Genomic DNA, 40,482 nt, shown 5'->3' on the forward strand with positions numbered 1-40,482 from the left:
GCCGACCGCCGCCCCGCACTTGCCCGCACCGGCCCCGCCCCCGCACCCGTTCCCGGTCCGTCCTCTCCCGGTCCGCGCCCGGCGCACGCCCGCCGCCGCCCGCCGCCGGAAAACCGCTGGCGCCCCGGCCGCCCCCGGCGCCACCCTGCGGGGCATGGACGTCCGCCTGGAACCCTGGTCCGAATCCCACCTCGCCCTGCTGCGCCGGATCAACACCCCGCTGATGCGCCGGCACGTCGGCGGCCCGGAGAGCGAGGAGCAGCTGCTGCTGCGCCACCGCCGCTACCTCGAACTCCCGGCCCTGGGCGGCACGATGTACGCGGTGCTGGCCGACGGCGAGCAGGCCGGGTCGATCGCCCACCACCGGCGCGAGTGGCGGGGCGCCGAGGTGCACGAGAGCGGCTGGAACGTGCTGCCCGGCTTCCAGGGCCGCGGCGTCGCGCTCGCGGCCGGCCGCGCGATGCTCACCGCGCTGCGCGCGCTGGTCGCCGCCGACCCGTCCGCCCCGGGCGTGCTGCACGCCTTCCCGGCCGTCGACAACGCCCCGTCCAACGCGCTCTGCGCCCGGCTGGGCTTCACCGGCGCGGGCCCGTGCGCCTTCGAGTACCCGCAGGGCTCGGGCCGCTTCCTGCACAGCAACGACTGGCGCCTGGCCCTGCGCTGAGACCCCACCGGAACGCCGGGCGGCCCCGCCGGGAACCGCCCGACGGGGCCGTCAAGGGCCCGCAGACGCCCTCAGCCGACGAACACCGCCACCGGCTTGGCCTTCCCGCCGACCTCCTCGATCAGCGCCAGGAACCGCCCGTCCGGGTCGAAGACCGCGACCGGCCCGTCCGCGCCCAGCCCGGGCGCGTCCAGCCGCATGCCGTTGGAGAGCAGCCGGGCCTGTTCGGCGTCCACGTCCCAGCGCGGGAAGGCGGCGGCCGCGGCCTCGGCGATCGGCAGCACCTCCAGCTTCTCCTCCAACTGCTCCAGGGTGTGCGCCGATTCGACCCCGTACGGCCCGACCCTGGTGCGCCGCAGCGCGGTCAGGTGCCCGCCGACGCCGAGCGCGGCGCCCAGGTCGCGGGCCAGCGCCCGGATGTACGTCCCGGAGGAGCACTCGACGGTGACGTCGAGGTCGAGCACCGGCGTGCCGTCCTCGGTGACGGCCGGGCGCACCTCGTGCACCGTGAACGAGTGCACCGTGGTGGGCCGGGCGGCGAGCTCGAAGTCCTCGCCCTCGCGGACCCGCGCGTACGAGCGCTTCCCGTCGATCTTGATCGCGCTGACCTTCGACGGCACCTGCATGATCTCGCCGGTCAGTTCGGCGATTCCGGCGTCGATCGCCTCCCGCGCCACGCCGTCGGCGGGGACGGAGGCGGTGACCTCGCCCTCCCGGTCGTCGGTGACCGTGGTCTGCCCGAGCCGGATCGTCGCCTCGTAGGTCTTGGCGGTGAGCATCAGGTGCCCGAGCAGCCGGGTGGCCCGCTCGACGCCGATCACCAGGACGCCGGTGGCCATCGGGTCGAGGGTGCCCGCGTGCCCGACCTTGCGGGTCCCGGCCAGCCACCGCAGCTTGGCGACCACGCCGTGCGAGGTGATGCCCTCCGGCTTGTCGACGATGACCAGCCCGTCGGGGCCCGTCCCTTTACGCTTCATCGCTCATCATCATTTCGAAGTCCCTCGCGCATCCCTGCGCGGCCGCTCGCCCGGCCCGACCGCCGAACCGCACGAGCCTAGCGCGCGCCCGGCCCCTCGGAGTCCGCCCCCGACGCCGCGGCCACCTCGGCCAGCGCCGCCCGGAACCGCTCCACCACGGCCTCCACGGCCTCCCGGGCGCTGAACCCGGCCGCGTACACGTGCCCGCCGCCGCCGAGCCGGGCGCACACCGCCGCGACGTCGACCGCGCCGCGGGAGCGGCAGGAGCCGCGCAGCGTGCCGTCCGGGTCCTGCTTGAGCACCAGCGCGACGTCCGCCTCGGCGGGCTTGCGCAGCACGTCGATCAGGCCCTCGATCTCCTCCACCGTGACGCCGAACAGCGCCAGGTCCTGGTACGGCACCCAGGTCCACACCAGCCCATGCCCACCGGCCTCCTCGGGCTCGAACGCGGCCCGCTCCAGCGCCCCGGCGAGCACCTTGAGGTACCCGAAGGAGGTGGTGTCCCACAGCTGCCGGGAGATCAGGTCCTGCCGGATCCCGGTGGCCAGCATCCGCCCGGCCATCTCGTGGGTGGCGGGCGTGGTGGCCCGGTACTTGAACGAGCCGGTGTCGGTGGCGATGCCGGTGTACAGGCAGGCCGCGATCGACTGGTCGAGCGGCACCCGCAGCCGCCGCAGCAGCTCGTCCACCAGGACGGCGGTGGCGGGCGCGGCCGGGTCGATCAGCCGGACGGTGCCGAAGCCGGGGTTGGAGGCGTGGTGGTCGAACACCACCAGCGCGTCCGCCGCGAAGGCGTTGGCGCGCAGCAGGCCGAGCCGCTCCTCGGAGGCGGCGTCGAAGGCCAGCACCAGCGCGGGCGCGGCGGGCACCGCGGCGGCGGGGACGATCAGCTCCTGCCCGGGCAGGAAGGACAGCGACTCCGGGATGACCTGCGGGTCGTCGCCGAACGACACCCGCACCCGCTTGCCCAGGCCGCGCAGCGCCAGCCCGGCGGCCAGCGCCGAACCGAGCGCGTCGCCGTCCGGGCAGATGTGGCAGACCAGGTCGATCTCGTCGCTGCCCGCGATCAGTTCGAGGGCGCGCCGCCACTCCTCCTCGAACCGGCCCGCGCCACCCGCCGCGTCCGCCTCCGCCCCGGATTCGGACGATGACGCGCTGCGAGGGCCCGGAAGCACCGCGAGGGCGGTCTCCACCTCGACGGTGGAGACCGCCCTCGCGGCACCGGACTCGGCCGGCTCCCCGGCCACGGTCACTCGTCCTCGTCGTCGTCGCGGGACGACTTGTACGGGTCGGCGTCGCCGGCGAACGCGGCCCCGGCGGCGGCGGTGCGGACGGCGGCGTCGGAGAGCCGGGCCTTGTCCAGCAGGTCGTCGATGTTCCGGGCGTTGTCCGGCAGCGCGTCGGCGACGAAGGTCAGGGTCGGCGTGAACCGCACCCCGGTCTGCTTGCCGACCTCGGAGCGCAGGACGCCCTTGGCGCTCTCCAGCGCGGCCGCGCTGGACTCGCGCTCGGCCTCGTCACCGTAGACGGTGTAGAAGACGGTGGCCTCGCGCAGGTCCCCGGTGACCCGGGCGTCGGTGATGGTGACGTACCCCAGGCGCGGGTCCTTGATCCGGCGCTGCAGGGTCTCCGCCACGACCACCTGGATGCGGTCGGCGAGCTTGCGCGCCCTAGCGGTGTCGGTCACGTTGCCTCCTCGTGCAGTAGGCGCGTACCCCGGGTCATGACCTCGCCCGGTGGGGCCCTCTCCCCAACGTACCCGCCCGCGCCCAGCCTTGTGGGCGCTCTCGGTCCTGTGCGGGTGTGACGGTGGTGACGCCCGCAGGTCATTCGTCGTCGTCGTGGTGGTACCGCCTCCGGGCGGAGAGCAGCATCACCTCGGGGCGGCCGGCGACGAGCCGCTCACAGCTGTCCAGGATCTCGTTGACGTACCCGGCCTCGCCGGACACCACCGCACAGCCGATCTCGGCCCTGCGGTGCAGATCCTGGTTCCCTACCTCTGCGGCGCACACGCTGTACTTGCGCTGCAGTTCGGCCACGATGGGCCGCACGATCGACCGCTTCTCCTTGAGCGAGTGCACGTCGCCGAGGAGCAGGTCGAAGGTGAGTGTTCCTACGAACATGTGGGACAGGCCTGAGCCGGCCTGGGAGCCTCGATGGAGTTCCGACAGGCCAGACCCTAACAAGCGCGGCCGGGGCCGGTCGACGGGATAAACACCCGCCGACCGGCCCCGGTTCAGCACCTGCTACGAGCGCGGCTTCTCGCGCATCTCGTAGGTCTCGATGACATCCTCGATCTTGATGTCGTTGAACGAGCCCAGGGTGACACCGGCCTCGAAGCCCTCGCGGACCTCGGTCGCGTCGTCCTTGAAGCGGCGCAGGCCCTCGATGTTGAGGTTCTCCGCCACGACCTTGCCGTCGCGCAGCAGGCGCGCCTTGGTGTTGCGGCGGATGATGCCCTCGCGGACGAGGACACCGGCGATGTTGCCGAACTTGGAGGAGCGGAACACCTCGCGGATCTCCGCGGAGCCGAGGCGCACCTCCTCGTACTCGGGCTTGAGCAGGCCCTTGAGCGCGGCCTCGATCTCCTCGATCGCCTGGTAGATGACCGAGTAGTACCGGATGTCGACGCCCTCGCGCTCGGCCGCGGTACGGGCACGCCCCTCGGCGCGCACGTTGAAGCCGATGATGATGGCGTCCGAGCCCATCGCCAGGTCCACGTCGGACTCGGTGATGGCACCCACACCGCGGTGCAGGACCCGCAGCTCGACCTCTTCGCCCACGTCCAGCTTGACGAGCGCGTCCTCGAGGGCTTCGACGGAACCGGAGACGTCACCCTTGATGATGAGGTTGAGCTTCTCGATGTTGCCGGCGGCCAGCGCGGCCTCGAAGCCCTCCAGCGAGACGCGGACGCGGCGCTGGGCCATCGAGGCGTTGCGGTCGCGGGCGGCGCGCTTCTCGGCGATCTGGCGGGCGGTGCGGTCCTCGTCGACGACGATGAAGCTGTCGCCGGCGCGGGGCACCGAGGTCAGACCGAGCAGCAGCACCGGACGGGACGGGCCGGCCTCGGAGAGGCTGTTGCCGTTCTCGTCCAGCATCGCGCGGACGCGGCCGTAGGAGTCGCCGACCACGATCGAGTCGCCGACCCGCAGGGTGCCGCGCTGGACGAGCAGCGTCGCCATGGCGCCGCGGCCCTTGTCCAGGTGGGCTTCGATCGCGATGCCCTGGGCGTCCTGCTCCGGGTTGGCGCGCAGGTCGAGGGAGGCGTCCGCGGTCAGGACCACGGCCTCCAGCAGCTCCTCGATGTTGAGGCCCTGGCGGGCGGAGATGTCGACGAACATGGTGTCGCCGCCGTACTCCTCGGCCACCAGGCCGAACTCGGTGAGCTGGCCGCGGACCTTGGTCGGGTCCGCGCCCTCGACGTCGATCTTGTTGACCGCGACCACGATCGGCACGCCGGCGGCCTTGGCGTGGTTCAACGCCTCGACCGTCTGCGGCATGACGCCGTCGTTGGCCGCGACCACCAGGATCGCGATGTCGGTGGACTTGGCACCGCGGGCACGCATGGCGGAGAACGCCTCGTGACCCGGGGTGTCGAGGAAGGTGATCGGGCGCTCTTCGCCGTTCACCTCGGTGACCACCTGGTACGCACCGATGTGCTGGGTGATGCCGCCGGCCTCGCCCGCGACCACGTTGGTCTTGCGGATCGCGTCGAGCAGGCGGGTCTTGCCGTGGTCGACGTGACCCATGACGGTGACCACCGGCGGACGCGGCGCGAGCATCTCCTCGTCGCCCTCGTCGGCACCGAAGTCGATGTCGAAGGACTCGAGCAGCTCGCGGTCCTCGTCGTCCCGGCTGACGATCTCCAGCACGAAGCCCATCTCCTGGGCCAGCATCTCGAGCGTCGCGTCGGAGACCGACTGGGTCGCGGTGACCATCTCACCGAGGTTGAACATCACCGAGACGAGCGCCGCCGGGTTGGCGTTGATCTTCTCCGCGAAGTCCGTCAGCGAAGCGCCGCGCGAGAGGCGAACGGTCGCGCCGTTGCCGCGCGGCAGCATCACGCCGCCGACGGACGGGGCCTGCATGGCCTCGTACTCCTGGCGCTTCGCCCGCTTCGACTTCCGGCCACGGGCCGGACGGCCGCCGGGGCCGCGACCGAACGCGCCCTGCGTGCCACCACGGGCACCCGGGCCACCGGGACGACCGCCGAAGCCGCCGGGACGGGCACCGCCGCCGCCGAAGCCACCGCCGCCACCGGCGCCGCCACCCGGGCGGGGGCCGCCGAAGCCGCCACCGGCCGGACGCGAGCCCGGACCGGCCGGACGGCCCTGGAAGCCGGGACGGGCACCGCCCGGAGCACCCGGACGCGCACCGGGGCCACCCGGACGCGCACCGGCACCCGGACCCGGGCGCGGGCCCGGACGCTGCGGCATCATGCCGGGGTTCGGACGGGGCATCCCGGACGGGCTCGGCGCACCGGGCCGCGGAGCGGCCGGACGCGGCATGCCGTCGGGACGGGGCGCACCGGCACCCGGACCGCCGGGACGCGGGGCGCCACCGGGACGGGGACCGCGCTCACCGGACGGCGCACCGCCCGGACGCGGGGCACCGGCACCCGGAGCACCGGCGGGACGGGGCCCGCGCTCGCCACCGGGACGGGGGCCGCGCTCGCCACCCGGCGCACCGGCCGGACGGGGACCGCGCTCGCCACCGGGGCGGGCACCGCGCTCACCGGACGGCGCACCGCCCGGACGCGGGGCCGACGGACGGGCCATGCCCGACGCGCCGCCCGAGGTGAAGGGGTTGTTGCCCGGACGCGGGCCGGCCGGACGCGGGCCCGGACGGGCCGCGGGGTTGGCCGGGGCCGGCCGCGGGGCGGCCGGACGCGCCGGAGCCTCGCCGGCCGGGGCCGGGGAGGAGAACTCCGCCGCCGGCGCCGGAGCGGCCGGGGCGGGCGCCGCCGGGCGCGGACCCGGGGTCGGGGCCTGGCCGGCCGGCTTCGGCGCGGTCGGGCCCGCCGCGGGCGCGGGGGTGGCGGGGGTGGGACGGGGGCCCGGCGTCACGGTGGGACGCGGGCCGGGGGTGGGGGCACCCGGCTTGGGTGCGGCCGAACCGGCGCCGCCGGTCGGCTGGGGCGCCGCGGGCTTCCGCGGGCCAGGCTTCGCGGAGGACGCGCCGCCGGACGGCGGGGTCGCTCCCAAAGCGTCAGTCAGCTTGCGCACGACCGGCGCCTCGATCGTCGAGGACGCCGAACGCACGAACTCGCCCAGCTCGGTGAGCTTGGCCATGACGGCCTTGCTCTCCAAGCCAAGCTCCTTGGCGAGTTCGTATACCCGGACCTTAGCCACTTCGCTCCTGTCTATGCGTCCGGGGTATTCGTCCGCCGGACTGCTGTTACTTCATGGGCGTACTCATCGCGTACTCATCGAGTGCTCATCGCAATCTCGACCTACTTCCATCTCGCGAGGTACCTGACTGGGGCGCACGGCGGCGTACCACGTCGCCGTGCGCTGGTGCGTGTTGCCGGGCGCGGGGCCCGTCAGTGGGCCGACTGCCGATCGGCCGGACTTGCTTCCGCCCCGACGTGCTCCCGCAGGGCGCCGGGGTCGAGCGCGCCCTGGACCCTGAGGGCCCTGGGGAACGCCCGGCGGCGGACCGCGAGGTCGAGGCAGTTCGGGTCGGGGTGCAGATACGCGCCCCGGCCCGGCAGAGTGCCGCGGGGATCGGGGACGCATTCGCCCTCGCCCGCCACGACACGCAGCAGCTCGTGCTTGGCCGCGCGCTTGCGGCAGCCCACGCAGGTGCGTTCAGGGCATGCCCGGACATGCGTCCGGCCAGACACGTTCAAGTCTACCCCTCCGAAGGGACTCACCGCCGCCGAGTAGATCTCCGGAGGCACATGACAACGTTGCTAGCGGCCCTGGGATTCCTGAGCCGGGGCCTCGGTGTCCGGACGGATGTCGATCCGCCAGCCGGTCAGGCGGGCGGCCAGGCGGGCGTTCTGCCCCTCCTTGCCGATCGCCAGCGACAGCTGGTAGTCCGGCACGATCACCCGGGCGGAGCGCTGGGCCAGGTCGACGATCTCCACCTTCGTCACCCGCGCGGGCGACAGGGCGGCGGCGACCATCTCGGCCGGGTCCTCCGACCAGTCGACGATGTCGATCTTCTCGCCGTGCAGCTCGGCCATCACGCCGCGCACCCGCATGCCGTTCGGGCCGATGCAGGCGCCCTTGGCGTTCAGGCCCTGCCGGCGCGACCAGACCGCGATCTTGGTGCGGTGGCCGGCCTCGCGGGCGATCGCGGCGATCTCCACCGAGCCGTCCGCGATCTCCGGGACCTCCAGCGCGAACAGCCGCTTCACCAGGTTCGGGTGGGTGCGCGAGAGCGTCACCGACGGGCCGCGGACACCGCGCCGCACGCCCACCACGTAGCACTTCAGCCGGGTGCCGTGCCGGTAGTCCTCGCCCGGGACCTGCTCCTGCGGCGGCAGGATGGCCTCCAGCTTGCCGATGTCGACCAGCACGCTCTTCGGGTCGTTGCCCTGCTGGACGACACCGGTGACGATGTCGCCCTCCTTGCCCGCGTACTCGCCGAAGGTCTGGTCGTCCGCGGCGTCCCGCAGCCGCTGCAGGATGACCTGCTTGGCAGTGGACGCGGCGATCCGGCCGAAGCCCGACGGGGTGTCGTCGAACTCCTTCGGCTCGACGCCCTCGTCCAGCTCGGACGCGTCCTCCAGCGCCCAGACCGTCACGTGGCCGGTCTTGCGGTTCAGCTCCACCCGCGCCCGGCGGCGCGAGCCCTCGGTGCGGTGGTACGCGATGAGGAGCGCCGACTCGATCGACTCGACCAGCAGGTCGAACGGCACGCCCTTCTCGGTGACCAGCCCGCGCAGGGCACTCATGTCGATGTCCACGACTACGCCTCCTCTTCCTCTTCGTCCACGTCCGCGATGTCGGCGGCGGCGTCGAGCAGTTCCTCGTCCTTGCGGTTGAACTCGACCTGCACCCGGGCCCGCGCGATCTCCGCGAACTCCAGTCGGCGCTCCTTGGGGCGGCCGCGCCCCTTGACCGGCTGCACCTCGACCAGCGCGCCGTCCTCGTCGCTCTCCAGCACCCGCGCGGTCAGCTCCGCGCCGTCCACCAGCTTCACCGCCGCCAGCCGGCCGGTCGCCCGGCGCCAGTGCCGCGGCTCGCTCAGCGGGCGCTCGGCGCCGGGGGAGCCGACCTCCAGCAGGTACGGGGCCTCGCCCATCAGGTCGGAGGCGTCCAGCTGCTGGCTCACCAGCCGGGAGAACTCGGCGATCGCGTCGAGGTCGACGCCGCCGTCGGCGTCCACGTCGATCTGCACCTGGCGGCGGCTGCCGGCCTGGGTCACCTTGACCTCTTCGAGGTCGAGCCCGGCTTCGGCGGCCAGCGGCTCCAACAACGCGCGCAGCCGGTCGGTGGGGGTGGTGCTCATCCGGGTGACTCCTCGGCCGCGTCTGCTGTTGTCGAAGGTGCTAACTCACCGCGAAGCCTATCGGGTCAACCCCCGAACCACCGATTCCGACCCGGGCCGCCCGCACCCCCTGCGAGGAACCTCACAGCGGCCGGATACCGTCCAACCTCCGTACAGGGCGTGTGCGGCTCCGGTAAAGATTCTCCCGACGGGGAGCACCGCGCCCCCACCGAGCCCGCTGGAGCACCGATGCCCGCACCCACACGGCGGACCCTGCTGGCCCTCGGCGCGCTCACCGGGCTCCAACTGCTCTGCGGCTGCACCGACGACCACCCGGCCCCGCCGAAGCCCACCGCCGCCGACCCGGACCGCCCGCTGCGGCTGCGTCAACTGGCCGCCACCGACGCCCTGCTCGCCGACTACGACGCGGTCCTCGCCGCCGCCCCGGCCGACGCCGACCGGCTCGGCACCCTGCGCGAGGACGTCGCCCGGCACCGCGAGGCCCTCGCCGGCACGCTGCCCTCGCCGTCCGCCGCCGGGCCCTCCGCTTCCGGGTCCGCGTCCGCCTCCGGGTCCGGCTCCCCCACCGCGGGCCCGACCGCCCGGACGGCCGCCGAGCTGGCCGCCGCCGAGCAGCGGACCGCCGCGCTGCGCCTGGCCGACCTCGCCGCGGCCTCCCCCGAGCTGGCCCGGACCCTCGCCTCGGTCGCCGCCTCCGACGCGGCCCACGCGGCCGCCCTCGGCAACACCACCGCGCCCGCCCCTTCCCCCTCCCCTTCGGCCTCGGCCCCGGCCGGTGCGCTCCCCGCCGCCGACACCGCCGCCCTGCAGGCCGCGCTGGCCGCCGAGCACGCCGCCGTCTACGGCTACGGCGTGGTCGGCGCGTTCCTCCCCACCGGGCCCCAGCGCGAGGACGCCCGCTCCGGCTACAGCGCCCACCAGGCCCGCCGCGACGCCTGGCAGCGCCTGCTGGCCGCCGGCGGCGCCTCCCCCACCGCCGCCGCCCCCGGCTACCGGCTGCCCTTCGCGGTCAAGGACCCCGCCACCGCCGCCCAGTTGGCCGCCCACCTGGAGACCCAGCTCACCGCCGCCTACGCCGACCTCGCCGCCACCACCGCGCTGCGCGAGCAGGCCGCCGCCGCGCTGCGCGAGGCCGCCCTGCGCGCCGCCCACTGGGGCGCCGACCTGCCCGCCCTCCCGGGCCTGGCCGCGGCGTCCTGACCACCGGGGGCCCGTCGGCCCGGATAATCGATCACATGGCACAACCTGCGCGGTTCAGCGCCCCCCAGCGTCTCGTCGAGTCCGTCCGGGCGGAGGACACCCCGTCGGCGCGGGCCTGGCTGGCGCAGCTGCCCGCGCTGCTCGATGCCCGGCTGGCGGCCTGGGGGCTGGTGCCGGAGCGGATCGCGGAGCCGGGCGGGCGCAGCAGCCTGCTGGTGCACGCGCACCGGGCGGACGACCTGGCGCCGGTGGCCCTGAAGCTGGCGCGCCCGAGCGGCGAGGCCGCCGCCCTGCGGACGTGGGCCGGCCGGGGCGCGGTCCTGCTGCTGGACGAGGCCGACGGGGCCCTGCTGCTGGAGCGGCTGCACGGGGAGATCCCGCTGCGCTCGCTGGCCGAGCCGAAGGCGATGCTGGAGGCGACCAGCCTGCTGCACCGCCTGTGGGTCCCGGCCCCGGCCGGGCACGGCCTCCCGTCCCTGGCCGAGCACGCCCGGCAGCTCGCGGACCGGATCGCCGAACGGCGCTCGCTCCCGGGCGCCGCGGACGCCGGGCCGCTGGTGGACGAGGCCCTGGAGGCCGTGGCGCTGGCCGGGGACGGCGGCGGGTGGCTGCTGCACGGGCGGTTCCGGCACGGCCGGGTGCTGGCCGCCGACCGCGCCCCGTGGCTCGCGGTGGCCCCGCGCCCGGTGGTCGGCGACCGGGCGTACGACCTGGCCTCGCTGGTGCTGGACCGGCTGGACACCCTGGCCGCCTCCCCGGGCCCGCGCGGCGCGGCCCGGCGCCGGCTGGCCCGGCTGTCCGAGGCGGTGGAGCTCCCCGCCGACCGGGTCCGCGCCTGGACCCTGCTGCGGGCGGTGGACACCGCCCTGGGGTCGCTGGCCGCGGGCGGCACCGCGGCGGCCGAGCTCCATCTGGAGTTCGCCGCCTGGCTGTGAGGCCGGGGCGGTCGGCCGCCCGCGGCGGCAGGTAGTAACGTCCCGCTTCATGGAGCAGCTCACCGGGGTGACGATCGAGGCCATCGACCTGGCGGCGTGGGCGCCCGCCGTGCTGGAGGTCCAGGCCGTCGCGTTCGGGCTGGGGCCGCACGAGGTCGCGGTGCGGCTGCCGATCGTGGGGCGGCACGCGCTGCAGCCGGGGGTGGTGGCTCTGGGGGCGATGTCCCGGGGGCGGCTGGTGGGCTTCGGGTACGGGATGCCGAACCGGCGCGACCACTGGTGGTCGACGGTGATCGAGCCGTACCTGGCGGCGCGCGGCCACGAGGACTGGCTGGACGGGGTGTTCGCGGTGACGGAGCTGCACGTGCTGCCGGAGTTCCAGGGCCTCGGCGTGGGCACCCGGCTGATCCGCACGCTGTGCGGGCACTCGGGCCTGGACCGCTCGATCCTGTCGGCGATCGACGCGGAGACCCCGGCCCGCCGGCTGTACCGCTCGCTCGGCTACCGGGACCTGGCGCCCGCGGTGCGCTTCCCGAACACGGCCCGCCCGTACGCGGTGATGGGCGCCCACCTGCCGCTGCGCGACCCGGCCCGGCCCTGACGGACCGTCAGAACAGCACGCTCATGAACGCGCCGACCTCGCGGAAGCCGACCCGGCGGTAGGCGGCGCGGGCCCGGACGTTGAAGTCGTTGACGTACAGCGAGACGACCGGGGCGACCTCGGCGAGGGCGGTGTTGACGACGGCGGCCATGCCGGTCTCGGAGAGCCGCCTGCCGCGGTGCTCGGGGGCCACCCAGACGCCCTGGACCTGGCAGGCCCCGGCGGTGACGGCGCCGATCTCGGCCTTGAAGACGACCTTGCCGTCCTCGTCGAAGCGGGCGAACGACCGTCCGGTGGAGACCAGTTCGGCGACCCGGGCCTGGTAGAGCAGCCCGCCGTCGCCGGCCAGCGGGGAGATGCCGACCTCCTCGGTGAACATGGCCACGCAGGCGGGCATCAGCGCCTCGATCTCGGCCCGGCCGACCCGGCGCACCAGCGGGTCGGGCTCGACCTCGGTGACGGGCGTGGCGGTGGCCATCAGCGGCTGGTGGGCGCGGACGTCGCGGGCCGGGCCCCAGGAGCGCTCCAGCAGCGCCCAGAGCGTCGCGGTGGCCTCGGCCGGGCCGACGATGGAGGAGCAGCGGCGGCCCTGCCGGCGGGCGCGTTCGGCGAAGGCGCGGACGGCCTCGGGGCCGGCGTTGACCGGGACGAGGTTGGCGCCGGCGTAGCAGAGCGCGTCGAGCCGGCCGTCGGCGTCGTGCCAGCCCCACATCTCGCCGCCGAGCCGCCAGGGGTCGAGGCCGACGGCCTCCACCCGGGTGGCGACGAAGGCGTTGGCGACGGGGTCGCGGTGCAGGATCTCCAGCGCGTCGTCGAGGTCGGGGGCCTCCAGCACGCGGGTGGCGGCGAGCGCCCGGGCGACCTGGAACGGGCCGGGCAGCATCACACCTCGGTCGAGCACGGGGGCACCTCTCCGAACGGGCGGGGCCGCCCCTGTCAGGGCGGCCCCGCCGGGGGACTTCAGGCCGTCACTCGGCGGCCACGACGACGGGGGCGCCGGATTCGACGCCTTCCTCCTGCATCTGCTCGGCCAGCTTCATGGCCTCCTCGATCAGGGTCTCGACGATCTTCGACTCGGGCACGGTCTTGATCACCTCGCCCTTGACGAAGATCTGGCCCTTGCCGTTGCCGGAGGCGACGCCGAGGTCGGCCTCCCGGGCCTCGCCGGGACCGTTGACGACGCAGCCCATGACGGCGACCCGCAGCGGCACCTCCATGCCCTCCAGGCCGGCGGTGACCTCCTCGGCGAGCTTGTAGACGTCGACCTGGGCGCGGCCGCAGGACGGGCAGGAGACGATCTCCAGGCCGCGCTGGCGCAGGTTCAGCGACTCCAGGATCTGGATGCCGACCTTGATCTCCTCGGCCGGCGGGGCGGAGAGCGAGACCCGGATGGTGTCGCCGATGCCCTCGGCGAGCAGCGCGCCGAAGGCCACCGCGGACTTGATGGTGCCCTGGAAGGCGGGGCCGGCCTCGGTGACGCCGAGGTGCAGCGGGTAGTCGCAGGCGGCGGCGAGCTGCCGGTAGGCGTTGATCATCACGACCGGGTCGTTGTGCTTGACCGAGATCTTGATGTCGCGGAAGTCGTGCTCCTCGAACAGCGAGCACTCCCACAGCGCGGACTCGACCAGCGCCTCGGGGGTGGCCCGGCCGTACTTCTCCAGCAGCCGCTTGTCGAGCGAGCCGGCGTTGACGCCGATCCGGATCGGCACGCCGGCGTCCTTGGCGGCCTTGGCGATCTCGCCGACCTTGTCGTCGAACGCCTTGATGTTGCCGGGGTTGACGCGGACGGCGGCGCAGCCGGCGTCGATCGCGGCGAACACGTACTTCGGCTGGAAGTGGATGTCGGCGATCACCGGGATCTGCGACTTCTTCGCGATGATCGGCAGCGCGTCGGCGTCGTCCTGCGAGGGGACGGCGACCCGGACGATCTGGCAGCCCGAGGCGGTCAGCTGGGCGATCTGCTGCAGCGTCGCGTTGACGTCGGAGGTGAGCGTGGTGGTCATCGACTGCACCGAGACCGGCGCGTCGCCGCCGACCGGCACGTTGCCGACCATGATCTGACGCGAGTGGCGGCGCTGGGCCAGCGGCTTGAGCGGCAGGGAGGGGATACCGAGCGAGATCGCGGTCATGTGCGCAGTTTTTCCTCTGGAGAGGTCGGTGAGCCGGGGCGCGCCGCGGTGGCGGGGGCGCCCGGCGTCCAACGGTACGGCACGGCCGGGTGGCGGAGCACACCCGGCCGTGGGTGGCGCGCGCCTAGGCCCTGTCCGGCCGATCTTGCCGGGCGCGCGACTCCGGGCATCCCGCCTGGAAGCACCGGCCCAACACCCGAGTACATCCAGTACGAGGGCGTCGGGCCGGCACTCCCAGCCGGGCGCCAAGGGGGTACCTCCCAGCCCCCCTCGGGGCTGGGGGAGCCGCGCGCTGATCCAGCCGGGCCACGTCGAACGGGCCGGGGTCGGGGCGGCGCAGCAGCCTGGCGAAGCCGCGGCGCAGCGACTCCCACAGCGCGCCGGCGATGTGGCCGCCGTCCAGCGGCAGCAGCGGGAGCATGTTGAACAGGAAGAGCATCAGGTTGATGCCGGCCAGCAGCTGCACCGAGAAGGCGAGCCGCTGGGTGGCGGGCAGGTCCATCGAGAACACGTCACCGCCGAGCCGGGCGGCGCCGACCATGCCGATCGGGGAGTCGGCGTCGCGCGGGGTGCCGTCGACCACGGCGTGCCACAGGCCGGGGATCTTGCCGGGCAGCTGGGTGAGCGACTCGACGCTGTGCCGGGCCATCGACCCCATCTGGTCGGCGCTCTCGGCGAGCGTCATGTGGTGCACGCCGGTGGCGGGGGTGATGCCGAGGAAGCCCGCGGTGACGGTCTGCCCCTTGATCGGGTTGTTGTCCTTGTCGTACGCCTGCAGCGTGTTGGTCTTGATGTCGGCGCGCAGCGTCTGCTGCTCGCCGCCCCGGTGCCGGACCAGGACGTCGACCTGCTTGCCGGCGGAGTCCCGGATCAGGTTCTGCAGCTGCGGGTAGTCGTGGATCTGCACGCCGCCGAAGCTGAGCACCGTGTCACCGGCGCGCAGGCCCGCCAGGTTGGCCGGGGACTTCTCGGCGTCGGGCGTGCAGTCGTTGGTCTTGGCGCTGACCGGGACGACGCACTCGCTGACCTCCTGCACGGTCGGCACGGCCTGCTGCACGCCGATGCCCATGAACAGGGCGAGGAACAGGCCGAGCGACAGGACCAGGTTCATGCCCGGGCCGGCGAACATCACGATGACGCGCTTCCACGGCTTGCGGGTGTAGAACAGCCGGGTCTCGTCGCCGGGCTGCAGCTCCTCGTAGGAGGCGGCCCGGGCGTCCTCGATCATGCTCCGCCAGGGCGAGGAGGAGCGTTTCGTTATCCGGCCGTCCGCGCCGGGCGGGAACATCCCGATCATCCGGATGTAGCCGCCGAACGGGATCGCCTTGAGGCCGTACTCCGTCTCGCCGCGCTTGACCGACCAGATGGTCCGGCCGAAGCCGACCATGTACTGCGGCACCCGGATGCCGAACAGCTTCGCGGTGGACAGGTGGCCGAGCTCGTGCCAGGCGATCGAGAACAACAGCCCGACCACGAAGATCAGGACGCCCAGCACCCACATCAGCTTGTCCACCGCGTCGCCTCCGTCGTACCTAACCTGCCGCCAGTTCCCGGGCCCGGGTGCGGGCCCAGTGCTCAGCCTGGAGTACGTCCTCCACCGTGAGCGAAGTTCCCGCCGCCGGGGTGCCGTGTTCGGCGACCACCTTCGCCACAGTGTCCACGATTCCGGTGAAGGGCAGTGCGCCGTTCAGGAAAGCGTCCACACATTCCTCGTTGGCGGCGTTGAAGACCGCGGGGGCCGTCCCGCCGAGCGTACCCACCTCGCGGGCCAGCTCGACCGCAGGGAAGGCCGCGTCGTCCAGCGGGAAGAACTCCCAGGTCGCGGCCTTGGTCCAGTCGCAGCCGGGCGCGGCGTCGGGCACCCGGTCCGGCCAGCCGAGGCCCAGCGCGATCGGCATCCGCATGTCCGGCGGGCTGGCCTGGGCCAGCGTGGAGCCGTCCGTGAACTCCACCATCGAATGAACGACCGACTGCGGATGGACCACCACCTCGATCCGGTCGAAGGGCACGTCGTACAGCAGGTGCGCCTCGATCACCTCCAGGCCCTTGTTCACCAGGGTCGCCGAGTTGATCGTCACCACCGGGCCCATCGCCCAGGTCGGGTGGGCCAGCGCCTCGGCGGGGGTCACGCCCGCCAGCTGCTCGCGGGTGCGGTTGCGGAACGGGCCGCCGCTGGCCGTCACCACCAGCTTGCGGACCTCGGCCCGGGTGCCGCCGGCCAGCGCCTGGAACAGCGCGGCGTGCTCGGAGTCCACCGGCACGATCTGGCCCGGCCGAGCGACGGCCTTCACCAGCGGGCCGCCGACGATCAGCGACTCCTTGTTGGCCAGCACCAGCACCCGGCCGGCCCGCAGCGCGGCCAGCGTCGGCGCCAGGCCGATCGAGCCGGTGATGCCGTTGAGCACCGAGTGGCACTCCGTCGCGGCCAGTTCGGTCGCCGCGTCCGGGCCCGCCAGCACCTCGGGCAGCGCCGCGCCGCCCGCCCCCGCCGCCAGCGCGGCGCGCAGCGGCGCCTCGGCGGCCGGGTCGGCCACCGCCACGGTGCGCACGCCCAGCGCGAGCGCCTGCTCGGCGAGCAGCTCGACCCGGCCGCCGGCCGCGGACAGCGCCACCACCTTGAACCGGTCGGGGTTGCGGAGCACCACGTCGATGGCCTGGGTGCCGATCGACCCGGTCGAGCCCAGGATGACCAACTCCCGGGGGCCGTCCGGGTCCTGCACGGCCGGAGTGAAGCGCGACTGCGGATGGGCGAGCGAGTTCATGCCCCCATTGTGTCCTGCCCCGGCCCCCGCGACGGACGCCCCGCCCGCCGGCTGGGGGCAGCGGCGGGCGGGGCGTCCGGGAGCGCCGGGCGGCGGGCTCAGAGGTCCAGACCGGTCAGGACCAGCACCTTCTCGAAGGTGAAGTCGTCCATCGCGTAGCGCACGCCCTCGCGGCCCACGCCGGAGTCCTTCACGCCGCCGTACGGCATCTGGTCGGCCCGGTAGGACGGCGCGTCGCCGATCACCACGCCGCCGACCTCCAGCTCGCGGTGGGCCCGGAACGCGGTCTGCACGTCGTGCGTGAACACGCCGGCCTGCAGGCCGAACGCCGAGTCGTTGACTGCGGCGAACGCCTCCTCGGTGCCCTCGACCCGGTGCAGCGACAGCACCGGGCCGAACACCTCGGCGGTGGCCAGGATGGCGTCCGCGGGCAGCTCGGCCAGCACGGTCGGGGCGTAGGCCGCGCCGTCCCGGCTGCCGCCGGTGAGCACCTTGGCGCCCTTGGCGACCGCGTCCTCGACCCAGGACTCGACGCGCTTGGCGGCGTTCTCGTCCACCAGCGGGCCGACGTCGGTGGCCTCGTCGGACGGGTCGCCGGTGACCTGGGCCCGCACCTTGGCGACGACCTTCTCCACCAGGCGGTCGTAGACGCTCGCGTCGGCGATCACCCGCTGCACCGAGATGCAGGACTGGCCGCCCTGGTAGTTGGCGAACAGCGCGATCCGGCCGGCCGCCCAGTCGAGGTCCGCCTCGGAGCTCCAGTCGGCCAGCACCACGGCCGCGGCGTTGCCGCCGAGCTCCAGGGTGACGTGCTTGCGCGGCACCGAGTCCATGATCTGGTAGCCGACCTTGTCCGAGCCGGTGAACGAGATCACCGGCAGGCGCTCGTCCTGCACCAGGGCGGGCATCTTGGCGTTCTCCACCGGCAGCACGCTCCAGGAGCCGGCCGGCAGGTCGGTCTCGGCCAGGATCTCGCCCAGCACCAGGGCGGAGACGGGGGTGGCCGGGGCGGGCTTGAGGATGATCGGCGCGCCCACCGCGATCGCCGGGGCGACCTTGTGCGCCACCAGGTTCAGCGGGAAGTTGAACGGGGCGATGCCCAGCACCGCGCCGCGCGGGAAGCGCCGCACGATCGCGTACCGGCCGGTGCCGCCCGGGTCGGTGTCCAGCCGCATGGTCTCGCCGTTGGTCCGGCGGGCCTCCTCGGCGGCCCAGCGGAACACCGACACGGCCCGGCCGACCTCGCCGCGCGCCCACTTGATCGGCTTGCCGTTCTCGGCGGTGATCAGCCGGGCGATCTCCTCGGTGCGCTCGGCCAGCCGCTTGGCGACGTGGTCCAGTGCGGCCGCCCGCTGGTGCGCCGGGGTGGCGGCGAACACCGGCACCGCGGCGGCCGCGGCCGCCACGGCCTCCTCCACCTGCGCGTCGGTCGGCACGCTGACCTTCGCCACCAGGCTGCCGTCGTGCGGGTGGCGGACCTCGAACTCCGCCTCGCCGCTCGCCCGCCGCCCGGCCAGCCAGAACTCCTGAGTGGTGGTCACGGTCGCACCGGCCCCTTCCCTCGAAAGACTTGTCGCCTTCACGGTAGGGCGCGGCCCCGGGGTTTCCGATTGGACGGACGGGACGAAACCGGGGGCCCGATTAGGACGCTGCGGAGGACAGGACGGCCTACTCCTCGCCCGACCTGAGCGCCAGCCACAGCTCCATCCGGACGTCGGTGTCGTCCAGCGAGCGGCCCAGCAGCTCCTCGACCCGCCGCATCCGGTAGCGCAGCGTGTGCCGGTGCACGCCCAGGTCGGCCGCCGCCGCGTCCCACTGGCCGTGCCGGGAGAGCCAGGCGCGCAGCGAGGCGACCAGGTCGCCGCGGGCGGTGCGGTCGTGGTCGCGCAGCGGGCGCAGCAGGCCCTCGGCGAAGGCGGTGACCGCCTCCTCGCCAAGCAGCGGCAGCAGCGAGCCGGCGCCGACCTCCTCGTGGTCGACGGTGCGCCGGCCGCCGCGCTGGGCGACCGCCAGGGCCCGCTCGGCCTGGGCGTGCGCGGTGCCGGCCTCCTCCAGCGCGGCGGGGGCGGAGACGCCCAGCGCCAGGCCCTCGTGCTCCTCGACGGCGCCCAGGCAGGCCCGGTGCACCGAGCCGTTGTCCAGCGCGAGCACCGTCAGCCGGGGCCCGTGCGCGCCGTCCTCGCGGGACACCAGCAGCTTCTCGCCGACCTTGCCGCCGGCGTTCTCCGCCCGGTCGGCCAGCTCGCCGAGCGCCTCCGCGGCCTCCGGGCCGGGCCCGGCGGCCGCCACCAGCACCCGGACGGTGCCCTCGGGCAGGCCGCCGAACAGCCCGGCGGCGACCTGCCGGGCGGTGCCGACCTCGCCGGCCAGCACCATCCGCAGCAGCGCGGCGCCCATCTTCTCCTCGGCCTGCCGCAGCTCGCGCGAGCGCTCCAGGGTGAGGGTGAGCAGCGCGACGGCCGCGTTCAGCACGTACCGCTCGGTGGGGGTGATCCGGTCCTCGGTGCCGACCGCGAGGAAGCCGCGCGGACGGCGGTCGGCGCCCAGCGACTGGACCACCACGTAGTCCTCGTCGGCGGTGTCGATCGTCCCGGCCCGGCCCTGCAGGGCGGCGCTGGACGGGGCCGGGCGGCGGCGCAGCCGGTCCACCTCGGCGGCCAGCCGGCCGGCCCGGCGGGCGGCCCAGTCGGGGGCGACCGCGGACAGCGCGCCGGAGCCGTCGTACAGCGCGGCCCAGCCGCCGAGCCGGGCCGCCAGCCGGCGGACGATCGCGGTGGTGCCGTCCTTGCCGAGCGCGGCCCGGGTCAGCTCCTCCTGCGCCTCGAAGCTGGTGGTGACGGCCTCGTACTGCTCGGCGGCCAGCGCGGCCGAGACGGTCTTGGAGATGGCGATGAACGGCGTCGCCTCGGGCACCCGCAGCAGCGGCAGCCCGCGCTGGGCGGCCGCCTCCACCAGGGCCTGCGGCACCTCGCTGTGCGAGAGGCCGACGCCCAGCCCGAGGCCGACCACGCCCGCGTCGGCGAGCCGGTGCACGTAGGCCTGCAGCTTGGCGGCGGCCTTGCCCAGCTTGATGCCGGTGGTGAGGAGCAGCTCGCCGCCCTCGAGGAACGGGGTGGGATCGTCCAGCTCACTGGTGTGGACCCAGCGGACGGGGCGTTCCAGGTGGTCCGCGCCGGCCAGCACCGTCAGGTGGAGCGCGGAGGTGCGGACGACGGAGGCGAGAGTGGGGGGCATGGCACCTTCGGTGGTTCGACCTGGCTGCGCCGTTGCGACCGGGCGAGTGAGGGTTCTCCCCCCATTATGGACGCTCCGGACAACCCGGAGTGCCGAAATCCGCCGGTCCGTAGCTTCCGTGACCCAACGATGATCGCTCCGCGACCCTCCGCCGCCTCCCCGCTCAGTGCCGCAGGTCGACCAGCAGCGGCGGCACCTGCTCCCCCGTCACCGAGGTCAGCGAGATCACCGCGTGCCCCGACGGCAGCGCGTGCGCCAGGTCGGACGGCGACCAGCGGTGCCGCTCGACGTCCCGGGTGGTGATCGACTCGGTCTGCGCGGTGGTGCCGGACAGCGCCTTGCGCAGCAGCCGCCCGGCCCGGCGAACCGTTCCGCCGGAGGTGTCCGGGACGTGCGTGACCGCGGTCTCCCGCACCAGGTGGGTGCCCCACGCCTCGGAGAACAGCCGCCCGTCCCAGGGCGCGATGCCGGGAAACGCCATCCGGTTGCCGACCGCGCCGAACAGCGGGGCGCGCAGCGCCTCCGGCAGGTCGGACAGCGTGCGCAGCAGCAGCAGCACGCCCGCGTTGGCACCGCGCAGCCGCTGCACGCCGCGGATCGCCTGCGCGTCCACCGCCGCGGTGGCGTCGTCCAGCACCATCCCGGCGAACAGCTCGCGGTCGCGCCGGTCGGCGGCGGCCTGGGTGAACTGGCCCAGCAGCAGCCGCGACAGGATCCGGGCGGCCTCCGGGTGGCTGCGCTCGGGCAGCTTCACCCGCACCCGCAGCGGGTGCTCCAGCGCGCGCATCGCGAACGCCGGCTTGGCGTCCGGGCCGCCGGAGAACCCGGCCGCCAGCGCGGGCCGGTCCAGCAGCGCCAGCCGGTCGGCGAGCAGCGCGCCCGGGTCGTCGGCCCGGCCGTGCATCCGCTCGCGCTGCTGCAGGTCCGCCTCGAACTCCGGCCGCCGGCCCGACTTCTGCAGCCGCTCGCCGAGCTCCGCCCAACCCTCCGCGTCCCCCGCCAGCAGCGCCCGCAGCGCCCGCACCCCCGGGTAGCCGCCGTACGCCGCCCGGTACGGCCCGACCACCTGCTGCATCGCGGCCCGGGCGCTCTCCGCGCGCGGCGCCAGCTCGTCCGGCAGCAGCGCGTCCGCCAGCCGGGCGGCCGCCTCGTCCGAGTGCGGCGCCGCCCCGTACAGGTCCAGGCCGTACGGGGCGGCCGGGTCGCCGGGGGCGATCACCACGTCGTACCAGTCGTCCGGCCCGAGGTCCGCGTCGGACGCGCCGACCACCACCGCGCAGGCCGCGCCCGCCAGCGCCTGCAGGCACAGCGCCTCGGCGACCGGGCGGGCCAGCGCCGCGGTCTTGCCGGTGCCGGCCGGGCCGACCGCGAGCAGCGAGGTGCCCAGCACCCGCGGGTCCAGCGCGAAGCCGGCGTTCCGGTGCCCGACCGGGTTCTTCGGCACGTCCTGCGCCGTCCCCAGCCGCACCTGGCGCACCAGCAGGTCGTGCCGCGCCGCCCGCCCGCCCGGCAGGTCCCGCTGCTCCGACGGGTGCGCGCACGCCGCCGCGCCCCGGGCCGCCACCTGCGCCGCGAACTCCTGCCACGCGGCCGGGTCGCTCCCCACCGTCCGCCACGCCTGGTGCAGCCGCACGTAGTCCACGTCCCCGACCGCCTCCCCCTCCAGCCGGCGCACCACGTCCCCGGCCGGCCGCAGCTCGGCCCACACGTCGACGACGGGGGCCTGCTCGGGGGCGGGGGGCACCTCGGTGACGGTGCGGGAGAGCAGCGGGAGCAGGAATCGGCGGCCGACCTCGCGCCAGCGGCCCATGTGCCCGAAGACCCTGATCACCCCGGCGATGATCAGCAGGTTCACCGCGAGCGCGACCAGGATGGTCGGGATCTCCGACAGCGATCCGAGACCGAGCAGGCCGAGGCCGGACAGCGCGAACCCCCGCCCGTAGATGAACACCAGCCAGGCGGCCAGCAGGTTCAGCGCCGCCCGCAGCAGCAGCGGCCCCGCCGGGGTCCTGGCCTGTTCGGCGGCCTTCGGGTCGTGCGGGGTGTGGTGCTGGCGGTAGATGCCGGGGGCGGCTTCGGGGCGGGGGGCGGTGGCCCAGGTGGGGAGGTGGAAGGGGGTGCGGGGCGGGGGGAGATGGGGGTGGGTGTGCTGGGTTCTCGCGTCGTTCAGTTCCACTTCGGGCCCCTCCTACGTTGCCGGCGGTGCCATACCCGCATCGCCGTCCCACCGACACACCCGGGGGCCAATGTAGTGGAGTGCGCGGGCGCGCAGCCGATCTTCGGCCACTGGCCGTGCCGGACAATTCGGACGGCTCAGCAGTACCGAGTGGCGCATGCCGGTGCCGCGGGGCCGGTCGTAGCCTGCGGGTACCGCGTCAAGAATTTGGAGAAGACAGATGAGCGCTGCAACTCCGCTCCCGCAGGAGCGCCGCCTGGTCACCGCGATCCCCGGCCCGAAGTCGCAGGAGCTGCAGGCCCGCAAGCTCGGCGCGGTGCCGGCGGGCGTGGGCACCACGCTGCCGGTGTACGTGTCGCGGGCCGGCGGCGGCGTGCTGGAGGACGTGGACGGCAACAGCCTGATCGACTTCGGCTCGGGCATCGCCGTGACGAACGTGGGCAACAGCGCCGCGGCCGTGGTGGCGCGGGCGACCGAGCAGCTGGCCGCGTTCACGCACACCTGTTTCATGGTGACCCCGTACGAGGGCTACGTGGCGGTGGCGGAGCAGCTGAACGAGCTGACCCCGGGCGACCACGACAAGCGCACCGCGCTGTTCAACTCGGGTGCGGAGGCGGTGGAGAACGCGGTGAAGATCGCCCGCGCCTACACCAAGCGGACCGCCGTGGTGGTGTTCGACCACGGCTACCACGGCCGCACCAACCTGACCATGGGCCTGACGGCGAAGAACATGCCGTACAAGCAGGGCTTCGGCCCGTTCGCGCCGGAGATCTACCGGGTGCCGGTGGCGTACCCGTACCGCTGGCTGACGGGTGCGGAGAACTGCGCCGCCGAGGCCGCCGCGCAGGCGATCGACCTCATCAACAAGCAGATCGGCGCGGAGAACGTCGCGGCGATCATCATCGAGCCGATCCAGGGCGAGGGCGGCTTCATCGAGCCGGCCAAGGGCTTCCTGCCCGCGATCGTGGAGTTCGCGAAGGCGAACGGGATCGTGTTCGTGGCGGACGAGATCCAGACCGGCTTCTGCCGCACCGGCCAGTGGTTCGCGTGCGAGGACGAGGGCGTCGTCCCGGACCTGATCACCACCGCGAAGGGCATCGCCGGCGGTCTGCCGCTGGCGGCGGTGACCGGCCGGGCCGAGATCATGGACGCCGCGCACTCGGGCGGCCTGGGCGGCACCTACGGTGGCAACCCGGTGGCCTGCGCGGCCGCGCTGGGCGCGATCGAGACCATGAGGTCCGAGGACCTGAACGGCAAGGCGCAGCGGATCGGCGAGGTCATGCTGGGCCGGCTGCGGGCGATGCAGGAGAAGTTCGCCGACTCCGACCGGGTGCGCATCGGCGAGGTCCGCGGGCGCGGCGCGATGATCGCGGTGGAGCTGGTGAAGCCGGGCGGCAAGGAGCCGGACCCGGCGGCGACCGCGGCGATCGCCAAGGCCTGCCACGCGGAGGGCCTGGTGGTGCTGACCGCCGGCACCTACGGCAACGTGCTGCGCTTCCTGCCGCCGCTGGTGATCCCGGAGCACCTGCTGGCCGAGGGCCTGGACATCCTGGAGTCGGCCTTCGCGGGCGTCTGATTCCCGCCGGTTCCGGCCGGGAACCGCTGGTGGGCGGCGCGGGGGCGGGGCGGAGCGGGTTCCGCCCCGCCCCCGCGCGTCCGGCCGTCCGCCGGGCGGGTGGAGGTCGCGCCGCCGGTGGTGAAGATGCTGTGCACGATGGCCGGTCCGCCGTTCCCCGCCCCGGCTTTGACGTACTGTCATCACAGATGGACAGCGAACCGCACGCACTGCCCACAACTCCGTCCGCCGCCGAGGCGGACGCACCAGAACGATCGACCGGCCGTCCCGCCCACACCCCCCGGGCCGCACGGCGCGGCGATCACCTTGGCCGCCCCGGAGCTCTCCCCCCTGCTCCGGGGCGGCCGATTTTTGCTGTCCTGGCCATGTCACTCGCGGTGCTGCTGGCCGCGGTCTCCTGGCAGGTCGCGGTGGACGGGCCGCTGCTGGGGCTGGACACGGCGGTGCGCGACGGGGTGCGGGAGGCCCGCGGGGCGATCGGCTCGACGCTGCTGAACCACTTGGGCGTGGCGCTGTCCGACCTGGGCGGCGGGGCGGTGGCGGTCCCGGTGCTGCTGGGGTGCGCGGGCCTGGCGGCCTGGCTGGCCCGGCGCGGCGGACGGCCGCGCTGGTGGGTGCCGGTGCCGGTGGCGGCGGTGGCCGCGGTGCTGGTCCCGCTGCTGGTGGTGCCCGCGAAGATCTGGTTCGCCCGCCCGGGCCCGTACGGGGCGCCGCTGGCCGGGGACCAGTGGGGCTGGTACCCGTCGGGCCACACGGCGACCTCCTCGATCGCGTACGGGACGGCGGCGCTGCTGCTGGCCCGGGTGCTGCCGGTGGTGGCGGGGCGGCGGCTGGGCGCGGCGTGCGCGCTGGTCTGCCTGGGGGTGGGGGCGGGCCTGGTGTGGAGCGACTTCCACTGGCTGCTGGACGTGGTGGCGAGCTGGTGCCTGTCCGGCCTGCTGCTGCTCGGGCTGCGGCTGCTGCTGCCGCGCCTGCTGCCCGACCGGCCGGACCCCGTTTCCTGACGCTCCGTCAGCCTCCGTTTCGGTCCAGACCATTGACGCCCCTCCGGCCCGCGCGCACCCTGTTCCCCACCCTTCAGCACGCGATCGCCGGGAGGCGGATGTGCGTTCCCCAGTCATGCCCATGACGCGTTTCTCGGTGGCGGCCTCACTGCTGGCCCTGGCGGTGACGGCCCTGCCGGCCCAGGGCGCGACCGCGGCGGCGGCCGCGCCGGTGCAGGTGTACGGGGCCTGGCACTGCAGCGACGATGCCTGCACCTGGGCGAAGGTCCGCGACCCGGCCGCCTTCGACGCCGCCAACCACTGGCTGGTGGACCGCGGCGACGGCCGCCCCTCGGTGAACGTGGTGGTGCTGAGCTTCGTCAACCCGCTGCGGCTGCTGAACGGCACCACCGACGCCGGGAACGCCGCCGGGGTGCCGGTGGGCATGAACCAGCAGGTGGTGGACTACTTCACGGCGCACGGCGTCCGGGTGATGCTCTCCATCGGCGGCATCACCTACACCGGCGACTGGGACACCGCGCTGGCCCAGAACGGCACCCTGCTGGGCCAGAAGGCGGCGGCGCTGGCGAGCAGGCTGGGCGTGGGCATCGAGATCGACTACGAGAACAGCAGCAGCCCGAACCTGACCGGCCTGCAGGCGTTCGTGGACGCCTACCGGGCCGCCCACCCGTACGACGCCTCCGGCGCGGACCCGACCGCCCGGCTGACCATCGACGTGGCGGCCGGCGACCGCTGGCTGAGCGGCATCGACCAGTACGCCACCGCGCACTGGCTGACCACCGCGAACCCGGTGCTGGACTACGCCAACGCGATGGTGCCGAACAAGCAGCCGAACGCCTCGACGGCGATCGCCAACTGGCAGGAGCACCTGGACGGCAAGCCGACCTACAGCCCGGCGATCCCGCCGCTGGCCCCGGCAAAGTTCACCGGCAGCCTGTACATCGCGGAGGGCTCGCAGGTCCGCCCGGAGTGCACGAACTTCGCCTCCTCGGTGCAGCAGGCCACCGGCAGCTGGGTGCGCAGCGCCGCACCGAACGGGGCCGGGACCACGACCGGACTGCTGGGCTTCATGTTCTGGGCGGCCGAGAAGCCGTCCACCCGGGGCGTGACCACCGCGCCGCCGAACAGCTGCGAGGGCGGGGTCGGCGCGGGCGCCACCGCGTTCGACGTGCCGGTGCCGATGCCCCCGCTGCGGCAGGGCTGAGCGGCCCCGGGGCGGTCAGCCCTCCTCGCCGGTGAGGCGCTGGACGGTGCCGGCCGCGCCGCTCTCGCGCTGCCAGGCGACGACCAGCTCGTCGCGGGTGCCGAAGCGGACCAGGTGGCGGCCGACCACGTCCTCCAGCTGGTCGAGGTTCCCCTCGGCGCCCTCGACGGCGAGCAGCAGCGCGCCGTCCTCGGCGGTGAGCTCGGCCCGGCCGGCACCGAAGGCGAGCGAGCCGCGGCCGGTCTCCTCCGACCACTCGGCGGGGACCTTGCGGCCCATGTGGGCGGCGAGCTGCTTGGCGTAGCGGGCGGGGCGGTCGGTGGTGACGCGGGCGGTGGAGCGGGCCACGGCGGACTCCTCGAGTCGAAGGCACGGATGACTTAGGTTGCCCTAAGCTACTCGATTACTGAGCCAAGCTCAACATGTTATCGAGGCGAGATCGGTCACCCTCCGTACCGGCCGCGACCCGCCCGCTAACCTGTGCCCATGACCTCCCCCGGCCCCGCCGACACCGCCGCGGAACTCGCCGACGCGCTCACCCGGGCGATGAAGCGGATCCGGCGGCAGACCATGCAGCGGCTGGAGCCCTACGGCCTCACCCCCGCCCAGGGCCGGGCCCTGCGCACCCTCGCCCACGCGCCCGGCTGCGAGAGCGCCGAGACCATGCGGCTGAGCGAGCTCGCCGAGCGCCTGCACATCGCCCCGCGCTCCGCCACCACCGTGGTCGACGCCCTGGAGGAGGCCGGCCTGGTCGCCCGCACCCCCGACCCGGCCGACCGCCGCGCGGTGCGCCTGGTGCTCACCGAGGCCGGCCACGGCGCGCTGGAGCGGATCTCCCGGGTCCGGCACGAGGTCGCCCAGGAGTACTTCGGCCCCGTCAGCCCTGCCGAGCAGGACGCCCTGCTGCGGGCGCTGCGGCAGGCCGAACTCGCCTACGAAGCCGGGCCCACCCCGTAGCCGGCACCGCGCCCAGCCCGATCCCGGCGATCACCAGCACCGTCGCGACCCCCGCCGTCAGGCTGAACCGCTCGCCCAGCAGCAGCGCCGCCGAGGACATCCCGAACACCGGCACCAGCAGCGAGTACGGGGCGACCAGCGAGGCGTCGTAGCGGCGCAGCAGGTGACTCCAGGCGACGAACCCGAACAGCGTGGAGACCAGGCCGACGTACAGCACCGCGCCGACGCCCGACCAGGTGATCGACCGCAGCGCCGCCCAGTCCGCGTCCGGTCCCTCGACCAGCAGCGACAGGGCCAGCAGCGGCAGCGGCGGCACCGCGGAGACCCACACCATCCAGCGCAGCGCGTCCGGCGGGGCGGCCCGGCGGGTCAGCACGTTGGCCAGGCCCCAGGCCACCGCCGCGCCGATCACCAGCGCGAACGCCCCCGCCGGGCCGCCCGCGCCGCGGTCCACCGCGGCCAGCGCGATCCCGGCGAAGGCCACCGCCAGCCCGGCCACCCGCAGCCGGGCGGGCCGCTCGCCCAGCAGCCCGGCCGCGAACAGCGCGGTGAACCCGGCCTGCCCCTGCACCACCAGCGAGGACAGCCCGGCCGGCATCCCGGCGTGCATGCCGAGGAACAGCAGCCCGAACTTCACCACCCCGAGCGTCAGCCCGACCCCCAGCACCCACCGCCACGCCACCCGCGGCGAGCCGACCAGGAAGACCGCCGGCAGTGCCACCACGGCGAACCGCAGCGCGCAGAACAGCAGCGGCGGGAAGTCGTGCAGACCGACCTCGATCAGCACGAAGTTCAGCCCCCAGACGGCGGCGACCAGCACGGCCAGGGCGATGTGACGGGGGGTCATGGCGGAGGAGGGGGACATGCAGCGAGCATCTCCCGGGCCGACCGTTCAGCACCAGCGACGATTCCTCAACCCCACCGTTTAGCATCACTGCATGATGGATCTGGGACGCCTGCGCGCCCTGCACGCGGTCGCCGTGCACGGCTCGGTCGGCGGGGCCGCCACGGCCCTCGGCTTCACCCCCTCCGCGATCTCCCAGCAGATCGCCAAACTCGAGCGCGAGACCCGCACCGTCCTGCTCGAACGCCAGGGCCGCGGCATCCAACTGACCGACGCAGCACGCCAGTTGGCGGACACCGCGCAGCGCGTCCTGGCCCTGGTCGAGCAGGCCGAGGTGACACTGGAGGAGCAGCGCGGCCGGCCCGCCGGACGGCTGCTGGTGGCCGCCTTCCCCACCGCGGCCCGCGGCCTGCTGCCCGCCGTCCTCGCCGAGCTGCACGCCACCTGCCCCGAGCTGGACGTCCGGCTGCTGGAGAGCGACCCCTACCCGGCGGCCGAGCTGGTGGCCCGCGGCGAGGTCGACCTGGCGGTCGTGCAGGACTGGGCGACCGTCCCGCTCCCGGTGCAGGACGGCCTCGACCGGCTCGACCTCGGCACCGACCCGGTCGACCTGCTGCTGCCCGCCGGACACCCGCTGGCCGCGCTGGACGCCGTCCCGGTGACGGCGTTGCGCGGGCAGCGCTGGATCAGCGTGCCGCCCGGCAACATCTGCCACGACTGGCTGCTGCGCACCATGCGGGAGACCGGCGAGGAACCGGACGTCGCCCACCGGGTCGGCGAGTTCCAGACCCAACTCGCCCTGATCGCCGCCGGCCTGGGCCTCGGCCTGATCCCCCGCCTGGGCCGCGGCCCCCTCCCGCCCGGCATCGCCGCCCGCCCCGTCACCCCCGAACCCGTCCGCCGCGTCCACGCCCTCTGGCGCACCCAGACCTCCCGCCGCCCCGCCGTCACCGCCACCCTGACCGCCCTCCGCCACCACTGGGCCGCCCTGGAGAACACCTGAACCGCCCCGGTCCCTGCCCCTCCCCCGTGGCCAGGCCAGCCCCACCACCAGCCACATGAACCCCACCCCCAGCAGCGTGCACGCCAGCGTCCCCTTCGACGGGTGCGGGCTGTGGGCCTCGGGCAGGATGTCGGAGGTCGCCAGGTACATCAGGAAGCCGCCGAAGAAGCCCAGGTAGAGCCCGAGCAGCTGTTCCGGGATGGTGAACAGCAGCGTGATCCCGGCCCCGGTGACGGGCGCGAGCGCGTCGGCGAACAGCAGCGCGACGGCCCGCCGCCGGTTGTTCCCGTAGAGCCGGGTGAGGGTGTACGTGTTGAAGCCGTCCGCGAAGTCGTGCGCGACGACGGCGATGGCGACGACGGTGCCGACCGTCGTCCCGGCCTGGAACGCGGCGCCGATCGCGAAGCCGTCCATCATGCTGTGCAGGACCAGCGCGGAGGCGGCCGCGATCCCGACGCCCTGCTCGCGCCGCCGCTCCCCGTGCGCGTGGCCGTGCGCGTGGCCGTGGCTGTGCGCGGCGTACTCGCCCTCGTGGCCGCGGTGGATGGCGACGGCGCGTTCGACCACGTGGATGGCGAGGAACCCGGCGGCGAACATCAGCAGGGCGGCGGGGACGCCGTGGACTTCCTGCGGGGCCTGCGCGAGTGCCTCGGGCAGCAGGTCGAAGGCGACCACGCCGAGCATCAGCCCGGCGGCGAGGCCGAGGACGAGGTGGCGGCGGTCCCCGGTGCGCTGGGCGACGAATCCGCCGACCAGGGTCATCAGGAACGCGCCCGCGGCGACCAGCACGGCAGTCAGTTTCGGCCTCCCCCGTCACGCCGCCGGGGGCCGGACGGCTGTGCTGACCGCTGCCCACGGGCATCCAGTCCGTCCGGCCCGGGCCCGGACGGTGCCGGGCCCTGCGACCAGCCTGCGGGCCCGGGTCCGGCCGCGCCGCCCGGGCGGCCCGTCGGGGTGACTCGCCGTCACCCCGGGGCCGGCGGCCCGGCGGTCTCAGCCGTCGCTCGCCGCCCGGTAGACGGCGGCGAGCTGCGGGGCGCCCTGTTCGGCCCAGTCGCGGCCGATCGCGGTGGCGTCGAGTTCGAAGCCGGTGCCGAGCACCATCAGCGGGCGGCCGTCGGCGGCGAGCTGCCAGCGGGCGTCGGGGACCTGGCGGCGGATCACCGTGCCGAGGTAGAGGCCGGCGTCGGTGCCGAGCCACTGGGAGACCTGCGGGTCGTCGCGCCAGCGGGGCAGCAGTTGGTCGAGGGCGGTCAGCGAGTCGACGGTGTCGTCGAGGCGGACGTCCACGGACTCGGCGAGTTCGCGCAGCAGCCCGCACTCGGCGTACATCTCGGCCATCGCCAGTTCACGGTCGTGCTCGGCCGTCTGCCGGGGCGCCGGGTCGGCGGGGCTCCGGTCGTGCCGGTGTCCGGGGAATCGGTTCTCCACGCCCCCAGCCTGACAGCCCGTCGGGCGGTCCGCCGGTGGAACCGGCGGGTTCGCGCCGGTCCGCCGGTTCTCACAGGGTCAGCGGCAGCGCCAGGTGGGTGCGGGCGAGCTCCCGGATGCCGGGGCCGTCCATCAGGTGGATGCGCTGGTGGCGCTCCTCGCCGGTGAGGTCGAGGGCCTCGTCGGTGAACTGGCCGCAGGTCATCCGCAGGCCGCGGTCGGCGCCCTCCTCGCGGACGGCCTCGGCGAGGGTGGCGATCTCCTCGGCGGCGACCGGGGCGGGGCCGCGGGAGGCCCACACCACCCAGCGGCCGGGCAGCCGGCTGTCGGGCTCGCCCTCGGCGGTGGCGACCAGGCCGGCCGGGCCGCGCAGCCGGACGCTCCAGTCCCGCAGGCCGCCCGCGGTGAGCACGGCGCGCACCAGGTGGGCGAACTCGCCGGGCGACAGCTCGCCCAGCGCGGGCACCGCCGAGGAGGCGCTGCCCCAGGGCAGCACGGCCTCGCCCGCGTACGGGTCGGGGGTGATCACGGCGGCCAGGGCGCGCAGCCGCAACAGCGACTCGTCGTGCTCGGCCTCCGCGTAGACGCCGCCGTCCGCGCCCTCGTCGCCCAGGTGCCCGGCGTCCGGGACCAGCCGGGTGCGGGCCAGCGCGTCCCGGTCGGCGTCGACGCTGAGCAGGCACTGCGGGGGCTGCCCGGGGACGCGCAGCCAGCCGTTCAGCACGACGCCGGCCAGCACCTCCTCGGTGTCGACGGCGTCGGCGGCCTGCAGGGCGCGCAGCGCGAGCCGGGCGGCCAGCCGCAGGTAGTCGGTGCGGACGTCGGCGGCGGGGCGGGGCACGGGTTCGACCGCGCCGGCCTCGGTGAGCCGGTAGCCGGAGAGCGCGGGGACGGTGTCCAGCGGCGGCAGGTCGAGGTCGAGGACGGCGGTGCGGGTCAGGGCGCGGAACACGGCGCGGCAGGGGGCGGGCAGGTCCTGGGTGGCGCCCTCGGCGGCGGCCAGGGCGCGTTCCAGCAGGGACTCGACGGCGGCGGGCTCGGCCTGCCGGTAGGCGCGGCGGCACTGCTCCAGGCTGTCGTTGTACTCCTGGACGGCCCGGGCCCGGGCCCGTTCGGCCTCCTCGTGGGCCTGCCGGGCGGCGACCGCGCCGCTGTCGGCGAGTTCGGCCTGCCGGGTGCGCCACTCGCGCAGCGCGCGCTGGTGGCGCAGCCGGGCCTGGGCGAGTTCGCGCTGGTAGCCGGAGTCGAGCAGGCGGCGCGAGCGCGGCTGGTCGGGGTCGGCGCCGGCGGGCTCGGGCGGCGCGAAGTCGGCCCAGGCGGGCTCGGGTTCGGCCTCCGGTCCGGCGTCCGGGAAGGGCTTGGGCTGGTAGCTGCGCAGCTGGCTCTCGAAGTCCATCGCGGAGACCGGCTGGGCGGCCCGGCGCAGCAGGTCGGCGAGGCGCTGGTGGTCGGCCTGGACGGCGAGGGTGCGGTGGTGGGTGAGCGCGGCGGCCCGGCCGTGCGCGGCCACCGGGTCGTCCGCCGCAGCGGGGGTGTCCGCCGGGTCCGCGGGGCCGGGCTGCGGCGGGACCACGGGCTGCGGGCCGGGGTACGGCGCGGCGGGCTGTCCGGGGCGGGCGGCAGCGGGGTGGGCGTCGGTGGGGCGGGCGTCGGCGGGGTCCTCGTCCTCGTCGGCGCCGAGTTCGTGGAACAGCGAGGCGAGGAATCCGGGCTGGAGCACCGTGGTGGTGCCGTCGGCGCTGCCCTCGGCTGGATGCTGCATCGGCGGTGGTCCCCCTGCTCGTCCGGCGCACGTCGGCGGGCCGCCGCGGCGGGGCCCGAGCAGCATTGTCCCCCGTCCGGGCTCCGCGGTCAGCCAACCCCGGTGGTTTGGCCGACCCTTGACGTCGGATCAGCGGGGCGGCCGGGGGCCGGTGGGGTCACCGGCCCCCGCGGGGCGGTCAGTTGGTGCGGGTGTTGGTCAGGTGCAGCCCGATGTAGCCGACGTAGATCCGGCCGCTGCCGGAGCAGTCGTCCAGGTAGTGCACCCGGGGGGCGGTGCCGCCGCCGCCGATCCGCAGGTGGGCGCCCATGAAGGCGCGGCAGGAGGAGTCGACGGCGGCGGGGACGGGCAGCATCCGCTGGCGCTTCCACTTGCCGTGGCTGGCGACGGTGCGGGACTCGCCGCGGACCGCCTTGCGCGGCGGGAAGCGGTGGCAGCCGGGCGGGGTGTGCTCGCACCACTGCTTGAAGTCGCCGCCGGCCTCGCCGCGCACGGCCGCGTCGGCGTACTCCTGGAGCGCGGTCAGGCCGTCCCAGGTGAGCCGGGCCCAGCCGTCGGCCTCGCTCTGGCCGTCCAGGGCGAGCGTCTCCTTGCTGTCGCCGGTGAACTCCAGCAGCGGGAACTCGCCGAAGCGGTCGACGAGTTCGCCGAAGCTGACGGGGCCGGTGCCGCACCGGGGGCGGCGCGGTCCGCGCGGGAGCTCGATCCGCAGCCGGCAGCGCTCCAGCCGCACCGGCGGGCGCTCGACGACGGCCCGGGGGGCGGCGGGCGCCTTGCGCGCCTCGGGCGGCAGCCGGAGCTCGGGGACGGCGGACAGCGGGGCGGGCAGCGGCAGTTCGGCGGCGATCCGGCGCGGTTCGCGGGCCAGCAGGGCGGCGGCGCGGCGCGGGTTCTCGTCGATCCGGCCGCGCGGCAGGACGGGGTGGCGGGCGGCGTCGGCCCGGGAGGCCGGGTCGACCTCGGGCAGGAAGGTGCGCACCGCGCCGCCGTACACCTTGTGGTACTCCAGGGCCAGGTTGAACCGGGGCAGCGCGCCGTGCCCGAGCACGTACAGCGAGGCCAGGCCGGGGAGTTGGCGCACCAGCGGGTCGAGCACCTGCTGCTGCCAGCGGTCGACCGGCACGGCGGGCGGGACGCTGGCCACCACGGTGGGCAACCGCCGTTCGGGGTCGCAGAGTTCGTCGATCAGGCCGTCCAGGTCGGCGGGGGTCAGCAGCCGGGGCGCAACGGCCAGCGGCACCGGGCCCTCGGCGGCGTCGAGCAGCGGCAGCAGGCGGCGGACCAGGTCGGGGACGGGCACCCGCCCGTGCGGGGCGGGGGCGGGCCCGGCGGGGAGGTGCTCGGCCTCGATCCGCAGCCGGGTCGGCCCGTCGACGGTGTCGGTGGCCAGGGTGAGGGTCAGTTGGTCGGTGCCGTGCACGGCGGGCGTGCGCAGTCTGCGGCGGCTGTAGCGGGCGCCGGGGCCGCGGCCGGTCAGCGGGCCGTCGTCGCGGTCCAGCAGGACCCGGTCGCCGAGCCGTAGTCGCTCGGGCGGCGCCTGCCGTTCGCGGGGCGCGGGCTCCTCGTGGCCCTCGGACTTCAGTTGCTCGGCGAGGAGTTGGTCGACGAGGGCGGCGGTCTCGTGGTGCGGGCGGGGTGTCGCGGCCGTCAGCCGGTACGGTGGCTGGGCGTGGTCGGTGGGCATGCGCGGAACCTCCCGTGGTGCGGTGCTGGGGTCTGCGGATCCTCCTCCCGGGTGTCGCTGGCGAATCGTTGCTCCTGTCTCTAGGAGACGAAGCGATCAGGAGTGGAAGTTCCGCATCCGGCACCGCTTCCTTCGATCGGGTGTCATCCGGCGGCAACGGGAACGCCGCCTGTGCCGCCTCTGCTACCCGCCCGCCCGCGATCGATGCCGGACCTCCCCCGGTCGGCCGCCGGGCCGGTCCGGGCCTCCGCCGGGGTCCCCCACCGGTGCCCTTCACCGGGCCCCGGCCGGGGCGGCCGTCAGACGTCGACCTCGACGAACGTCCGCCCCACCGGGCGGGCTTCGGCCGACCCGCCGGTCGCCTCGGCCAGCCAGGTGTGGAACTCCGCGGTCTCCGGCTCGGGGACGCCCACCTCGATCCGCACCCCGTCGGCCAGGTACTCCAGCCCGGCCACCGCGTACCCGGCCGCCCGCAGGTCGTTCTCCAGCCGCCCGGCCCGGGTGTGGTCGACGGCCACCGACAGCAGCGCGACCGGGCGCCGCTCCAGCAGCCCGACCTCGTCCAGCGCCTCGGACACCGCCGCCCCGTACGCCCGCACCAGGCCGCCCGCGCCGAGCTTGATCCCGCCGAAGTACCGGGTCACCACGGCCGCGGTGTCGGTCACCCCGCGCCGTCGCAGCACCTCCAGCATCGGCACCCCGGCCGTCCCGGCGGGCTCGCCGTCGTCGCTGGAGCGCTCGCGCGGCTGCTCGCCGCCGACCACGAACGCGGTGCAGTTGTGCCGGGCGTCCCAGTACTGCTTGCGGACGCCCGCGATGAACGCCTGCGCCTCGTCCTCGTCGGCGACCCGCGCCAGGTGGCAGATGAACCGGGACTTCTTGATCTCCAGCTCGTGGCTGCCGGAACCGCGGACGGTCAGGTACGGCTTGGGGCTCGGCTCCGCCATGGCGCTGGTGTTCTCCGCTGGGTCGTCGGTCGACGGTCGACAGTCGTCTGTCCGGTCCGGTCTCGGGCGTCCGGCCCCGCGCCGGTCCGCCCGTCCAGCCTATGCCCCGCGCCCGGGGCTCCCGTTCAGCGGCCGGCCAGGGCGTCCAGCCGGGCCCGGTCGAGGCCGGTGCGCTCGGTGACCTCGGCGAGGTCGACGGCGCCGCAGTCCAGGCCGCGCAGCACGTAGCCGCTGAGCGCGCGGGCGGTGGCGGGCTCGTCCATCACGTCGCCGCCGGACTTGGCGACGTACGCGGCGAGCCGGGCGCAGGCGGCGGCCAGGCCCTCGCGGTAGAACGCGTAGACGGCGGCGTACCGGGTCGGCAGGTGGGCGGGGTGCATGTCCCAGCCCTGGTAGTAGGCGCGGGCCAGCGAGCGGCGGACCAGGCCGTGGTGCAGCCGCCAGGCGGCGTGCACCTGCTCGGCGGTGCCGGCCGGGACGACGTTGGTGGAGCCGTCGGAGAGCCGGACGCCGGTGCCGGCCGCGGCGGCCTGCATGACGGCCTTGGCGTGGTCGGCGGCCGGGTGGTCCATGCTCTGGTGGGCGGCGGAGACCCCGCAGGCGGCGCTGTAGTCGAAGGTGCCGTAGTGCAGGCCGGTGGCCCGGCCCTCGGCGGCCCCGATCATCAGCGCGACGGTGGCCCGGCCGTCCGGGCCGAGGATCGCCTGGGTGGTCTCGATCTGGATCTCGAACCCGATCCGCCCGGCGGGCAGCCCGGCCCGCCGCTCGAAGTCCTCCAACAGCCGCACCAGCGCGGTGACCTGGGCCGCGTAGGTGACCTTCGGCAGGGTCAGCACCAGCCCGTCCGGCAGGCCGCCCTCGGCCAGCAGGGTGCCCAGGAACAGCTCCAGGGTGCGGATGCCGCGGGCCCGGACCGGGGCCTCCAGGCACTTGATCCGGATCCCGACGTACGGCGGGGCGCTGCCGTCGGCGACCGCGGCGGCCACCAGCCGGGCGGCCCGGACGGCCTCGGCGTCCTCCTCGGCGTCGGGGCGCAGGCCGTAGCCGTCCTCGAAGTCGATCCGCAGGTCCTCGATCGGCTCGCGCTCCAGCTTGGCCCGCACCCGGGCGTGCACGTCGGCCAGCAGCGCGTCGTCCGCGACCCCGAGCGCCTCGGCGAGCCGCCCCGGCGTACCGGCGTGCTCGTCGAACGCGGCGAGCGCCTGCGCGCCCCACTCCCGGACGGTGTCCGCCCCGAACGCGTCGGCCGGCACGTACACGGTGTGCACCGGCTGCCGGGAGCCGCTCTCGCCCGGGTAACGGCGCGTCAACTCGGCGTCCACGGGGGCGAGCAGCGCCTCGACGGCCGCCAGGGCGGTGTCCGAGAACGAGACGGGCTGGGCGGCATCGACCTGGGCAGGCTGCGACATCCGGAGGCTCCTCCACTCACCACGCGACTTCAACAATTTGTTGAGGCGAAGGTAGTGGCGGCCCCGCGGAACCGTCAATGGCCGCCCGGCCGGAGGAACCGGCGGACGGCCATCGCGTGTTTGTGGCTATCTCCGAACGGGGCTGCCTCGGAACGAGGCAGCCTCCGAGCGGGGCTGTCTCCGAACGAGGCGGCCTCCGAACGGGGCTGCCTCCGAACGGGAGCGCGGGATCACTCGCCCCGGCCGGACTCCATGTACCGCTCCTGCAGGTCCTGCCAGACCTTCTCGACGTCCTTCACCGTCACGCCGCCGTCCGGGCGCGAACCCGGGACCCCGCGCTGGCTCAGGTACTCCGCGAACCGGCGCTCGTCGGGATGCCGCTGGTTCTCCTCCATGTAGCTGACCAGCGCGTCGAAGCACTCGTTCGGGTCCAGTGGCTCCACCGCGCCCGGCATCGGCCGCCGCGCCGGGGCGTCCTCCTCCCCGAACGGCAGCGGCTCCGGCTCGGGCGCCATCATCGACTCCAGCCGCATCGGCCGGCCGGGCACCAGGATCGGCTCCGCCGCCTCCGCCACCGGCACCTGCTGCCGGGCCGCCGGACCCCGCCCGTTCGCCGCCGGCCGGTACTCCTCCACCGGCCGGTACTCCTCCGGCCGGCCGCCCTGCTCCGGGTACGCCTCGCCCTGCGGCGGCTGGTAGCCCGACTGCGGCCGGCCCTCCGGGCCGTCCTCCGCACCGCTCGGCCGCGGCGCCTTGAACCACGGCGACGCCTGCCCCGGCACCCGCGCCGTGTGCACCTGCTGGTCCGGCTCCGCCACGTGCGAGCGCACCGGGCGGGCCGTCCACACGTTCAGCTCCGCGGACGGGTCGATCACCGGCGCGGCCTGCGCCGCCTCCGGGTCCTGCTGGTCGCGCAGCCGCAGCGCGGCCAACTTCGCCAGCGTCGGCACCGCCACCGCCGCGGACACCTGCGGCACCTGCTGGACCGCCGGCTCCGCCGCACCCGCCGCCGCGGCCTGCTGGGCCTGGGCCTGTGCTTGTGCCTGGGCCGCCTGCTGAGCCGGCGTCAGCCGGCCGCCCCGCACCGTCTGCGCCGCGGGCGCCGCCTGAACGGACTGGACGGACTGCCCCGCCGCCACGGCCGCCACGGCCGGCCCGGCCTGGGCCGCCGACACCGCCGGCGCCGCCTGCTCGGCCGCCGCCGCACTGCCCGGCACCAGCAGCGGGCCGTCGATCCGGTCCAGCACCGTCGGGTCCAGCGGGACACCGTACTTGGCCAGCTTCAGCGGCAGCAGCGCCTGGAACGGCGCCGAGCGCCGCCAGCCCCGCCCGTACCGGAACCGCAGCTGTGCCCGGTACACCAGCCGGTTCTGCTCCAGCCGCACCGTCTCGTCGTACGAGCGCAGCTCCCACAGCTTCATCCGCCGCCACAGCCGGAACGTCGGCACCGGCGACAGCACCCAGCGCATCAGCCGCACCGACTCCATGTGCCGGTCCGCGGTGATCGCCGCGATCCGGCCCACCGCGTGCCGCGAGGCCTCGACCACCACCACGAACAGCACCGGGATCACCGCGTGCATCGCCATGCCCAGCGCGTCGCCCCAGGAGGCCGCCGCGTTGAACGCGATCGTCGCCGCGGTCAGCAGCCAGGCCGTCTGCCGCAGCAGCGGGAACGGGATCCGCAGCCAGGTCAGCACCAGGTCCAGCGAGAGCAGCACCACGATGCCCGCGTCCACGCCGATCGGGAAGGCGTAGGCGAAGGCACCGAAGCCCTTCTCCATCGCCAGGTCCCGCACCGAGTTGTACGACCCCGCGAAACCGATCCCCGAGATCACGCACGCGCCGACGGCCACCACACCCAGCAGTGCCCGGTGCGCGCGGGTAAGGGAAGGACGTGCCATTCGTTGATCAACCCCTGGGACTCGGCAGCTGCCGTATACGACCTGTAGCCGCCGAGTACACGTCCCCGCCCCGGGGCGCACCCGTCGGTCATCGCGTCAGGACGCGATGCCGGTGCGCCGTTGACAGACTCGGCCCACCGGATACTACTCGTACGGGCGTTCGCCACCGTCGCCAGGCCGGACCGGCACCGCACCTCCGCTGGTCCACACCACTGTGCGCACCGCCGTGCCGCCCGCCGCCGGCCCTGCTCCGGCCTGCCCGGCCCCGTCCGTCGGTCCCTTCCGCCCACGTCCTCCTACCTTTCTGACCTACCCTTCTGACCTCCTGCCCGGCACGGCCGAGAGCCACCCGGCTCAGCCCTCCGCCGGCCGCTCCGCCGCACCGTTCAAGTACGCCAGCACCGCCAGCACCCGCCGGTTGGCGTCCTCCGTCGGCGCGAGTTCCAACTTCCCGAAGATGTTGGCGATGTGCTTGGCCACCGCCCCGTCACTGACCGTCAGCCGGGCCGCGATCGCCGAGTTCGAACAGCCCTCCGCCATCAGCCCCAGCACCTCCCGCTCCCGCGGCGACAGCCGCTGCAACGGCTCCGACCCCGCGCTGTGCTGCAGAAGTCGACCGATCACGTCCGGATCCATCGCCGTCCCCCCGGCCGCCACCCGTCGCACCGCGTCCACGAACTGGTCCGCGTTGAACACCCGGTCCTTGAGCAGGTACCCCACCCCGCCCGTCCCGTCCGCCAGCAACTCCCGCGCGTACAACTGCTGGACGTGCTGCGACAGCACCAGCACCGGCAGGCCCGGGATCTCCCGGCGCGCCGCCAACGCCGCCTGGAGCCCCTCGTCCGTCAGCGTCGGCGGCAGCCGGACGTCCACCACCGCCACGTCCGGCCGCTCGGACAGCAGCGCCGCCAGCAGATCCGGCCCGGTCTCCACCGCCGCCGCGATGGTGAACCCGTGGATCTCCAACAGCCGGGTCAGACCTTGGCGGAGGAGGTAGAGGTCCTCGGCGAGGACAACGCGCACGGCAGCTCCATCGTGATCGTGGTCGGCCCGCCCACCGGACTGTCGAGCGAGATCGTCCCGTCGAACGTACCCAATCGCTTCTCGATCCCCCGCAGCCCACCGTCCACCTCCATCCGCGCGCCCCCGTGCCCGTCGTCCGTCACCACCACCCGCAGCCGGCCCGCCCGGTACAGCACGTCCACCCAGGTGTGCCGGGCCCGGGCGTGCTTCGCCGCGTTCGCCAGCAACTCGCTCACGCTGAAGTACACCGCCGTCTCCAGCGCCGCCTCCGGACGCCCCGGCAGACTCACCGTCACCTCCGCCGGCACCACCGCCGTCAGCGCCAACTCGCGCACCGCGTCCGGCAGCCCGCGCTCCGCCAGCACCGGCGGATGAATGCCCCGCACCAGGTCACGCAACTCCTGCAGGGCCTTCGCCGACGACTCCCGGGCCTCCGCCAGCAGCTCCCTGGCCGCCTCCTGGTCCGTCCTCATCAGGTGCTCGATCGTCCCCAGCGTCAACCCGATCGACACCAGCCGTGCCTGCGCCCCGTCGTGCAGATCCCGCTCGATCCGCCGCAACTCCGCAGCCTGCGCGTCCACCGCATCCGCGCGTGTCTCCGTCAGGTGCGCCACCCGCTCGGTCAACTGCGCCCGGCTCGGCTGCGGCCCACCGCCCAGCACCCGGCACGCGAACGCCCCGTGCGCCCGCACCGCCCACGGCATCGCCAGCAGCCCCGCCACCACCAGCGCCCCGCCGAGCACCACGGAGAAGAGCAGGTTCACCCGGTGGTTCTCCACCCCGAAGAAGTGCCGCGAATCCACCGCCGCAGTCCCCATGAATACCAGCCCGCCCCACACCAGCCCCATCGGCACTCCCAGCAGCGCCAGCACCCCCACCGGATTGGCCACCCACCACAGCCCCTCCCGCTGCACCTGACGGTCCCGCACCACCCACCGCACGAACTGCACCAACCGCGCCACCTCAGCCCGCCGGTGGTACGACACCCCCGTCCACCAGAACCCCCGCGCGTCCCGCTCCAACGCCTCCCGCGGCGAATACACCACCCCCCACGGCTCCCCCGCCTCCCGTGCCACCCGCCGCCGCGTCCACACCGCACCCCGCCGCACGAACCAGTACAGCGAAGACACCCCCGCCAGAACCGCACCAGGCACCGCCACGTACGGCGCCAGCGGCCCCTGGTCGAACAGTTGCACCGCCACGAACGCCGTACACACCGTCGCCAACAGCGGCCCCACCACCCCCGCTCCCGCCGCCACCGCCATCACCACGGCCTGCCCGCCGGCCCGCACCGCCACCCGCACCCGCTCACCCACCGCAGACCGAGCAGCCCCACCACCGAACCACGCTGTCGTCGCCAAAACCCACTCCCCGAGAAGTCGAACGCCGTCCCCAACAACGCTCTCAGTCTCCCTCTCCCCCCAGGCCGACACATTGGCCGTGCCACCCGTCTTTGAGGTGGACCTAGCACCACCCCCTTGGTGGCACTTGCTCCCGGGAACGCGAGAAAGCCCCCTGACTTCCCGTCAGGGGGCTTTCCCACAATGATTGTTCGGCGGCGTCCTACTCTCCCACAGGGTCCCCCCTGCAGTACCATC

Annotated in this window: 34 protein-coding genes and 1 pseudogene; 9 read left to right on the top strand and 26 right to left on the bottom strand. The window is 74.9% G+C overall.

The genetic code is table 11. From position 1 onward, the window contains the following. A partial coding sequence (locus tag IH44_RS0130210; RefSeq protein WP_369795014.1) for a GNAT family N-acetyltransferase occupies positions 1 to 664 on the top strand: 664 nt, incomplete at its 5' end. 71 nt (positions 665 to 735) lie between these two features. Here the strand turns inward: IH44_RS0130210 and truB are convergent. The 8 genes from truB to rimP all read right to left on the bottom strand — a co-directional run bounded on the left by truB (position 736) and on the right by rimP (position 9,102). Further along, positions 736 to 1,641 (bottom strand): tRNA pseudouridine(55) synthase TruB, encoded by a 906-nt coding sequence (gene truB / locus IH44_RS0130215; RefSeq protein ID WP_030462947.1) that lies wholly within the window; start codon positions 1,639 to 1,641, stop codon positions 736 to 738. 77 nt (positions 1,642 to 1,718) lie between these two features. Beyond that, positions 1,719 to 2,888, bottom strand: coding sequence for a bifunctional oligoribonuclease/PAP phosphatase NrnA (locus tag IH44_RS0130220; RefSeq protein WP_232795141.1), 1,170 nt, complete (start codon positions 2,886 to 2,888; stop codon positions 1,719 to 1,721). Between the two features lie 2 nt (positions 2,889 to 2,890). Beyond that, positions 2,891 to 3,328 (bottom strand): 30S ribosome-binding factor RbfA, encoded by a 438-nt coding sequence (gene rbfA, locus IH44_RS0130225; protein WP_030462949.1) that lies wholly within the window; start codon positions 3,326 to 3,328, stop codon positions 2,891 to 2,893. A gap of 139 nt (positions 3,329 to 3,467) precedes the next feature. Then, on the bottom strand, positions 3,468 to 3,764 hold the full coding sequence (locus IH44_RS0130230) for a DUF503 domain-containing protein (protein ID WP_030462950.1): 297 nt from the start codon (positions 3,762 to 3,764) through the stop codon (positions 3,468 to 3,470). Positions 3,765 to 3,887: 123 nt separating this feature from the next. Further along, on the bottom strand, positions 3,888 to 6,992 hold the full coding sequence (gene infB, locus IH44_RS44715) for a translation initiation factor IF-2 (protein WP_081967217.1): 3,105 nt from the start codon (positions 6,990 to 6,992) through the stop codon (positions 3,888 to 3,890). Between the two features lie 191 nt (positions 6,993 to 7,183). Then, the gene (locus tag IH44_RS0130240; protein WP_081967219.1) at positions 7,184 to 7,486 is read right to left on the bottom strand and encodes a YlxR family protein; all 303 of its coding nucleotides are present in this window, start codon (positions 7,484 to 7,486) and stop codon (positions 7,184 to 7,186) included. A gap of 69 nt (positions 7,487 to 7,555) precedes the next feature. Beyond that, positions 7,556 to 8,557 (bottom strand): transcription termination factor NusA, encoded by a 1,002-nt coding sequence (gene nusA / locus IH44_RS0130245; protein ID WP_030462953.1) that lies wholly within the window; start codon positions 8,555 to 8,557, stop codon positions 7,556 to 7,558. Positions 8,558 to 8,559: 2 nt separating this feature from the next. Next, the gene (gene rimP / locus IH44_RS0130250; protein ID WP_030462954.1) at positions 8,560 to 9,102 is read right to left on the bottom strand and encodes a ribosome maturation factor RimP; all 543 of its coding nucleotides are present in this window, start codon (positions 9,100 to 9,102) and stop codon (positions 8,560 to 8,562) included. A gap of 228 nt (positions 9,103 to 9,330) precedes the next feature. On the opposite strand from rimP, the gene IH44_RS48650 reads away from it, so the two are divergent. Genes IH44_RS48650 through IH44_RS0130265 form a run of 3 tightly spaced genes read left to right on the top strand, consistent with a single transcriptional unit; the run spans position 9,331 to position 11,838 of the window. Then, entirely contained in the window at positions 9,331 to 10,302 is a 972-nt protein-coding gene (locus IH44_RS48650) for a ferritin-like domain-containing protein (RefSeq protein ID WP_107066656.1), read from the top strand. A 35-nt stretch (positions 10,303 to 10,337) separates the two neighbouring features. Continuing rightward, positions 10,338 to 11,237, top strand: coding sequence for an aminoglycoside phosphotransferase family protein (locus IH44_RS0130260; protein WP_030462956.1), 900 nt, complete (start codon positions 10,338 to 10,340; stop codon positions 11,235 to 11,237). Between the two features lie 49 nt (positions 11,238 to 11,286). After that, positions 11,287 to 11,838: a GNAT family N-acetyltransferase gene (locus IH44_RS0130265; protein WP_030462957.1), complete on the top strand. Its 552-nt coding sequence runs from the start codon at positions 11,287 to 11,289 to the stop codon at positions 11,836 to 11,838. Between the two features lie 7 nt (positions 11,839 to 11,845). Here the strand turns inward: IH44_RS0130265 and IH44_RS0130270 are convergent, their stop codons facing one another. From IH44_RS0130270 to IH44_RS0130300, 7 genes are all read right to left on the bottom strand, one after another. Continuing rightward, positions 11,846 to 12,721: a GNAT family N-acetyltransferase gene (locus IH44_RS0130270; protein WP_051817559.1), complete on the bottom strand. Its 876-nt coding sequence runs from the start codon at positions 12,719 to 12,721 to the stop codon at positions 11,846 to 11,848. An 85-nt stretch (positions 12,722 to 12,806) separates the two neighbouring features. Further along, the gene (gene ispG / locus IH44_RS0130275; protein ID WP_030462959.1) at positions 12,807 to 13,967 is read right to left on the bottom strand and encodes a flavodoxin-dependent (E)-4-hydroxy-3-methylbut-2-enyl-diphosphate synthase; all 1,161 of its coding nucleotides are present in this window, start codon (positions 13,965 to 13,967) and stop codon (positions 12,807 to 12,809) included. A gap of 124 nt (positions 13,968 to 14,091) precedes the next feature. Then, positions 14,092 to 15,480, bottom strand: a complete 1,389-nt coding sequence (locus tag IH44_RS0130280; protein WP_107066657.1) for an RIP metalloprotease — start codon at positions 15,478 to 15,480, stop codon at positions 14,092 to 14,094. A 19-nt stretch (positions 15,481 to 15,499) separates the two neighbouring features. Beyond that, a complete protein-coding gene (dxr, locus tag IH44_RS0130285) occupies positions 15,500 to 16,729 on the bottom strand; it encodes a 1-deoxy-D-xylulose-5-phosphate reductoisomerase (protein WP_030462961.1) in 1,230 nt (409 codons plus the stop codon). Between the two features lie 98 nt (positions 16,730 to 16,827). Next, positions 16,828 to 18,270 (bottom strand): aldehyde dehydrogenase family protein, encoded by a 1,443-nt coding sequence (locus tag IH44_RS0130290; protein WP_030462962.1) that lies wholly within the window; start codon positions 18,268 to 18,270, stop codon positions 16,828 to 16,830. A 127-nt stretch (positions 18,271 to 18,397) separates the two neighbouring features. Beyond that, positions 18,398 to 19,963, bottom strand: a complete 1,566-nt coding sequence (locus tag IH44_RS0130295; protein WP_030462963.1) for a PucR family transcriptional regulator — start codon at positions 19,961 to 19,963, stop codon at positions 18,398 to 18,400. Positions 19,964 to 20,126: 163 nt separating this feature from the next. Further along, positions 20,127 to 22,139 (bottom strand): hypothetical protein, encoded by a 2,013-nt coding sequence (locus IH44_RS0130300; RefSeq protein WP_051817561.1) that lies wholly within the window; start codon positions 22,137 to 22,139, stop codon positions 20,127 to 20,129. A 220-nt stretch (positions 22,140 to 22,359) separates the two neighbouring features. On the opposite strand from IH44_RS0130300, the gene gabT reads away from it, so the two are divergent. From gabT to IH44_RS0130315, 3 genes are all read left to right on the top strand, one after another. After that, a complete protein-coding gene (gene gabT, locus IH44_RS0130305; RefSeq protein ID WP_030462965.1) occupies positions 22,360 to 23,715 on the top strand; it encodes a 4-aminobutyrate--2-oxoglutarate transaminase in 1,356 nt (451 codons plus the stop codon). A gap of 365 nt (positions 23,716 to 24,080) precedes the next feature. Beyond that, complete coding sequence (locus IH44_RS0130310) at positions 24,081 to 24,719, top strand: phosphatase PAP2 family protein (protein WP_035956857.1); 639 nt, start codon at positions 24,081 to 24,083, stop codon at positions 24,717 to 24,719. Between the two features lie 121 nt (positions 24,720 to 24,840). Beyond that, positions 24,841 to 25,923: a glycoside hydrolase family 18 protein gene (locus IH44_RS0130315; protein WP_232795142.1), complete on the top strand. Its 1,083-nt coding sequence runs from the start codon at positions 24,841 to 24,843 to the stop codon at positions 25,921 to 25,923. Between the two features lie 15 nt (positions 25,924 to 25,938). Here the strand turns inward: IH44_RS0130315 and IH44_RS0130320 are convergent, their stop codons facing one another. After that, positions 25,939 to 26,271 (bottom strand): DUF2218 domain-containing protein, encoded by a 333-nt coding sequence (locus IH44_RS0130320; RefSeq protein ID WP_030462968.1) that lies wholly within the window; start codon positions 26,269 to 26,271, stop codon positions 25,939 to 25,941. Positions 26,272 to 26,409: 138 nt separating this feature from the next. On the opposite strand from IH44_RS0130320, the gene IH44_RS0130325 reads away from it, so the two are divergent. Then, positions 26,410 to 26,880 (top strand): MarR family winged helix-turn-helix transcriptional regulator, encoded by a 471-nt coding sequence (locus IH44_RS0130325; RefSeq protein ID WP_030462969.1) that lies wholly within the window; start codon positions 26,410 to 26,412, stop codon positions 26,878 to 26,880. Here the strand turns inward: IH44_RS0130325 and IH44_RS0130330 are convergent. Beyond that, the gene (locus IH44_RS0130330; protein ID WP_030462970.1) at positions 26,801 to 27,727 is read right to left on the bottom strand and encodes an EamA family transporter; all 927 of its coding nucleotides are present in this window, start codon (positions 27,725 to 27,727) and stop codon (positions 26,801 to 26,803) included. The two genes, IH44_RS0130325 and IH44_RS0130330, sit on opposite strands and share 80 nt — an antisense overlap. Before the next feature lie 91 nt (positions 27,728 to 27,818). On the opposite strand from IH44_RS0130330, the gene IH44_RS0130335 reads away from it, so the two are divergent. Next, positions 27,819 to 28,727 carry a LysR family transcriptional regulator gene (locus tag IH44_RS0130335; protein ID WP_030462971.1) on the top strand — a complete coding sequence of 303 codons (909 nt, stop codon included), beginning with the start codon at positions 27,819 to 27,821 and terminating at the stop codon, positions 28,725 to 28,727. 33 nt (positions 28,728 to 28,760) lie between these two features. On the opposite strand, the pseudogene IH44_RS44720 reads toward IH44_RS0130335, so the two are convergent. From IH44_RS44720 to IH44_RS41660, 9 genes and pseudogenes are all read right to left on the bottom strand, one after another. After that, positions 28,761 to 29,489, bottom strand: a pseudogene (locus tag IH44_RS44720) (ZIP family metal transporter); the annotation flags it as partial. Positions 29,490 to 29,720: 231 nt separating this feature from the next. Further along, positions 29,721 to 30,158 carry a DUF6278 family protein gene (locus tag IH44_RS0130340; protein WP_030462972.1) on the bottom strand — a complete coding sequence of 146 codons (438 nt, stop codon included), beginning with the start codon at positions 30,156 to 30,158 and terminating at the stop codon, positions 29,721 to 29,723. A gap of 70 nt (positions 30,159 to 30,228) precedes the next feature. After that, the gene (locus tag IH44_RS49535; RefSeq protein WP_030462973.1) at positions 30,229 to 31,920 is read right to left on the bottom strand and encodes a restriction endonuclease; all 1,692 of its coding nucleotides are present in this window, start codon (positions 31,918 to 31,920) and stop codon (positions 30,229 to 30,231) included. A 178-nt stretch (positions 31,921 to 32,098) separates the two neighbouring features. Next, complete coding sequence (locus IH44_RS43215; protein WP_030462974.1) at positions 32,099 to 33,604, bottom strand: hypothetical protein; 1,506 nt, start codon at positions 33,602 to 33,604, stop codon at positions 32,099 to 32,101. A 299-nt stretch (positions 33,605 to 33,903) separates the two neighbouring features. Beyond that, positions 33,904 to 34,551 carry a YigZ family protein gene (locus tag IH44_RS0130355; protein ID WP_030462975.1) on the bottom strand — a complete coding sequence of 216 codons (648 nt, stop codon included), beginning with the start codon at positions 34,549 to 34,551 and terminating at the stop codon, positions 33,904 to 33,906. A 125-nt stretch (positions 34,552 to 34,676) separates the two neighbouring features. Beyond that, a complete protein-coding gene (locus IH44_RS0130360; protein ID WP_030462976.1) occupies positions 34,677 to 35,960 on the bottom strand; it encodes an aldolase/citrate lyase family protein in 1,284 nt (427 codons plus the stop codon). Positions 35,961 to 36,190: 230 nt separating this feature from the next. Then, a complete protein-coding gene (locus tag IH44_RS47440) occupies positions 36,191 to 37,861 on the bottom strand; it encodes a DUF2637 domain-containing protein (RefSeq protein ID WP_107066658.1) in 1,671 nt (556 codons plus the stop codon). 354 nt (positions 37,862 to 38,215) lie between these two features. Beyond that, positions 38,216 to 38,884 (bottom strand): response regulator transcription factor, encoded by a 669-nt coding sequence (locus IH44_RS0130370; protein WP_030462978.1) that lies wholly within the window; start codon positions 38,882 to 38,884, stop codon positions 38,216 to 38,218. Continuing rightward, the gene (locus tag IH44_RS41660; protein ID WP_232795143.1) at positions 38,836 to 40,188 is read right to left on the bottom strand and encodes a sensor histidine kinase; all 1,353 of its coding nucleotides are present in this window, start codon (positions 40,186 to 40,188) and stop codon (positions 38,836 to 38,838) included. The genes IH44_RS0130370 and IH44_RS41660 overlap by 49 nt, the downstream gene beginning before the upstream one ends. Positions 40,189 to 40,482 lie beyond the last annotated feature (294 nt).

This window comes from Kitasatospora sp. NRRL B-11411, from assembly GCF_000721345.1.
GTDB classification, from domain to species: domain Bacteria; phylum Actinomycetota; class Actinomycetes; order Streptomycetales; family Streptomycetaceae; genus Kitasatospora; species Kitasatospora cineracea.

What these genes read in the sequence shown, in the direction of transcription:
- truB (WP_030462947.1), bottom strand. Translation starts at nt 1,641, where the DNA reads ATGAAGCGTAAAGGGACGGGCCCCGACGGGCTGGTCATCGTCGACAAG.
- IH44_RS0130230 (WP_030462950.1), bottom strand. Translation starts at nt 3,764, where the DNA reads ATGTTCGTAGGAACACTCACCTTCGACCTGCTCCTCGGCGACGTGCAC.
- rimP (WP_030462954.1), bottom strand. Translation starts at nt 9,102, where the DNA reads ATGAGCACCACCCCCACCGACCGGCTGCGCGCGTTGTTGGAGCCGCTG.
- IH44_RS48650 (WP_107066656.1), top strand. Translation starts at nt 9,331, where the DNA reads ATGCCCGCACCCACACGGCGGACCCTGCTGGCCCTCGGCGCGCTCACC.
- IH44_RS0130260 (WP_030462956.1), top strand. Translation starts at nt 10,338, where the DNA reads ATGGCACAACCTGCGCGGTTCAGCGCCCCCCAGCGTCTCGTCGAGTCC.
- IH44_RS0130265 (WP_030462957.1), top strand. Translation starts at nt 11,287, where the DNA reads ATGGAGCAGCTCACCGGGGTGACGATCGAGGCCATCGACCTGGCGGCG.
- IH44_RS0130270 (WP_051817559.1), bottom strand. Translation starts at nt 12,721, where the DNA reads ATGCTGCCCGGCCCGTTCCAGGTCGCCCGGGCGCTCGCCGCCACCCGC.
- ispG (WP_030462959.1), bottom strand. Translation starts at nt 13,967, where the DNA reads ATGACCGCGATCTCGCTCGGTATCCCCTCCCTGCCGCTCAAGCCGCTG.
- dxr (WP_030462961.1), bottom strand. Translation starts at nt 16,729, where the DNA reads ATGAACTCGCTCGCCCATCCGCAGTCGCGCTTCACTCCGGCCGTGCAG.
- IH44_RS0130295 (WP_030462963.1), bottom strand. Translation starts at nt 19,963, where the DNA reads ATGCCCCCCACTCTCGCCTCCGTCGTCCGCACCTCCGCGCTCCACCTG.
- gabT (WP_030462965.1), top strand. Translation starts at nt 22,360, where the DNA reads ATGAGCGCTGCAACTCCGCTCCCGCAGGAGCGCCGCCTGGTCACCGCG.
- IH44_RS0130310 (WP_035956857.1), top strand. Translation starts at nt 24,081, where the DNA reads ATGTCACTCGCGGTGCTGCTGGCCGCGGTCTCCTGGCAGGTCGCGGTG.
- IH44_RS0130315 (WP_232795142.1), top strand. Translation starts at nt 24,841, where the DNA reads ATGACGCGTTTCTCGGTGGCGGCCTCACTGCTGGCCCTGGCGGTGACG.
- IH44_RS0130325 (WP_030462969.1), top strand. Translation starts at nt 26,410, where the DNA reads ATGACCTCCCCCGGCCCCGCCGACACCGCCGCGGAACTCGCCGACGCG.
- IH44_RS0130330 (WP_030462970.1), bottom strand. Translation starts at nt 27,727, where the DNA reads ATGACCCCCCGTCACATCGCCCTGGCCGTGCTGGTCGCCGCCGTCTGG.
- IH44_RS0130335 (WP_030462971.1), top strand. Translation starts at nt 27,819, where the DNA reads ATGATGGATCTGGGACGCCTGCGCGCCCTGCACGCGGTCGCCGTGCAC.
- IH44_RS49535 (WP_030462973.1), bottom strand. Translation starts at nt 31,920, where the DNA reads ATGCAGCATCCAGCCGAGGGCAGCGCCGACGGCACCACCACGGTGCTC.
- IH44_RS43215 (WP_030462974.1), bottom strand. Translation starts at nt 33,604, where the DNA reads ATGCCCACCGACCACGCCCAGCCACCGTACCGGCTGACGGCCGCGACA.
- IH44_RS0130355 (WP_030462975.1), bottom strand. Translation starts at nt 34,551, where the DNA reads ATGGCGGAGCCGAGCCCCAAGCCGTACCTGACCGTCCGCGGTTCCGGC.
- IH44_RS0130360 (WP_030462976.1), bottom strand. Translation starts at nt 35,960, where the DNA reads ATGTCGCAGCCTGCCCAGGTCGATGCCGCCCAGCCCGTCTCGTTCTCG.
- IH44_RS47440 (WP_107066658.1), bottom strand. Translation starts at nt 37,861, where the DNA reads ATGGCACGTCCTTCCCTTACCCGCGCGCACCGGGCACTGCTGGGTGTG.